Genomic DNA, 57,290 nt, shown 5'->3' on the forward strand with positions numbered 1-57,290 from the left:
ATGGTGGCGTTGAACCCAATCAACACGACGACAAACCAGCGCACCCCGCTTTACCCCACCCAAAAAGAAACCCGCCATGCGGTGGGCTTCTTTTTGACCTCCCCTGGAGGGGAGGTGCAACCCGCTTTGCCATCAGATCGCCGCGAGGAACGTCGCCTGCCAGAGGCGACCATGTGCGAAGACTCGAGCGCCGAGGTGGGCGACGTTCCGTCCGTCTGGAGTGCTGGCAGTCGGCGCGCATCGATCACCCGTGACGGACCCACTCATCAAGAGCTGTCGCGAAACCACCAGCCGCCAGCGCAGCGGTCGTCGCGTTGAAGGCCACATTGCGGAGCGTGAGCTCTTGCGGAGCAATGTGGCCTTCAATGCGGCGTGCCGATGCGCCCGGATGGTGGCGTTGAACCCAATCAACACGACGACAAACCAGCGCACCCCGCTTTACCCCACCCAAAAAGAAACCCGCCATGCGGTGGGCTTCTTTTTGACCTCCCCTGGAGGGGAGGTGCAACCCGCTTTGCCATCAGATCGCCGCGAGGAACGTCGCCTGCCAGAGGCGACCATGTGCGAAGACTCGAGCGCCGAGGTGGGCGACGTTCCGTCCGTCTGGTGTGCTGGCAGTCGGCGCGAATCAATCAGCCGCGTCGGACACACTCATCAAGTGCTGTCGCGAGACCACCAGCCGCCAGCGCAGCGTGCCGATGCGCCCGGATGGTGGCGGCGCACGCAAACAACCGATGACAACTCTGCGCACCCCGCTTTACCCCACCCAAAAAGAAACCCGCCATGCGGCGGGCTTCTTTTTGACCTCCCCTGAAGGGGAGGTAATTCACTCTTCCGACGCAGGCGCCGCCGGCATCTCGCCACCCAGCATCTGCTGGATCATCTCGGCGAGCTCCGATTCGCTGAAAGGCTTGGTGATATAAGCCTTCGCACCCTGGCGCATCCCCCACACCCGGTCCGTGTCCTGGTCCTTCGTGGTCACCAACACGATCGGAATGTGCTTGGTCGTCGCCTCGCGCGTGATCGAACGCGTCGCCTGGAACCCGTTGAGGTTCGGCATCACCACGTCCATCAGGATCAGGTCCGGCAACTCACGCTTGGCCGCCTCCACGCCCGCGGCCCCGTCCTCGGCGGTCAACGCCTCGTGGCCGAGTTTTTCGACGATGCGGCGAATCCCCATCAACTGGGAGGGCGAGTCGTCGACGATCAGGATGCGAGCCATGGGGGTCCCCGGAGATTCTCGGCGCATTCTAACGGGGCGGACCCGTCAGGCAAGCCGCATCTGATTGTTTTCGATTACAGCCGCACCAGGGTGCGCCCCAGGGAGGCGCCCGCCAGCATCGTGTCGAACACCACAGGCAGCTCGCCCAGTTCGACTTCCCGCGTGCAGATGCGCTCCAGCTCCGCCGGTTTCCAGTCCGAAGACAGGCGACGCCAAACCTCCTCGCGAATGTCCCGCGCCGTGCCGGCCGAGGCCACGCCCAGCAAGGACACGCCGCGAATGATGAAGGGCATCACGGTTGCGTCCAGCGCGGGCGACGCAGCCAGGCCTGCGCTCGCCACGTTGCCGTAGGGCGCGGTCTGCGCGAGCAGGCTGGTGAGCATCGCGCCGCCGACGTTGTCCAGGCCGCCGCCGAAGCGCGCGGTTTCCATCGGGCGCCTGGTTTCGAGTGCATCACGGCCGAGGACGTCCTTCGCACCCAGGGCTCGCAGGTACGACGCCGCATCGGGTTTCCCGCTGATCGCGTGCACCTCGTAACCGGCGCGCGAAAAGATCGCGATCGCCAATGAGCCGACGCCGCCCGTCGCGCCCGTGACCGCGAGCGGCCCGAGCGCGGGCGTTTGCCGGTTGTCTTCCATGCGCAGCAACGCGAGCGCGGCGGTGAAACCCGCGGTGCCGAGGATCATGCTCTCACGCAATGACAACCCTTCGGGCAGCGCAATCGTCCACTGCGCGGGCAGGCGCACGTATTCGGAATAACCGCCGTCGCGCGTTTCGCTCAGGCCGCTGCCGGTGGCCAGCACCTCGTCGCCTTCCTTGAAGCGCGGGTCGGTGGAAGCGACGACGTGCCCCGCGACATCGATCCCGCCCACGAGCGGAAACCTGCGCAGGATCTTCCCCTTGCCCGTGCCTGCGAGTGCGTCCTTGTAATTGACGGACGAGAACGCGGCGCGAATGACGACTTCGCCGGGTGCGAGATCGTCGAGCGCGATCTGTTCGATCCCGCTGCGATAGCCCGCGGCGTTCTCGTGGATGCGGAAGGCGGCGAATTGCTCGGGCATGTCGGTCATCAGCGCAGATCCTTTCGGCGTTTGCCATCCATGTGTTTCGATGCATGCGCCGGTTCGTACGCGCGCATCCATGCGATCAGTGCATCGAGATCGTCGCCGTGCCACAGGTCGCGGCGCTGGTCGGCATGCAGGAAGCGCTCGGCGACCATGCGGTCCATCATCGCGGCGAGCGGTTCGTAGAAGCCTTCGACGTCGAGGAAGGCGCAGGGCTTGTCGCCCAGGCCGAGCTGGCGCCAGGTGAGCATCTCGAACATTTCGTCCAGCGTGCCGAAGCCGCCGGGCAGGGCGACGAAGGCATCGCTCAGGTCGAACATGCGCGCCTTGCGCTCGTGCATGTTGGCGACGACCTCCAGGCGCGTCAGGCCGCGATGCGCGACTTCCCAGCCGACGAGTTGTTCGGGGATCACGCCGATCACTTCGCCGCCGGCAGCGAGCGCGGCATCGGCGACGACGCCCATCAGGCCGACGTTGCCGCCGCCGTAAACCACCGCAAGCCCTTCGCGCGCCAGGCGCGTGCCCAGCGCCGTGGCTTTGTCTGCGTATGCGGGGCGCGCGCCGTTGTTCGACCCGCAGTACACGCACACCGAGCGCATCAATCCGACTCCAGCAGCGCGATGCCGGACATGCGCAGTTGTGCTTCGCGCTGCTTGCGCGGCGAGATGTTCAGCAGGAAGTTCCAGAACGCCGCGCCCTTGGGTTTGCGATTCAGGCGCATCGCGTCGGTCCAGGTGGAATGCCATTCGCTTTCGCGCCAGCCGGCGTCCTTGAAGAACGCCGTGCCCTCGGCCGGGCCGAAGCGGAAAGGCGCGTTGCCGCTCTTCAACGTCGGCGACCAGCGCTTTTCGAGGATCTTCAGCAGGCGCGGCGAAGCCAGGTCCATCAACCACCAGCGCGCCTTCGCGATGTCGTGCAGGTCGCGTGCGAGTGCGGTGACGTCGCTGGCTTCCAGGTAAATCAACAGGCCTTCGGTGATCGCGAACACCGGGCCTTCTTCGGCGGCCTTGGCGAAGACTTCGCGACGCGTGTTCGCATCGCGCAGATCGGCGGGAATGAATTCGAGCCGGCACTTCGGCGTTTCGCCGGCCATGCCGGTGCGGAAGTAGTCGACCATCTCCGGCATGTCGACGTGCAGCCAGCGCAGGTCGGAAGGGAGATCGAGGCGATAGGGACGCGCGTCGAGGCCCGCGGCGAGATTCAGGATCGTCTTCGCGCCGCTGCGCACCAGGCGCAGCACGATGTCGTCCATCACCGACGTGCGGACGACGAGCGGCCAGCTCGTCTGCGAACCATCGGGCAGCGCTTCGACGATCGCCTGCCCGCGCGCGCCGCCGAGGCGGCGCGCATAGGGATCATGGAAGAGCGCATCGGCGCGCTCGGTTTCCATCGCGCGATAGGTCGCGACCCAGAGCGCGGTATCGGAGACGTTGCGGATGGGGTTTGTATCGACCATCGCAACGCCTCCTTGGTACGGCTTAGTTCGCCTTGTGGATGGCGCGTTTGTGCACTGCCATCGCCGCGTCGTGCACCGCTTCCGACAGCGTCGGATGCGCGTGGCAGATGCGGGCGAGGTCGTCGGCCGAGCCGCTGAACTCCATCGCGAGCACGCCTTCGTGCACGAGCTCGGAGACGTTCACGCCGACCAGGTGCATGCCGAGGATGCGGTCGGTTTCCGCGTGCGCGAGGACTTTCACGAAGCCCGCGGGCTCCGCCATCGCCACCGCGCGGCCCAACGCCGCGAACGGGAAGCTGCCCGCCTTGTACGGCGTGCCGTCGGCCTTGAGCTGTTCTTCGGTCTTGCCGACCCAGGCGATTTCCGGTTCGGTGTAGATGACCCACGGAATCGTGTCGAGGTTGACGTGGCCCGGCAGGCCCGCGATCAACTCGGCCACCGCGATGCCTTCCTCGAAGCCCTTGTGCGCGAGCATCGGGCCGCGCACGCAATCGCCGACGGCCCACACGCCGTCAACGCCCGTGTGGCAATGCTCGTCGACTTCGATCATGCCGCGCGCATCGAGCTTGACGCCCGTGCCGTCGGCGAGCAGGCCCTTGGTCGCGGCGCGACGGCCGACCGACACCAGCAGCTTGTCGACGGTGATCGTCTGTTCGCCCTTGGCGTCGGTGTAGGTGAGGACGACTTCGTTCTTTTTCACTTCGGCCTTCGACACCTTCGCGCCGAGGCGGATGTCCAGGCCCTGCTTCTTGAATTCGCGTGCGGCGGTCTTGGCGACTTCCGCGTCGGCGGCGGCCAGGAAATCCGGCAGCGCTTCGAGGATCGTCACTTCGGAGCCCAGGCGCTTCCACACCGAGCCCAGTTCCAGGCCGATCACGCCGGCGCCGATCACGCCCAGGCGCTTGGGCACTTCGGTGAAATCGAGCGCGCCGACGTTGTCGACGATCGTCTTGCCGTCGAACTTCGCGAACGGCAGTTCGATCGAATCCGAACCCGCGGCGATCACCACGTTCGTGCCCTTGAGCTCGACGGTCGAACCATCGTGCTGCTTGACGGTGACGATATTGCCCGGTTGCAGCTGGCCGAAACCGTAGAACGGCGTGACCTTGTTCGCCTTGAACAGCATCGCGATGCCGCCGGTGAACTGCTTCACGATCTTGTCCTTGCGACCGATCATCGTGCCGATGTCGATCGCCGGATTGGACGCGGTGATGCCGTGTTCGCCGAACAGGTGGGTGAGGTTCCAGTACTGGCGCGAGCTGTCGAGCAGCGCCTTGGACGGGATGCAGCCCACGCGCAGGCAGGTGCCGCCGAGGGCGGGCTTGCCGTCCTTGCCGAGCGCGGCGTCGATGCACGCGGTCTTCAGGCCGAGTTGCGCGGCACGAATCGCAGCGTGGTAACCGGCGGGGCCGGCACCGATGACGATGACGTCGTAGTTGTCTGCCATGTCGATTACATCCCCAACAGCATGCGGTGCGGATTTTCGAGCTGGTTCTTGATGTCGACCAGGAAGAGCACCGCGTCCTTACCGTCGATGATGCGGTGGTCGTAGCTCAGCGCGATGTACATCATCGGCGCGGCGACGACGGCGCCGTTCTCGACGATCGCGCGTTCCTTGATGGCGTGCATGCCGAGGATCGCGCTCTGCGGCGGGTTGACGATCGGCGTGGACATCAACGAACCGAAGGTGCCGCCGTTGGTGATCGTGAACGTGCCGCCCTGCAGGTCTTCCAGCTTCAGGCCGCCTTCGCGCGCGGCCTTCGCGTAGGCCGCGATGCCCGCTTCGATTTCGGCGAAGCCCATGCGCTCGACGTTGCGCAGCACCGGCGTGACCAGGCCCTTCTCGGTCGACACCGCGATCGAGATGTCGGCGTAGCCGTGGTAGATGACGTCGTTGCCGTCGACCGACGCGTTGACGGCCGGGTGGCGCGCGAGCGCGTTGGCGGCGGCCTTGGCGAAGAAGCTCATGAAGCCGAGCTTGATGCCGTTGGCCTTCTCGAATTGTTCGCCGAGGTCCTTGCGCATCTGCATGACCTTCGCGAGGTTGACCTCGTTGAAGGACGTCAGCATCGCGATGGAATTCTTCGACTGCATCAGGCGCTCGGCGATGCGCGCGCGCATGCGCGTCATCGGCACGCGCTGTTCCGGGCGCGCGGAAGCGGCGACGGTGCCGCCGGCCTTCGCGTAGTTGACGAGGTCTTCCTTGGTCACCGCGCCGCGGCGGCCGGTGCCTTCGACCTGCGCCGGATCGATGCCTTCGGAGGCGGCGGTGAAGCGCGCGCCCGGCGGGAGTTCGCCGGTGGCGGCGGCCGGTGCCGGCGCGGCCTTCGCAGCGGCAGCCTTCGGTGCTTCGGCCTTGGGTGCTTCAGCCTTCGGCGCTTCGGCCTTCGCCGGCGTCGCGGCGGCAGCGGCGCCTTCCTCGATCACGGCGATGACCTGTTGCGAGGTCACGGTCGCGCCTTCTTCGAACTTGATTTCCTTCAGCACGCCGTCGACGGGAGAGGGCACTTCCAGCACGACCTTGTCGGTCTCCAGGTCCAGCAGGTTTTCGTCGCGCTTGACCGCTTCACCGGCCTTCTTGTGCCAGCTGGCGATGGTCGCGTCGGAAACGGATTCGGGAAGGACCGGAACTTTGACTTCGATGGCCATATCAGGCGTCCTGGGTTCGATGAGGATTGCGAGCGATCATTCCGGGCACGCGTCGCCATGCACCGGATTGACCAGTGCATCGGCGACGAGCGCGGTCTGCTCGGCGACGTGTTCGGCAAGATGGCCCGCTGCGGGCGAGGGCGACCGCAGGCGACCGGCGTAATTGAGCGTCTGCTTCGGCTGCAGGCAGAAACGCAGGTGGTGCTGGATCTGGTACCACGCACCCTGGTTCTGCGGTTCTTCCTGGCACCACACCACTTCGGTGGCCGACGGGAAGCGTTGCAGTTCGGCGATGAGCTGCGTGCGCGGGAAGGGATACAACTGTTCGACGCGCACGATCGCCACGTCCGTGATCCCGCGCTTTTGCGCTTCTTCGATCAGGTCGTAGTACACCTTGCCGCCGCACACGACGACGCGCTTGACCTTCTTCAGGTCGGCGGCCTTCGACGGGATGTTGCTGGCGGGGATCAGTTCCTGGAACTTGCCGTTCGCCAGTTCGTCCAGCGAAGACACCGCGAGCTTGTGGCGCAGCAGCGACTTGGGCGTCATGACCACGAGCGGCTTGCGCGTATCCATGCGCTGCTGGCGGCGGATCATGTGGAAGGCCTGCGCCGGCGTGGTCGGCGTGCAGACGACCATGTTGTCGAGCGCGCACAACTGCAGGAAGCGTTCCAGGCGTGCGGAGCTGTGCTCCGGGCCCTGGCCTTCGTAGCCGTGCGGCAGGAAGAGCGCAAGACCGCACAGGCGGCCCCACTTGGCTTCGCCCGACGACAGGAACTGGTCGATGACCACCTGCGCGCCATTGGCGAAGTCGCCGAACTGCGCTTCCCAGATGTCGAGCGTCATGGGATCGGCGGTGGCGTAGCCGTATTCGAACGCCATCACCGCTTCCTCGCTGAGCAGCGAGTCGATGATCGCGACGTCCTTCTTGTCCGCGACCAGTTCGCGCAGCGGCAGGTAATAGGCGTCGGTGTTCTGGTCGTGCAGGATCGCGTGGCGGTGGAAGAACGTGCCGCGGCCGCAGTCCTGGCCGACCAGGCGCAGCTTGTTGCCTTCGGTCAGCAGCGTGGCGTACGCGAGGTTTTCCGCGAAGCCCCAGTCGCCCGGGAGTTCGCCGGCCGCCATCTTGCGGCGGTCTTCGTAGATCTTCGCCACGCGCGGATGCAGCTTGACCGTGTCGGGAATCGTGTTGATCTGCGCGGCGAGCTTGTCGATCTGTTTGCGCGCCACCTTCGTGTCGACGGGATCGGACAGCTTGCCCTTGAAGCGCGACCAGTCGACGGCGAACTCGTCGTTGGTGACTTCGACGACTTCGGTGGTGACTTCGCCGGCATCGAGCTTGTTGCGGTACGCGTCGACCATCGCCTGCGACTGATCGGCCTTGATGTCGCCGGCGGCGTCCAGGCGCGCGGCGTAGAGCTCGCGCGTGGTCTTCATCGCACGGATCTTCTGGTACATCAGCGGCTGCGTCGCCGCCGGCTCGTCGGCTTCGTTGTGGCCGTGGCGGCGGTAGCAGACCAGGTCGACCACGACATCCTTGAGGAAGCGCTGGCGGAAGTCGTAGGCAAGCTCGGCGACGAAGGCGACGGCTTCGGGATCATCGCCATTCACGTGCAGCACCGGCGCGCCGACCATCTTGGCCACGTCCGTGCAGTACAGCGTCGAGCGCGCGTCTTCGGCGGCGCTGGTGGTGAAGCCGACCTGGTTGTTGATGACGATGTGCAGCGTGCCGCCCACGTTGAAGCCGCGGGCCTGCGACATCTGGAACAGTTCCATCACCACGCCCTGGCCGGCGAACGCGGCGTCGCCGTGCATCAGGATCGGCAGGACGGACTTGCGTTCGGTGTCCTTGCGGCGCATCTGGCGCGAGCGCACCGAACCGACGACCACCGGGTCGACGATTTCCAGGTGCGAGGGATTGAACGCGAGGGCCAGGTGCACCGGGCCGCCGGAGGAGGCGACGTCGGCGGAGAAGCCCATGTGGTACTTCACGTCGCCCGAGTGCGCGCGGTCGTCGTGTTCGAACTTGCCTTCGAATTCGTCGAACAGCTTGCGCGGCGGCTTGCCGAGCGTGTTGACCAGCACGTTGAGGCGGCCGCGGTGGGCCATGCCCATCACGACTTCGCGCACGCCGTCCCCGCCGCCGCGACGGATGATCACGTCGAGCATCGGGATCAGGCTGTCGCCGCCTTCCAGCGAGAAGCGCTTCTGGCCGACGTATTTGGTGTGGAGATAACGCTCCAGGCCTTCGGCGGCCGTGAGGCGCTCCAGGATCCGGGCCTTCTGCTCGGGCGTGCGGCCGTAGTTGCCGCCCGCGGTTTCCAGGCGTTCCTGCATCCAGCGACGTTGTTCGACGTCGGTGATGTGCATGTACTCCACGCCGATCGGGCCGGTGTACGTGGACTTGAGCACGCCGACGATGTCGCGCAACTTCATGCGCGGCTTGCCGGCCAGCCCGCCGGTGGAGAACTCGGCGTCGAGGTCGCCTTCGGACAGGTGGTGGAAGCCCAGCGCCAGGTCCGGCGCATCGGGTTTGACGGCCATGCCCAGGGGATCGAGGTTGGCCTGCAGGTGGCCGCGCGAGCGGTAGGCGGTGATCAGGCGGCCGACCGAACGCTCGCGGGCATCGCCCGCGCCGGCGGCGGGCGGTGCGTCGAGCAGGCCGCGCGCGGCGCGACGGCCGGCTTCGGCAACCTGTTCCATCACCACGCTGTGGGGGACGTCACCGGCTTCGCGACCCTTGAGGCCGTCGAAATACGACTTCCATTTCGGCCCGACCGACTCGGGGGAGACCAGGTACTGCTCGTACAGGTCCTCGAGATAGGCGGCGTTGGCGCCGAGTTGGGAGGACTGCGCAAACTGCTTCAGGAGACTGTCCACAATGCGGTCGGGAAGCTCTTCGATGGGGGCAAGCGGGTGCGCGCTCAAGTCCGATCAGGCGAACGAGGCGCGAAAGGCCGGGAATTATAGCCCTGCGAATCAGAGCCCTGCACCCAAATGAACAGGATGGGACGCGTCAGATGCCCAATGCGCGGTACTCGCTCACCGGTCGCGCGCGTTCCCACACCGCCATGAACGCCCCGCGCAACTGCCGCGCGCGGCCCGGCGCATGGAGATCGGCCTCGCCATCGAAGCGGTGGCCCAGGGCGCGGAAGTAATAACCGCCGAGGTCGTTGGCCAGGTACGCGGAGGGGTAGGCCTTGTCGACCGGATCGTCGACTTCGCGGAACAAAAAGACGCTGGGCAGGCGCTGGGCCAGCGCGAGTAGCGGTGCGTGCCCGCGCTGCGGGGCGGTCGCATCCTGCAGCAGCACGCGCAGCTCGTTGCCGCGCCCGGCGGTGCCGAACCGGCGCAGCGCGTCGATCACCGGCGGCGCATCGAACAGGCCCGGGTCGAGGTCGCGGGTGTAGAGCCACAGGCTGCGGCGCGCGTCGCGCACGATGTCCACGATGGTCTCGATCGCCGCATCGCGATGTTCCACCGCCGCCGGGCCGCCGAGCATGCGGCGCATGGATTGGTGCTCGATGCCCGCTTCCCAGAAGCGCTCGCCGTAGGGCAGGAAGCCGTGGCGGAGGTAGAACGGGATCGCCGGGGTCTGCGCGTGCAGGGAGATCTCGCGCCATCCGCGCTGCCTGGCCTGCTCGATCAACGCCAGCAGCATCGCATCGCCCACGCCCTTGCCGCGCCATTCGCGCAGGACCGCCATGCGGCCGATCTTGTGCTCGGGCGTCAGGCGGCCGGTGCCGATGGCCGTGCCGTCGAGCGCGCGCGCGAGTACGTGCACGCAGTGCGGGTCGAGTTCGTCCCATTCCAGGTCGAGCGGCACTTGCTGCTCTTCGACGAACACGATCTCCCGCACCGCGCGCAGCTGGTTGAGGGCCGCTTCGTACTCGACGGCCTCGATGCGGAAGGGTTGGCTGGGCTCGCTGTCCATGGCGGTCACTCGTCCTCGTCGATCAGCATCCGGTAATGCCCTGCTTCCACCAACGCAAAGACCGCATCGCGTCCGGCCTGCGAAAGGGACGCGTATTGCCGACCTTCCAGCGTGTCGGCGCCCGCCAATGTCTTCGCGTCCTTCACGGGCATGGCGAAGGCCAGGCCGCTGACGAACAGATGCGCGCCCTTGCCGGCGCGGCGCCATACGGCCCGCGACCACGGATGGCGCGACAGGCGCGCGCCTTGGCCCAGGTCCCACTCCAGTTCGATGCGCGAGGGCGTGGCGTCGGGCGCCTGCACTTCGCCGGCGGCGCGGTAGAGCGTTGCGAAACGCGCGAACCAATCGCCCAGGCGCTCGGGGTCGTTCATGCGCAAGGCATTCAGCGCGGCGACGGCGCGGTCCATCGCGGCGGCGTCGATTTCGTTCGGATCGGACGGAACGGTGAGGTCGGGATCGGCGTAGCGCAGCGATTCGTCGGCGTCGGCGGCGAGCGTGTCGACGAAGTCGCCGAGCAACTCGGCCGTGGACGGCGCGCGCATGCCGATGGAGAAGGTCAGGCACGGATCCTCGGCGACGCCGTGGTGCGGCACGCCGGGCGGCAGGTAGAGCATGTCGCCCGGCGCGAGGATCCAATCGTGCGTCGGGTTGAAATCGCGCAGCAGTTTGAGTTCCACGTCGTCGCGGAACGCGATGTCGGGCTTGTGCCCGGCATCGATCTGCCAGCGGCGATGGCCGTGCGCCTGCAGCAGGAACACGTCGTATTGGTCGACGTGCGCGCCGACCGAACCACCGGTGGCCGCGAAGGACACCATGATGTCGTCGATGCGCCAGCGCGGCAGGAAACCGAAGGCCGGCAACAAGGCCGCGACATCGGCGTCCCACTTGTCGACGTCCTGCACCAGCAGCGTCCAGTCGTGATCGCCCAGTTGCGGGAACAGCTCCTCTTCGAAGGGCCCGTGCCGCACCATCCACGAATCGCCCGCGCGGTCGTGCGCGATCAGCCGCGACAACGCCGCCTCTTCGCACGCCAGGCCCGCGAGGTCTTCGGGTGCGATCGGCGAAACGAAACCTGGAAACGCATTGCGGATGAGCAGGGGGCGTTTCTGCCAGTAATCGCGCAGGAACACCTCCGGCGGCATGCCCAGCGGCGGCAGATGCGTGGCGTCGACTTCGAAGGGCATGGCTTTGTTGCGTTTCATTGCGTGGCGATCTCGTCATAACCGCGGCCGAGGAATTGCAGCAGGCACCATCCGTGTCCCCACGGATCGGCCAGTTGCACGATGCGCCCCCAACCGGCTTCGCGCACGGCGCCTTCCTGCACCGCGCCGGCGGCGACCGCGCGGATCAATGCCGCGTCGAGGTCGTCGACCACGACATCGACATGCACGGGCGTCCAATGCCGCAGATAGTCGCGCGCCGCGGCACCGGCGCCGATCGTGCCGGCCGCCTTGTGGAGCAGGTAGATCGGGACATCGCCACCGAGCAGTTCCAGTGCGTCGTGGCCGAAGCTGCGGCCGCGGCGCAGGCCGAAGGCTTCGCCATAGAAACGCTCGGCCGTGGCGATCTCGGGGACGTCGATGTTGACCAGCATCCGCATCGCGCCACCTCCCTCGTCGTCGATCAGATGTCCTTCGCCAGGCGTTGCGCCAGACCGATGTAGGTCGCGGGCGTGAGTAGCGCCAGTCGCTCGCGAGCATCCTCCGGCAGGTCGAGCGAGGCGATGAAGGTCTTCATCGACTCGGCCGTGATGCCCTGGCCGCGCGTGAGCGCCTTGAGCTGTTCGTAAGGATTGGGCAGTCCGTGGCGGCGCATCACCGTCTGCACCGCTTCGGCGAGCACTTCCCACGCGGCGTCGAGGTCGGCGGCCAGGCGGTCGGGATTCGTGCTGAGCTTGTTCAGCCCGCGCAGCAGCGCGTCGAAACCGATCATCGAATGGCCGAAGGCGGTGCCGAGCGCGCGCAGCACCGTCGAATCGGTGAGATCGCGCTGCCAGCGGCTGATCGGCAACTTGGCCGCGAAGTGTTCGAACAGCGCATTGGCGATGCCGAAGTTACCTTCCGCGTTTTCGAAGTCGATCGGATTGACCTTGTGCGGCATCGTCGAGCTGCCCACTTCGCCGGCCTTCACCGCCTGCTTGAAGTAACCCAGCGAGATGTAGCCCCAGATGTCGCGGCACAGGTCGATGGCGATCGTGTCGATGCGCTTGCACGCATCGCACAGTTCGGCGACGCCGTCGTGCGGTTCGATCTGCGTGGTGTAGGGCTGGAAGTCCAGGCCGAGCGAGGCGACGAAGCCCTGCGCGAGCTTCGGCCAGTCGACTTCCGGGTACGCGCTGACGTGTGCGTTGTAGTTGCCGACGGCGCCGTTGATCTTGCCCGGCATCGGCAGTGCGGCCAGCACGCTGCGCTGGCGATCCAGGCGCGCGACGACGTTCGCGATTTCCTTGCCCACCGTCGTGGGCGAAGCGGTCTGCCCGTGCGTGCGCGAGAGCATCGGCAGCGCGGCGAGTTCGTGCGCCATCGTGCGCAGCTTGCCGATCAGCTCGTCGAGCTTGGGCAGCAGCACCGTGTCGCGCGCTTCGCGCAACATCAGGGCGTAGGAGAGGTTGTTGATGTCTTCGCTGGTGCAGGCGAAGTGGACGAACTCCAGCGCGGGGCCGAGGGCAGCATCGTCCTTCAGCGTTTCCTTGATGAAGTATTCGACCGCCTTGACGTCGTGGTTCGTCGTGCGCTCGATGTCCTTCACGCGCGCGGCGTTGGCGACGGAGAAGTCGTCGGCCAGGGCCTGCAGGCGCTTGCGCGCGGCCGCGTCGAAAGCGGGAAGTTCCACGACGCCGGCCTCGTCGGCCAGCGCGAGCAGCCACTGCACTTCCACCCGTACGCGCGCCTTGATCAGCCCGTACTCGGAGAAGATCGGGCGCAGCGCGTCGACCTTGCCCGCATAGCGGCCGTCGAGCGGGGACAGGGCGAGCAGCGGGGCGTCGGTCATTTCAGGCGGTTTCGGGGCCAGGGAGCGCGCAAGTTTAAACGCTTGCGGGCGTATGCTCCCGCCGACCGCCCCCAGGAGCCCGAGATGGCGACGCGAAACACCCGATCGGCAGGCAAGCGCGGCGAGCGCATCGAACACGACAGCATGGGCGAACTTCGCGTTCCGGCCGACGCGCTGTGGGGTGCGCAGACCCAGCGCGCGGTGCAGAACTTCCCGATTTCCGGGCGCCCGATGCCGCGCGGGTTCATCCGCGCGCTCGGGCTCATCAAGGCCGCGGCCGCCGACGTCAACGCCGGGCTGGGCCTGCTGCCCAAACGCCAGGCCGCGGCGATCCGCGCGGCGGCGCTCGCGGTGGCCGAAGGCACGTGGGACGCGCACTTCCCGATCGACGTCTACCAGACCGGCTCGGGTACTTCGAGCAACATGAACGCCAACGAGGTGATCGCCGCGCTCGCCTCGCAGGCCGGCAAGGCGGTGCATCCCAACGACGACGTGAACCTCGGGCAGAGCTCGAACGACGTCATTCCCACGGCGATCCGCGTTTCCGCGCAACTGGCCGTCATCGACGACCTGCTGCCCGCGCTCGACCACCTGCGGCGCACGATCGAGCGCAAGGGCCGCGCGAACGGCAAGGTCGTCAAGACCGGCCGCACGCACCTGATGGATGCGATGCCGCTCACCTTCGAACAGGAATTCGGTGCGTGGGCTTCGCAGTTGGCCTCGGCGCGCGAGCGCCTGGTCGATGCCGGCAAGCGCGTGCGACGGCTGCCGATCGGCGGCACCGCGATCGGCACGGGCATCAACGCCGATCCGCGCTTCGGCAAGCGCATGGCGAAGGCTTTGTCGGATCTGTCGGGGACGCGTTTCGAATCGGCGGCCGACAAGTTCGAAGGCATCGCTTCGCAGGACGACGCGGTGGAACTCTCGGGCCAGCTCAACACGCTCGCCGTCGCGCTGATGAAAATCGCCAACGACCTGCGCTGGATGAACGCCGGTCCGCTCGCGGGCCTGGGCGAAATCGAATTGCCTGCGCTGCAACCCGGCAGTTCGATCATGCCGGGCAAGGTCAACCCGGTGATCCCCGAAGCCACGTGCATGGTGTGCGCGCAGGTGATGGGGCAACACGCGACGGTGACGATCGCCGGTGCGTCGGGCAACTTCCAACTCAACGTGATGCTGCCCTTGATCGGCGCGAACCTGCTCGATTCGATCCGCCTGCTGTCGAGCGTGATGCGCCTGCTGGCCGATTCGGCGATCGACGGGCTCAAGGTGCGCAAGGACAAGGTCGACGAAGCACTCGGCCGCAATCCCATCCTGGTGACGGCGCTCAATCCGGTGATCGGTTACGAGAAGGCCGCGGCGATCGCCAAGCGTGCGTATGCCGAGAAGCGTCCGGTGTTCGATGTCGCGCTGGAAATGAGCGGTCTGCCGGCGGCGAAGCTCAAGGCGCTGCTCGATCCGGCGGCGCTGACCAAGGGCGGCATCGGCGCCGGCGGCGCGGGCGGCGGCGGCTGAAAAAAAATGCCCCGGCGCGAGCCGGGGCGAGTGGGGGTACAGCATCCTTTCCAGGGATCAGTTGTCGTCGCGCCAGCGGCGCAGGCGGATGGCCGCGACGATCATTGCGATGCCGACCGCGGCGCCGATCCACATCTGCAGCGTTCCGAACACCGAGTACATGCTCTGGATGTGGGACAGCACGTTGAAGTCGGCGGGGTTGTCGATGTGCACGTTCTGCGCCGTCATCCACATGCCCGGGAAGACCGAGGTCAGCGAGCGAAGCACGATGTGCTGCCAGAACCAGCCGGTGTCGAGGTTGAAGATGTTCATCACGTCGAACCAGGCCACGAAGATGCCGGCGAACACGGGGATCATCACCGCCCACAGGAAGGGCTTGGAGCGCGCCCACGCCGAGCAGAGCATCAGCCAGCCGACCGTCGGCAGGGCCCATGCGGCGTACACCGGGATCGCGGCGACCAGCGTGCCGGCGACCTGCAGCGGATGGCCCATGCCCCAGTAGAAGGTGAAGGGGTTGAGGCCGTGCATCGGCATGACCAGCGTGACGACCAGGCCGAAGGCGAACATCGTGGCGATGGCGACGCCCGTGGCGATCACCGGTGCGACGACCAACGCGCTGGCGGCCTTCGACAACACGGTGTCGCGATCGGACACTGGCAGCGACTTCCAGAACAGCACGCTGCGGTCCTTGCGCTCGTCGTACAGCGCGCCGAGGCAGTAGAAGAACACCACGAAGCCCAGCACGATGAAGGGCCACAGCGAGGAAACGAGCAGCGAAGCGTCGACCGCCTTGCTCCACTGTTCCAGGTCGCCCGCGCTCATCTTGTCGGTGAGGTGCCCGAAGTTCAGTCCGTTGATCTGGATGCTGTCGCCGTGGAGCTTGCCGGCGGCCAGCGCCTTGCGTGCGCCGACTTCGGCCACCAGCAGCGCCATCAGCGCGAGCACGACCGAAATACCGCCGGCCCAGATCGGCGCCCAGAAGAACCCGCCCTTGTGCTCCCAGAACTCGCGGCGCAACAGCAGCTTGAGCTTGTGGGTGGGGTGGGGCGCGGCCACGGGTGCGCGGCGCGGTTCGCCATCAAAGGTGGATGCGTTCATGCGTAGGTGCCCTTCATGGTGGCGACGAACAGGTCGGCGAGGCCCGGCGTGCGGGTTTCGCCCAGGCCGGCGAGGCGGTTTTGTTCGACGCCGTCGAACAACATCACCGTCTTGCCGAACGGCAGGCTGCGCTCGTCGATCGGGCGCAGGGTGCGTGCTTCCTCGGTACGATCGGCGTTGACGAGGACTTCCACGTAACGCTGGCCCACTTCGTCCATCGGCGCGGACAACACGATCTTGCCGTCGCGGATGAACATCACGTCGGTGAGGATGTGTTCGATCTCCTCGACCTGGTGGGTGGTGATCACGATGGTCTTGTTCTCGTCGAAGTAATCCTCCAGCAGGCGCTGGTAGAACTGCTTGCGATACAGGATGTCCAGGCCGAGCGTGGGCTCGTCGAGCACGAGCAGCTTGGCGTCGATCGCCATCACCAGGGCCAGGTGCAACTGCACGATCATGCCCTTGGACAGCTCGCGCACTTTCATGTTGGGCTTGAGCTGGGTGTTGGCGAGGAAGCGTTCGCAGCGCGCACGGTCGAAGCGCGGATGCACGCCGGCGACGAACTCGATCGCTTCGCGCACGCGGATCCAGCGCGGCAGCACCGCGACGTCGGCGATGAAGCACACATCGTTCATCAGCGCGTCGCGTTCGGTGCGCGGGTCGCGGCCGAGGACGCGCAGGTCGCCTTCGAACGGGATCAGGCCGAGCAGCGCCTTCAGCGCGGTGGTCTTGCCGGCGCCGTTGGGGCCGATGAGACCGACGATGCGGCCCTGCGGGATCTCGAACGCGGTGTTGTCCAGCGCGACCTTGTTCTTGTATGCCTTGCGCAGGTTGCGTGCGCTGACGACGGACTGGGTTTCCACGGCGACGTTCATGCCTGGCCTCCGTTCGGGGCGGCGTTGCGCAACAGGCGATCCAGCGAGAGGCCCAGGCGCTGGATGCGTTCGAGCACCAGCGGCCATTCCTCGCGCAGGAAGCGCTCGCGCTCGCTGCCAAGCAGTTTTTCCGACGCACCTTCCGTGACGTACATGCCGAGACCCCTGCGTTTTTCGACGATGGCTTCGTCCGCGAGCTCCTGGTAGGCGCGCGAGACGGTGATTGGGTTGAGTTGGTATTCGGCGGCCACCTGGCGCACCGAGGGCAGTGCGTCCCCCGGCTTCAGGATCCCGTCGAGCAGCATCGCCACGACGCGTTCCTTCAGCTGGCGGTAGATGGGAGCGCCGTCGCTCCATTCGATTGCGGTCATTGGTTCAGCCTCGCGGCGCAAAGGAGAAGAAGGGCATCGCGACCGACTGGCGGCCGAATGCACGCTTGGGGGTGGGCTTGGCCTGCTCGGCGTCGGCCGGCTCGACCGCGGCGAAGGTGTCCGGGTTTTCCATCCCGTCCATCGCGGCGGCGAGCGCGGCGAGCGTCGCGGCTTCGGCCACGAAACCGAAGACTTCGCCGACCGCCTGGCCGTCGTCCTTCGTTTTCGCAAGATTGGCCTGCAGCTGCTGGGCGCGTGCTTCGATGCGCTTGGCGGCAGCGGCGGCGTGGCGGCCTTCGGCGACGATCTTCGCCAGCTTCGCGTCGGCCGGCGCGTGGACCGCGGCCGGTTGCACGACGGGGGCGATGACGTTTTCGCGGGCCGAGGGGGCAGGATTCGCCGCCATCAGGCTCAGCACGAGGAGCCCCGAGGTCGCGAACAGCGCGGTGACCGTGTTGTGGAGCTTGCGGTTCATGGTGGGCGTCCTGCTCTGGGTGATCGGTGTTGTAGGCAACTATAACACCACCATTCCCCCGGTCAACAACCAAGTGACCCAACTAAAGGCATACGCCGACGACCGGCAGGGCCCGCGGGCCTGAACCATTTCCCTTCGGGGAGGTTTGCCGTGAAGACCCGCGGGCACCGACAATGCGCGGCCGCCCGGCGCGCCCAGGGCGCGTTCCCCCGGCACCACACGAAAGGAGTTCCACCGGATGAAGGGTTTCGTGCGCGGCATCGCCGCGTTGCTGGCACTGATCGCACTGTCGGCGCATGCGCAGGACAAGACGAAGCTGGTCACCGAGCGCGACAAGGTGAGCTACATGGTCGGCATGGACATCGCCGAATCCAATGCGCCCATCGGCCCCGACGTGGACATCGCCGCGTTCGATCGCGCGCTGCGCAACGCGATGGCCGGCAAACCGCCGCTGATCGACGAAGCCACCGCGCGCAAGACGGGCGAACAACTCATGGCGCGCGTCACCGCGCGCAAGCAGCCCGACGCGAAGCTGCCCGATGTTTCGAAGACCGACGTCGGCCTGCTCGTCGGCATCGAATGGGGCCGCCGCCTGGCGCCGTTCCAGGACGAAATCGACATCCCCGTCCTGCTGCAGGCGATGCGCACCGCGTTCTCCGGCGGCAAGCCGTTGATGAGCGCCGAGGAGGCGACCATCGTGCGCCAGGACTTCGATACCAAGCTCAATTCCCTCGCCGTCGCGCGTTCGCAGCAGGGCGCGGTCGACAACGAGAAGGCCGGCGCCGATTTCCTCGCGAAGAACAAGGCGCAGAAAGGCGTGTTCACGACGAAATCCGGCCTGCAGTACATGATCCTGCGCCAGGGCGCGGGCCAGCGCCCGATGCCGGGCGACCGCGTGCGCGTGCTCTATCGCGGCACCTTGCTCGACGGCACCGAATTCGACAGCACCAGCGACGGCCAGCCGCGCACGTTCTCGCTCGCCCAGGTCATTCCCGGCTGGAGCGAAGGCCTGGCGATGATGCCGGTCGGCGGCAAGTACCGGTTCTGGATCCCCGGCGCGCTGGCTTACGGCGCATCGGGCATGCCCGATGGCAACATCGGCCCGAACGCGACGCTCGTGTTCGATGTCGAACTGCTCGGCGTCGAATGACCCCTTCGATTTCCCCGACTTTTCCTTTTTCCTTTCCCCGATCGATTTCCTGGAGCGCCCAACGATGAAGCTGTCCATGCGCCACGCACTCGTCCTCACCGCCGCCGCCGCCGCGGCCTTCGCCGCCGGCTGCAAACCGCCGGAAAAGACCGACGCCAACGCCCCCGCCGCCGCCTCCACGGGCGCCAAGAGCGCGCAGATCGCCGGCCTGCCCACCGAAAAGGACCGCGTGAGCTACATGGTCGGCATGGCGCTGGGCAAGCAGCTGGAGCCGATCAAGGATGAAGTCGACTTCGACGTCATCTCCAAGGCGGTCAAGTCCACGCTCAAGGGCGAGAAGCTGCTGATGACCGAAGACCAGGCGCGCCAGACCAGCGAAGCCTTCGGGGAGAAGATGCAGCAGAAGGCGGTGGCCAAGGCCGAAGCCGACGCCAAGAACAACCTCGAAGCCGGCAAGAAGTTCCTCGCCGACAACGCGAAGAAGCCGGGCGTGCAGACCACGGCCTCCGGCCTGCAGTACCAGGTCGTGACCGAAGGCAAGGGCCCGAAGCCGAAGGCCGGCGACGTCGTCCGCGTCCATTACAAGGGCACCACGCTCGACGGCAAGACCTTCGACAGCTCCTACGATCGCGGCCAGCCGGTCGTCTTCCCGCTCGACCAGGTCGTGCCGGGCTGGCAGGAAGGCATCCAGCTGATGCCGGTGGGCAGCAAGTTCAAGCTGTGGATCCCGGGCAACCTGGGCTACGGCGAGAAGGGCACGCCGGGCGGCCCGATCGGCCCGAACGCCACGCTGGTGTTCGACGTCGAACTGCTCGACATCGTGCAGCCGCCGAAGCAGTAAACCGCCTGCAATGACGTGGTCACGCCGCGGTTTCACCGCGGCGTGACGATGGCGGCTGCGACCATGCCGCCCATTCAAGCTCATCAGGGAATTCCATGCGCGTCACCATCTTCGGTACCGGCTACGTCGGACTCGTCACCGGAACCTGCCTGGCGGAAGTCGGGCACGACGTGGTTTGCGTCGACATCGACCAGGCCAAGGTCGAGGGCCTCAACCGCGGCGTGATCCCGATCTACGAGCCGGGCCTGGAGCCGATGGTCAAGGCCAACCACGCCTCCGGCCGCCTGAACTTCACGACCGATGCCGCCGCCGCGATCGAACACGGCGACATCGTCTTCATCGCCGTCGGCACGCCGCCGGACGAAGACGGCAGCGCCGACCTCAAGTACGTCCTCAACGTCGCACGCACCATCGGCCAGCACGTGCAGCGCGCGGTGGTGGTGGTGAACAAGTCGACCGTGCCGGTCGGCACCGCCGACAAGGTGCGCGCGGCGATCGCGCAGGAACTGGTCAACCGCCGCACGACGCTCGTCTTCGACGTCGTGAGCAATCCCGAATTCCTCAAGGAAGGCGACGCGGTCAACGACTGCATGCGCCCCGACCGCATCGTCGTCGGCACCGACAGCGCGCAGGCGCTGGAAAAACTCAAGCGCCTGTACGCGCCGTTCAATCGCAACCACGAACGCATCGTGGCGATGGACGTGCGTTCGGCCGAGCTCACCAAGTACGCGGCCAACGCGATGCTGGCCACCAAGATCTCCTTCATGAACGAGATCGCGTGCATCGCCGAGCAGGTGGGCGCCGACATCGAACACGTGCGCCAGGGCATCGGTTCGGACCCGCGCATCGGTTGGCATTTCATCTATCCGGGCGCCGGTTACGGCGGCTCGTGCTTCCCCAAGGACGTGCAGGCGCTGGCCTGGACCGCGCAACAGTACGGCTGCAATCCGCGCCTGCTCGACGCGGTGGAAGCGGTCAACGCCGCGCAGAAGCAACACCTGTTCGAATTGATGCAGCGCCATTTCCCCGACGGCGTGGCCGGCAAGACGGTCGCGGTGTGGGGCCTCGCGTTCAAGCCGAACACCGACGACATGCGCGCCGCTTCCAGCCGCACGCTGCTCGCGCAATTGTGGGAAGCCGGCGCGCACGTGCGGGCCTTCGACCCGGAAGCCACGCAGGAAGCGCGCCGCATCTTCGGCAATCGCGACGACCTGCATCTGTGCGCGACGGCGAACGAAGCGCTGCACGACGCCGATGCGCTCGTCGTGGTCACCGAGTGGAAGCAGTTCCGCAGCCCAGACTTCGGCAAGCTCGCAAAAACGTTGAAGGACAAGGTCGTCTTCGACGGCCGCAATCTCTACAACCCCGAGGAAGTCGAAGCCGCGGGCCTGCAGTATTACGGCATCGGGCGCGGTCGTTCCCTGCGCACCGAAGCGAAGGCCTGATGCGATGACCCAGGGCGATGCGCTCGAAGCGCGCGTGGTGGAACTGGAAACGCGCATCGCCTTCCTGGAGGGCGCGCTCGGCGAAATGAGCGACGCCCTCGCGGCTGCCCGCATCGAAGCCAGCCGCAACGCCGAGTTGTTCCGCCGCGTGCTCGAGGAAATGAAATCCTCGCGCACCAGCCAGATGGCCGATCCGGCGGACGAACCGCCGCCGCCCCACTATTGACGCATCGGGGCTGCATCGCCGCGCGCGATGCGGCATATTTGGCGCCGTCCAACCGCACGTCCCCCACGCAGTCCCGAAATGAGCGAAACCCTGCGCAACCAGTTGCTCGGCCTGGGCTTCAAGCCCGCGCCGAAGCCCGAGCGTCCCAAGCCCTCGCCGCAAGCCGGCCAGCCCAAGCCTGCGCACGGTGCGAAGCCGGGGCAGGGCGGGAAGCCTGCGCATGGCAAGCCTGCGCATGGCAAGCCGGCGCAAGGACAAGGCCGTCCCCAACACGGCAAGCCGGCGCAGGCGAATGCGCGGCCCGCGCACGGCAAGCCGCGCACGCGCGAAGACATCGACCTTGCGAAGGCGTACGCCATCCGCGCGCAACGCGAGAAGGACGAGCGCATCGAGGCCGAGCGGCAGAAGCAGGAAGCCGCGCGCCAGCGTCGCGAAGCGAAGGCCGCGCTGACCGCGTTCCTCCAGGACAAGGCGCTCAACGTGGCCGATGCGGAAATCGCGCGCCATTTCGAATATGGCGGCAAGATCAAGCGCATCTACGTGACCGAAGCGCAATTGAAGGCGCTCAACGCCGGCGAACTCGGCGTGGTGCAGAACGACGGCCGTTACGTGCTCGTCGATGCCGCGACGCTCGCGCAGGCCGAAGGCATCTTCGCGCCGGCCGTCGCGCTGAAGGTCGATCCCAACGCGCCCGCCCAGGACGACCCCTACGCCGATCCGCAATACCAGGTCCCCGACGACCTGGTCTGGTAAGGCCATGGCCGGTGGCCGCGCCCGTGGGCGTTGGCCCACGGCGTGGGCACGCGCGGACCGCTACGCACCGAACTGATCGTCGGGGTCACGAGTCATCGTGACCTGGACCCCACGCAATTGCCGCAACTGCGCGCACAGGTGCGCGAAGCGTTCGCGGTGTTGCGCGCGCGTTATCCCGACCTCGCCCTCGTCGTGGTCTCCGCGCTCGCCGAAGGCGGCGACCGGCTCGTCGCGGAAATCGCGCTCGATGCCGGTGCGCGCCTGGTCGTGCCCTTGCCGCTGCCGATCGAGTTGTATCGCGACGACTTCACCAACGCGCAATCGCAGCACGATTTCGCGCGCTTGCTCATCGACGCCGAGACCGTGCCGCTGAAGCTGGTCGAACCGGATCTGGATGTGTTGCGCAACACCGGCCCCGCGCGCGATCGCCAGTACCTGCATGCCGGCCTGTTCGTCGCGAACCATTGCCACGTGTTGTTCGCCCTGTGGGACGGGCGCGAGGAATTCGGAACGGGCGGAACCGCGCAGATCGTGCGGTATTACCTCGGTGGCCCCGTGCCGGGCGCGCGACGCGCGACGGACAACCTCCGGCAAATGCTCGCGGGCGACGACGACAGCCTCGTGCTGCATTTCCACGTGCGTCGCAGCGGGGATGCCACGCAGACGCCCGCGACCAAACACCATCGTGCCCATCCGCCTGAGTTGCCGGCACGGCGGGGGCGCCGGAAGTCCCTGCCGGCGGGCGAGACCGGAGAGCCGACCTGGCGCACCACCGCGGGCCAACGCGCGTTCTCCGCCGGGCCGCCACCGGAATACGACCGCATCTTCCGGCGCATGCAGGCCTTCGAGATCGATCGCAATACGCTCGACCCAAAGGCGCTGCCCGCCGCCAGCGATGATCCGGCCGAACGCACGTGGCGCGAAGCCGACGCGCTCGCCGTGCGCTTCCAGCGCCGCACGCAGTGGGCGATGCGTGCGATCCACCTGCTCGCCGTCGCGATGGGCCTGGCGTTGCTGTTGTATTCCGATTTGGGCGCGCCGGACCTGATGTTGTGGGTGTTCCTCGGTTTGTTCGCCGCGGGCCTGGCCATCGCATTCGCCGCGCACCGATGGGACTGGCATCGCAAATACATCGACTATCGCGCGCTCGCCGAGGGCCTGCGCGTGCAGACCTTCTGGCGCCGCGCGGGCCTGACGATCACCGGCGATGCGGAGTTCGCGCACGACAACTTCATGCAGAAGCAGGACGTCGAGCTGGGCTGGATCCGCAATGTCATGCGCCAGGTGGGCCTGGCGCGCACGACACCGTCGCCCGATGCCGACGATGCGGCGCAAGCCGTCGCCGAAGTCATCGACGCCTGGGTCGGGCGCCCCGGGCAATCGGGGCAATTGGCGTACTACGAGCGCAAGTCGGTCCTGCGCGAACGCCACCATGTCCGCACGCGCGCGCTCGGCGCGGCGTGCCTGTGGGCCGGCATCGGCATCAGCCTGATGCTCGCGCTGTTCCATCGTGGCTTCAGCGACGACACGCGCGGCCTGCTCGTGACTTTGATGGGCGCGCTCTCGCTCATCGCCGCGGTGCGCGAGGCCTATGCGTATCGCAAGGCCGACAAGGAACTGGTGAAGCAATATCGCTTCATGCATCGCATCTACCGCAACGCGCGCCTGGCGCTCGATGCGGCGGCGGGGACGCAGGAGAAACGCGAAATCCTGCGCGCCCTGGGCGAAGCGGCGCTCGCCGAGCACGCGGAGTGGGCGTTGATGCATCGCGACCGCCCGATCGAACACGGGCGGCCGTAAGGCGCCGCATCGACTCGCTACTCCGGGTCGTAATCCAGGTTGGATGCCAACCAACGCTCCGCCTGCGCAAGAGACACGCCCTTTCGCTTCGCGTAATCGGCGACCTGTTCGCGCGACAAGCGCCCGACCACGAAATACTGGCTGCGCGGATGGCTGAAGTAATAGCCGGACACCGCCGATGCCGGATACATCGCGAAACTTTCCGTCAGCTTCACGCCCGCGTTCTTCTCCGCATCGAGCAGCGCGAACAGCGTCGCCTTCTCGCTGTGTTCCGGACAGGCCGGATAGCCGGGTGCCGGGCGAATGCCGACGTACTTCTCGTCGATCAATGCCGCGTTGTCGAGCGTCTCGTCGCCCGCATAACCCCAGGTTTCGCGTCGCACCTGCGCGTGCATGCGTTCGGCCAGCGCTTCGGCCAGGCGATCGGCGAGCGACTTGAGCAGGATCGCCCGATAGTCGTCGTGGTCGGCCTCGAAACGCGCGACATGCGGTTCGATGCCCAGCCCCGCCGTCACCGCGAATCCGCCGATCCAGTCCTGCTTGCCCGAGCCTTCGGGCGCGATGAAGTCCGCAAGGCAGAAATCCGGGCGATCGGCCGGCTTCTCCACCTGCTGGCGCAGGAAGTGCAGCGTGGTGCCGTTCGCAAGCTTCACGTCATCGCCGACCGACTGCGCCGGCCAGAACCCGACGACTGCTTTCGCCTGCAACCATTTCTCCGCGACGATCTGCTTCAGCATCGCCTGCGCATCTGCGAACAACTCGCGCGCCTGCGCACCGACGACGGCGTCGTCGAGGATCGCCGGATACTTGCCCGCCAATTCCCAGGTATTGAAGAACGGCGACCAATCGATGTACGGCACCAGATCCGCGAGCGGCACGTCGTCGTACACCGTGATGCCGGGCTGGCGCGGGGCAGGCGGCGTGTGATCGTCCCAGCCGCCATCGAATTTCTGCGCGCGCGCCTTGTCCAGCGACACCAGTCGCTTGGCATCGCCGCGATTGCGGTGGCGCTCGCGGATCTCCGCGTAGTCTGCGTCGTTCGCCGCGACGAAGGCCGCGCGCAGATCGCCGGAGACCAGCGACTGCGCGACACCCACCGCGCGCGAGGCGTCTTTCACCCACACGGTCGGCGACTTGTACTGCGGATCGATCTTCAGCGCGGTGTGCGCGCGCGAGGTCGTCGCACCGCCGATCAGCAAGGGCAGTTCGAAGCCCTGGCGCTGCATCTCCGCGGCGACATGGCGCATTTCTTCCAGAGACGGCGTGATCAGGCCGGACAGTCCGATGATGTCGGCGTTCTCGGCCTTCGCGCGGTCGAGGATCACCTGCGCGGGCACCATCACGCCCAGGTCGATGACCTCGAAGTTGTTGCACGCCAGCACCACGCCGACGATGTTCTTGCCGATGTCGTGCACGTCGCCCTTGACCGTGGCCATCACGATCTTGCCGTTGTTCTTGCCCGCATCGCCCGTGCGCAGCTTTTCGGCTTCGATGTAGGGCAGCAACCAGGCGACCGCCTTCTTCATCACGCGCGCGGACTTCACCACCTGCGGCAGGAACATCTTGCCTGCGCCGAACAGATCGCCGACCACGTTCATGCCCGCCATCAGCGGGCCTTCGATCACGTCCAGCGGGCGCGTGGCCTGCAGGCGCGCTTCCTCGGTATCGGTGTCGATGTACGCATCGATGCCGTGGACCAGCGAATGCGCGAGGCGGTCGCCCACCGGCTTGTCGCGCCAGCGCAGGTCTTCGACCTTCTTCTCGCCTTTCTTGCCCTTGAAGCGTTCGGCGATCTCGAGCAGGCGCTCGGTGCCGTCGCTGCGGCGATTGAGCACGACGTCCTCGACGCGCTCGCGCAGCTCCGCGTCGATGTCGTCGTAGAGCGGCAACGCACCGGCGTTGACGATGCCCATGTCCATGCCCGCGGCGATCGCGTGGTACAGGAACACCACGTGGATCGCCTGCCGCACGGCTTCGTTGCCGCGGAAGGAGAAGGACACGTTCGACACGCCGCCGGAGATGTGGGACAGCGGGAAACGCTTGCGCAACTCGCGCGCGGCTTCGATGAAGTTGACCGCGTAGTTGTCGTGTTCCTCGATGCCGGTGGCGATCGCGAAGACGTTCGGGTCGAAGATGATGTCTTCCGGCGGAAAGCCGACTTGCGTGGTCAGCAGTTCGTACGCGCGCGAACTGATGCCGACCTTGCGTTCGATCGTGTCGGCCTGGCCCTGTTCGTCGAAGGCCATCACCACGACCGCGGCGCCGTAACGGCGCACCAGGCGCGCCTGGCGCATGAACTCGGCTTCGCCTTCCTTCATCGAGATCGAATTGACGATCCCCTTGCCCTGCAGGCATTTGAGGCCCGCCTCGATCACCGACCACTTGGAGCTGTCGACCATCACCGGCACGCGCGCGATGTCGGGTTCGGCGGCGATGAGGTTGAGGAAGGTCGTCATCGCCAGCTCCGAATCGAGCAGGCCTTCATCCATGTTGACGTCGAGCACCTGCGCGCCGTTCTCGACCTGCTGGCGCGCGACGACCACCGCTTCGTCGTAACGGCCTTCGAGGATCAGCTTCTTGAACTGCGCCGAGCCGGTGACGTTGGTGCGTTCGCCGACATTGACGAAGTTGCTCTGCGGCGTGATCTGCAGCGGCTCCAGGCCGCTGAGCCGGGTGTAGCGGGGCAATGCGTTGTTCATGCGGCTTCGGATTGTGCGGATTCGGTGAGGCGCGGCAGCGCGCGCGGCGGCAGGCCGGCGACGGCCGAACCGATGGCGCGGATGTGGTCGGGCGTCGTGCCGCAGCAGCCGCCGACGAAGTTGAGCAGCCCGCTGGCGGCGAACTCGCGCAGCGTGCCGGCCATGTCCTCCGGCGTTTCGTCGTAGCCGCCGAAGGCATTGGGCAGGCCGGCATTGGGATGCGTGCTGACGAACGCATCGGCGACCTGCGCCAGCACGTCGACGTGCGCGCGCAGATCCTTCGCGCCGAGCGCGCAATTCAGGCCGATCGACAAAGGCCGCGCATGGCGCAGCGAATACCAGAACGCTTCGGCGGTCTGCCCGGAGAGCGTGCGGCCCGAGGCGTCGGTGATCGTGCCCGAGATCATCAGCGGCAGGCGCACGCCGAGTTCTTCGAAGACATCCTCGATGGCGAACACCGCGGACTTCGCATTGAGCGTGTCGAAGATGGTTTCGACCATCAGCACGTCGGCGCCGCCTTCGATCAGGCCGCGGGTCGCTTCGCGATAAGCTTCGGCCAATTCGTCGAAGGAAATCGCGCGGAAGCCCGGGCGGTTCACGTCGGGGCTGAGCGAAGCGGTGCGGCTGGTCGGGCCGAGCACGCCGATGACGAAGCGCGGCTTCGACGGATCGGCCGCCTCGGCGGCATCGCATGCGGCGCGGGCGAGCTTCGCCGATTCTCGGTTCAACTCGCGCACCAGGTGCTGCAAGCGATAATCGGCGAGCGAAACCGACGTCGAGTTGAACGTGTTGGTCTCGACCATGTCGGCGCCGGCGGCCAGGTACGCGGCATGGATGTCGCGAATGATTTCCGGGCGCGTGAGCGTCAGCAGATCGTTGTTGCCTTTCTGGTCGTGCGCCTCGCAGCCGCAGCCCGCGCCGTGCGCATGGCCCTCGGTGGCGAACAGCGCGTCGTAGCCGTGCGCGAATCGGTCGCCGCGGTAATCGGCTTCGCCCAGTTCGTGTTGCTGGATCATCGTGCCCATCGCGCCGTCGATCACCAGGATCCGTTGCGCGAGCGCCGCTTCCAGCGCGGCGACGCGCGCGGGGTCTTTCCAGGGCAGGGTCTTCGGATCGGTCACGGTTTGACTCCCAGCAGCGACAGCACTTCGAAATGGGGTGGGCGGCGTTCGCGGGTCACGGTGCCGGCATTGGCGATGCCCAGCCCCGCCTTTTCGGCGAAGCGGCGCAGTTCCTTTTCCGTGAAACCCAGGTTGGCGTGGCCGTAGGCCTCCACCACCGCCTTGTGTTCGTGGCGCGCCAGGCTCGACAGCAGCAGGCGCCCGCCGCGGCGCAGGACGCGCGCGGCTTCGGCCACCGCCTGCGCAGGCTTGGCCGCATAGGTGAGGGCGTGCATCAGCACGACAAGGTCGAAGCTCGCGTCGGGGAAGGGCAGCGCATGCATGTCGCCCTGGCGGACTTCGACGTTGGCAAAGGGCTTGAGGCGTTCGCTCGCGGCCGTCACCACGCGCGGGCTCGCATCGATGCACACGTAGCGGCGCGCATGCGGCGCGAGCAGTTCGGCGAGCACGCCGTCGCCGGAGGCGATGTCGAGCACGTCTCCGGGACTCAGCAGCGGGAGCGCCGTGCGCGCGAGCGCCTCCCAGGTGCGGCCCGGCGAATAGTGGCGTTCCATGTCGCCGGCGACCGAATCGGCCCAATTCTGGTCGGCCGCGCGCGTGGCGAGCACGGCGGGGACGCGTTCGGCGTCCTGGCGGAGCAGGGGATCGTCGCTTCCACTGCGCAGGGCTTCCCACAGGGACCGCTGCGCCGAATCCAGGCTGTCTTCTTCGAACCGGTAGTAGGCGCTCACGCCGGCGCGGCGGTCGCGCACCAGGCCGGCTTCCTTCAGCTTGGCCAGGTGCGTGGACACGCGCGGCTGCGCCAGCCGGGTGATCGCCGAGAGCTCGGCGACGGTGAGTTCCTCGCGCTCGAGCAGCGCCAGCAGGCGCACGCGCGTGGCGTCGGCGAGCACCTTCAGGCGGATCGACCAGCCTTCCAGATCCATGCGCGGCATTTATCCGTCAATCAAGATATAGCGATAAGTCTGGCCCTTTGGGTCCATGGGGGTCAAGCGGCGCGCGTGCGCGGCTACAATTCCGCTTCTTGATCCCCGCCCGGAGTGCGCAAAGTGGATTTCCGCTTCACCGAAGAGCAGTTGATGATCCAGGACGTCGCGCGCCGCATCGCGCGCGAGAAGATCGCGCCGACCGCCGAGCACTTCGACCGCAGTGGCGAATTCCCCCTCGAAAACATCCGCACGCTCGGCGAAAACGGCCTGATGGGGATCGAGGTGCCGACCGAATACGGCGGCGCGGGGCTGGACCCGATGGGCTACGTGCTGGCGATGGTCGAGATCGCCGCGGCCGACGCCGCGCACTCCACCATCATGTCTGTCAACAACTCGCTGTTCTGCAACGGCATCCTGACCAACGGCACCGAGGCGCAGAAGCAGAAGTACGTGCGCGCGATCGCCGAGGGCGCGGAAATCGGCGCCTTCGCGCTGACCGAACCGCAGTCCGGCTCCGACGCCACCGCCATGCGCTGCCGCGCGGTGAAGCAGGCCGACGGGCGTTTCATCATCAATGGCAAGAAGAGCTGGATCACCTCCGGCCCGGTCGCCAAGTACATCGTGCTCTTCGCGATGACCGATCCGGACAAGGCCGCGCGCGGCATCACCGCCTTCCTCGTCGACACCGACAAGCCCGGCTTCAGCCGCGGCAAGACCGAGCCCAAGCTCGGCATCCGCGCCTCGGCCACTTGCGAGATCGAATTCGACGACTACGTCGCCGAAGCCGACGAAGTGCTGGGCGACGAAGGCCACGGTTTCAAGATCGCGATGGGCGTGCTCGACGCCGGCCGCATCGGCATCGCCTCGCAGGCCATCGGCATCGGCCGCGCGGCGTACGAGGCCTCGCTGGCCTACGTGCGCGAGCGCAAGGCCTTCGGCGCGCCGATCGGCACGTTCCAGATGACGCAGGCGAAAATCGCCGACATGAAGTGCAAGCTCGACGCGTCGCTGCTGCTCACGCTGCGCGCGGCGTGGTTGAAGGGACAGGGCCAGAAATTCACCACGGAGGCCGCGATCGCGAAGTTGACCGCCTCAGAGGCTGCGATGTGGATCGCCCACCAGGCCGTGCAGATCCACGCCGGGATGGGCTACTCGAAGGAAATGCCGATCGAGCGTTATTTCCGCGACGCGAAGATCACCGAGATCTACGAGGGCACCAGCGAGATCCAGCGCCTGGTCATCGCCCGCCACGAAACCGGCCTGCGCTGAGCGCTCGCCTGCAAGGACTGACATCGCCCCCATGAGCACGCGTCCGAAATCCGTCAAGGCCGCTCCGAAGAAAGCGACCGCAACCTCCTCCAGCAAGAACACCGGTACGCAACCGTCGGTTGCGCGCTTCGACCTGGCGCCGATCCTCGAGGCCCTGCGCAAGCGCGTGCCCAAGGCGCGCGCCGCCGAGGCCGAGGCCTTCGCGCGCAGCTTCTACAAGCGCATGACGCGCGACGAATACGTCGAGCACGGCGCCGAGGGCTGGGCCGCGCTGGCCGCGGGCATCCTCGACTTCGCCGCCACGCGCAAGGCGAAGAAGGCCAACGTCCGCCTGTTCAACGCGACCACGAAGGAACACGGTTGGGAATCGCCGCACACCGTGCTGCAGATCCTCAACGACGACATGCCCTTCCTCGTCGACTCGGTGACCATGGCGCTCGCCGAGATGGGCATCAACGTCCACGTGCTCGGCCATCCGGTCGTCCCGCTGACGCGCGACAAGGCCGGCAAGCTCGCCGGCGTTGGCGAGGGCACCAACGAGTCCTTCATCCACATCGAGATCGACCGCCAGCCGCCCGAGGCGATGGGCAAGATCGAAAAGCGCGTGCGCAGCGTGCTCGAAGACGTGCGCGCGAGCGTGGCCGACTGGGACGCGATGCGCACGCGCATGCTCGCCGTCGCCGAAGAACTGCCTTCGCACAACATCCCGGTGTCCGATGCCGGCCGCGCCGAGGCGCAGGAATTCCTGCGCTGGGCCGCCGACAACCATTTCACCTTCCTGGGCTATCGCGAATACACCGTCGAACGCGTGGGCAAGGAAGACATGCTCATCGCCCACCCGGACACGGGCCTGGGCCTGCTGCGCAATGCCGACGGCGGCAAGCCGCGTCCGCTCACCTCGCTGGCGGCGCATTACATGCCGCAGTCCGGTTCGGTCGACGCGCTGATCCTCACCAAGACCAACGCGCGCGCCACCGTGCATCGCCCCGGTTACATGGATTACATCGGCGTGTTGTCCTTCGATGCGAAGGGCAAGCCGATCCGCGAGCAGCGTTTCCTCGGCCTGTACACCTCCAGCGCCTACAACCGCCGTCCGTGGGACATCCCGCTGGTGCGCGAGCGCTACGAATACGTGATGCGCGAATCGGGCCTGCGCCCGGCCAGCCACAGCGGCAAGGCCCTGCGCCACATCATCGAGACGCTGCCGCGCGATGAGTTGTTCCAGTCATCGGAAGCCGAACTGGCCGAAACCGCCAGCGGCATCCTCGGCCTGCAGGAACGCGTGCGCAGCAAGCTGTTCCTGCGCCGCGACCGTTACGGGCGCTTCTATTCGGTGCTCGTCTACGTGCCGCGCGATCGCCACGACACGCGCATGCGCCATCGCATCGAAGCGATGCTCAAGCGCGAGCTCGACGGCGAACACGTCGACACCAACGTGCACATCGGCGAATCGGCGCTCGCGCAGCTGCACCTGATCGTGCGTCCGCGCGCCGGTTCGCAGGTGCAGGCCGACGAAGGCAAGCTCGACGCCGAACTGGCGACGATCGTCCGCGACTGGCAGGACGCGCTGTCCGAGGAACTGGGCAAGCGCCACGGCGAGGAGGCGGGCCTGCGCATGGCCACGCGCTTCGGTCGCGCGTTGCCGGCCGGCTACATCGAAGACGTCAGCCCGGCGGTCGCCGCCACCGACGTCGAACATCTTTCGCAGCTTTCCGGCGCCGACGACCTGCGCCTGTCGCTGTATCGCTCGCGCCGCGACGGCACGCTGCGCTTCAAGTTCTATCGCCTGAAGGACGACATCCCGCTGTCCGATGCGCTCCCGATGATGGAGAACATGGGCCTGCGCGTGATCTCCGAGCACCCGTACCGCATCGTGTCCAACGGCGATGTCGCCTACATCCAGGACTTCGAGGTCGAGTCCACGCAGGGCGAGATCGACATCGATCGCCTCGACGAGAATTTCGAGGAAGCCTTCGCGCGCATCTGGCGCGGCGAAGCGGAAAACGACGGCTTCAACCGCCTGGTGCTGACCGCCGGCCTGTCGTGGCGCCAGGTGTCGATGCTGCGCGGCTACTGCAAGTACATCCTGCAGACCGGCGTGCCGTTCTCGCAGAGCTACGTCGAAGCCACGTTCTCGCGCTATCCCTTGCTGGTGCGTTTGCTCGTCGAGTTGTTCGAAGCGCGCTTCGACCCGTGCACGGGCAGCGAATCCAAGGTCGCGATCAAGCAGGGCATGGAGCGCTTCAGCGTGCAGATGCGCGCACTGATCGCCGATGACGCTGCCGCGCAAGCCGCGGTGCAGCCGGCGATCGACGCACGCGCCGGTACGCGCGACCAGCAGGTCGAGGCGACGCGCGCGGCCCTGAAGGGCTTGTTCGATCGCGTCGCGAGCCTGGACGACGACCGCATCCTGCGCAGCTTCATGGGCGTCATCGACGCAACGCTGCGCACGAGCTATTACATCCAGTACAAGGAAGGAAAGCGCAAGGACGGCGGCCCGGCCGACTACATCAGCTTCAAGTTCGATTCGGCGAAGGTCCCCGACCTGCCGAAGCCGCGCCCCTACCGCGAAATCTTCGTGTATGGCCCGCGCGTGGAAGGCGTGCACCTGCGCTTCGGTCCGGTGGCGCGCGGTGGTTTGCGCTGGTCGGATCGCCGCGAAGACTTCCGTACCGAAGTGCTCGGGCTGGTGAAGGCGCAGATGGTGAAGAACACCGTCATCGTGCCGGTCGGTTCGAAGGGCGGCTTCTACTGCAAGCAGGCGCCGGATGCGGCGACCAACCGCGACGCGTGGTTCGCCGAAGGCGTGGCCTGCTACCAGCGCTTCATCAACGGCCTGCTCGACATCACCGACAACCTCTCGCCGGAAGGCAAGACGATCCATCCCGACAACGTCGTGCGCCACGATGCGGAAGATCCGTACCTGGTCGTCGCCGCGGACAAGGGCACGGCCACGTTCTCCGACATCGCCAACGCCATCGCGCGTGCGCACGGCTTCTGGCTGGACGATGCCTTCGCCTCGGGTGGTTCGGTGGGTTACGACCACAAGGCGATGGGCATCACCGCCCGCGGTGCGTGGGAATCGGTCAAGCGCCACTTCCGTTCGATGGGCCGCGACAGCCAGACGCAGGACTTCACGTGCGTGGGCATCGGCGACATGAGCGGCGACGTGTTCGGCAACGGCATGCTGCTGTCGAAGAAGATCCGCCTGCTGGCCGCGTTCGACCATCGCCACATCTTCCTCGACCCCAATCCGGATGCGGCGCGCACGTTCAAGGAACGCGAGCGCATGTTCAAGCTGCCGCGCTCGAGCTGGGACGACTACGACAAGTCGCTGATCAGCAAGGGCGGCGGCGTGTTCCCGCGCAGCGCGAAGTCGATTCCGCTGTCGCCGGAAATCAAGGCCGTGCTCGGCATCGAATCCGACGCCAACGCGATGAGCCCGACGGAGTTGATGTCGGCCATCCTGCGTTCGCCGGTCGACCTGCTGTGGAACGGCGGCATCGGCACCTACGTGAAGTCTTCGCGCGAAACCAACGCCGACGTCGGCGATCGCGCCAACAATGGCCTGCGCGTCAACGGCGCGGACCTGCGCTGCAAGGTGGTGGGCGAGGGCGGCAACCTCGGCCTCACGCAACTGGGCCGCGTGGAAGCGGCGCAACACGGCGTGCTGCTCAACACCGACTTCATCGACAACTCCGCGGGCGTGGACACCTCCGACCACGAGGTGAACATCAAGATCCTGCTCAACGCGCAGGTGCAGAAGAAGAAGCTCGGCTTCGATGCGCGCAACACGCTGCTGGCGTCGATGACCGACGAAGTCGCGCAGCTGGTGCTCAACGACAACTATCGCCAGAACCAGGCGATCAGCCTGATGGAACGAATGAGCCTGTCGCGCATGGGCTCCAAGCAGCACTTCATGCGCACGCTGGAAGCGCAGGGCCTGCTCGATCGCCAGATCGAATTCCTGCCGACCGACAAGGAGATCGCCGAACGCAAGGCGCGCGGGCAGGGGCTGACGCGTCCCGAGCTGTCGGTGTTGCTGTCGTATTCGAAGATCGTGTTGTTCCAGCAGTTGCTCAACTCCGACGTGCCGGAAGATGCGTACCTGTCGAAGGAACTGATCCGCTACTTCCCGAAGCCCTTGCAGGACAAGTACGCGAAGGGCATGCAGGAACATCGCCTCAAGCGCGAGATCATCGCCACGGTGGTGACCAACTCGATGGTCAACCGCATGGGCGCGACGTTTACGCTGCGCATGCAGGAAGACAGCGGGCGCTCGCCGTCGGAAGTGGCGAAGGCCTTCACGATCACGCGCGAAACGCTCGACATCCGCGACATGTGGGCGCAGATCGACGCGCTCGACGGCAAGGTCGCCGAATCGGTGCAGATCGACGCCCTGCAGGTGATCTGGACGCTGCAGCGCCAGTTCACGCGCTGGTTGCTCGCGCGGCCCGGTGCGATTCCCGACATCGCGACGGCCGTGGAGCGTTTCCACGACGGCTTCCGCGACATCCGCGCGGGCGAGCGCATCCTTCCCGATTCGCAGCGCCCCGCCTACGTCGCGAGCATCCAGGACTGGAATGCGAAGGGCTTGTCGCCGGCGTTGTCCGAACAGCTCGCCGCGTTGCCTTACCTCGAGCCGTGCCCCGACATCCTCGAGCTGGCGAAGGAGCGCAAGGCGCGTCCGACGGATGTGGCGAAAGTCCACTTCCGCCTCGGCGATGCGTTGCGCGTGCCGTGGTTGCAGAAGCAGATCGATGCGCTGGCGGTTGAAGGCCGCTGGCACGCGGTGGCGCGTGGTGCGTTGCGCGAAGAGCTCGGCGCGCAGCAGCGCCTGCTCGTGGGCCAGGCGCTGGCGATGCCGGGCAACGATGCCGATGCGAAGGTCAAGTCGTGGCTCAACCGCGACGACAGCTCGCTGCGCTTCACGCTGACGATGCTCGAGGAGATCGCGGCGCAGAAGACGCTGGACTACCCGACGGCCTCGGTTGCGGTGCAGCGTCTGTCGCAGCTCGCCTCGCGCGGGTGATGCGCAATGGCGCCGGGGCCGATGGCCCCGGCGTCAGTCGGGCCGGGTTATCCTCGCCCGCATGACACCGAACAACAGCCTGCCCGCCGCGCCGCGCCTGTCGTTCCTCGCCAGTCCGGCCGAAGAAGCCCAGAAGGCGCTCGCTGCGCTGATCCAGGCGCACGGGCAATGCGACCCCGACGCGGCCGACGTGCTCGTCGCCCTCGGCGGCGACGGGTTCATGCTGCAGACGCTCCATCGCCACGGCGGTCTGGGCAAGCCGGTGTTCGGCATGAAGCTGGGCACCGTCGGCTTTTTGATGAACCACCATCGCGACGAACCGGCGATCGGCCAGGCGCTGATCCAGCGCATCGCATCGGCCGAGCCCGCCGTGCTGCGGCCGCTGGAGATGGTGGCGCAGACCGAATCGGGCGCGAGCGTCGGCTCGCTCGCCTACAACGAAGTCTCCCTGCTGCGGCAAACGCGCCAGGCCGCGCACGTGGCGATCGACCTCAACGGCAAGACGCGCCTGGAGGAATTGATCTGCGACGGCGTGCTGGTCGCCACCTCCGCGGGCAGCACGGCCTACAACTATTCCGCGCACGGCCCGATCCTGCCGCTGGGGTCGCGCCTGATCGCGCTGACGCCGCTCGCGCCCTTCCGCCCGCGTCGCTGGCGCGGGGCCTTGCTCAAGGCCGACACCGAAGTGCGCTTCCGCGTGCTCGATCCCTACAAGCGCCCGGTGAGCGTCACCGCCGATTCGCACGAAGTGCGCGACGTCGTCGAAGTCACCATCCGCGAATCCGGCGAGCGCACCGTCACCTTGCTGTTCGATCCGGAACACAATCTCGAAGAGCGGATCCTCAGCGAACAGTTCGTGGTGTGAGATGAGTCAGATGCAGCATCCGCCGCTGACCGTCGCGATCACCTCGCGCGCCTTGTTCGACCTCGAACACAGCCACGAATTGTGGGAACGCGAAGGCATCGCCGCCTACCAGGCGCATCAACGCGAGAACGAAGACGCGCCGCTGGCACCGGGCATCGCGTTCCCGCTGGTGCGCAAACTGCTCGCGTTGAACGAAGGCGCCGATGCGCCTCGCGTCGAAGTGATCCTGCTCTCGCGCAATTCCTCCGATACCGGCCTGCGGATCTTCAACTCGATCCACCACCACGGGCTCGACATCTCGCGCGCGACCTTCACCTCCGGCGCGCCGACCTGGCCCTACATCCGGCCCTTCGGTGCGCACCTGTTCCTGTCGGCGAATCCCGAAAGCGTCCGCCGCGCCCTCGAACACGGCGTCGCCGCCGCCACGATCCTCCCCGCGAAGGCCGCCACGCAGACGCACGGGCAACTGCGCATCGCCTTCGACGGCGATGCGGTGATCTTCGGCGACGAGTCCGAGCGCGTGTCGCAGGAGCAGGGCCTGGCCGCCTTCCACGACCACGAAACCACCAACGCGCACGAGCCGCTGTCCGGCGGCCCGTTCCGCGGCTTCCTCGACGCCTTGCACCGCCTGCAGGCGGCGTTCCCCGCCGGCGATGCCGCGCCGATCCGCACCGCGCTGGTCACCGCCCGCAGCGCGCCGGCGCACGAGCGCGTGATCCGCACCCTGCGCGACTGGGACGTCCGCCTCGACGAGGCCCTGTTCCTCGGTGGCCGGCCGAAAGGCCCGTTCCTGGAAACCTTCGGCGCGGACATCTTCTTCGACGATTCGCTGCACAACATCGACTCGGCACGTCGGCACGTCGCCGCCGGGCATGTGCCGCACGGGGTCTCCAACGAGCCGGCGAAGGCGGGCTGAACCGGCCGTCTTTTTCGTTCACACTGGGGGCGTGAGGGTCGGCTAGGCTGCGCCGATGGGGAATGTCGACCGGGGGGACGACATGCGGTCAGGGGTGTGCGGGTTTCTATGCCTGGGTTTGCTGGTGCTCTCGTCCTGGACGCGGGCCGCGACGTTGTCGGTGGAGGTCACCGATCGCGCGGGCAAGCCCGTGGCCGACGCGGTGGTCACCGTGCTCGGCGCCGGGCCGCGGGTCGCGCCCGCGGCGCGCATCGTCGACCAGAAGAACCTGACCTTCCTGCCGTACGTCGAGGTCTTCCACCCCGGCGACAGCCTGGTGTTCCGCAACAGCGACGGCACGCGGCACCACGTGTATTCGTTCTCGCCCGCCAAGCAATTCGAAATGGTCGTCGATGCCAATGGACGCTCGGCGCCGCTGGTGCTCGACAAGACCGGCGTGGTCGCGGTGGGCTGCAACATCCACGACGGCATGATCAGCTATCTCTACATCACCGATGCGCCGTACGCCGCGCGCACCGATGCCACCGGGCGCGTGTCGTTCGAGGGATTGCCGGCCGGGCCCTTCGAAGTCCGCGTGTGGCAGCCGCGCCTGCCGGCCGGCCGGCCCGACCTGCGCCAGCAGTCGATCGTGCTCGCCGCGCAGGAAAGCCGGAACGTCGCTTTTCCGCTGACGCTGCGGCCCGATTCGCGGCGCCAGTTCGATCGCGAGCACACGCATTACTGACGCCATGAACTTCCGCGTCCGCCTCGCCTCCTTCTTCGTCGCCGCGCTGGTGCTGGTGCAGTGCTTCACCGCGGTGTTCGTCTATCGCGTGACGCGCGCGGAGTTGATCGGGGAAGGGCAGCGGCAGCTGGATGTCGCCTCGCGTGCGTTCGCCGGGCAACTGGATGAACTCTCCAATCGCGTCGCGGCCAGCGTGCAGGTGCTCGCACTCGATTTCGCGCTGCGCTCGGCGATCGCGCAGCGCGACCACGCCACGGTCGTCTCCGCGCTGCGCAACCACGGCAAGCGCGTGGGTGCGACGCGGATGCTGCTGGTCGACGTCGAGGGGCGCGTCGAAGCCGATACCGAAGGCAAGTTCGCGCCGGGCGCCGCGTTTCCGTTCTCCGACCTGACCGAGCGCGCGCTCGAAGCGCCCGCATCGGCGATCGCGGCGTGGGATGGACGCGCGTACTGGGTCGTCGTCGTGCCGGTGTCGGCACCCGACCTGGTCGGTTTCATCGCCGCGGCCATTCCCGTCGACAACCGATTGCTCGAACGCCTGCAACGCCAGTCCGCGCTGCCCAAGCGCATCGAGCTGGCCACGCGCGGCGCCGACACGCGCTGGCGCATCCTCGCGCAGGCGGGCGGCGATGCGAACGTGGACGTGACGCCCGCGCTCGCGGCGCAAGTCCCGGCACTCGCCACGCGCCCGGTCCTGATCGACGTCGACGGACGCGACTACGTCGCGCAGGCCGTGTCCCTGTCGCACTCCAAGCGCAGCGCGCCGGTCGTCGCGGTCCTCGGCTATTCGGTGGATGCCGCGCTGGAACCGTATCGCTCGGTCGGTTCGGCCTGGGCGGTGCTGCTCGGGCTCGGCCTGCTCGTCGGCCTGATGGTGGCCTTCCTCATCGCGCGCAGCGTCTCGCGCCCGGTGGAGGCGCTGGCCGATGCCGCGCGGCGCATCGCCGACGGCGACGCCGCCTTCCTTCCGCCCGCGCATGCGACCCGTCGCGACGAACTGGGCCAACTCGCCGGCGCGTTCTCGCACATGGTGCAAACCTTGCGCGAACGCGAAGCCCGCATCCGCCACCAGGCCGGCCATGACCTCGTCACCGGCCTGCCGAACCGCATGGCCGCCGAGACGGCGATCGGCGGCGCACTCGAAGCCCATCCTTCGGCGCGCGCGGCCTTGCTCATGATCGGCATGGCGCGACTGCCGGACATCATCAACACGATGGGCCACGTCGTCAGCGATCGCCTGATGGCCGACGCCGCGCAGCGCATCGCGCCGATCGCGGGCGATGGCCTGGTCGCGCGTGCGACCGACGACGAATTCTCGGTGTTCCTCCCTTCGGCCACGCGTAGCCAGGCAGTCAACGCCGCGCTGCGTTTCGTCGAAGTGCTGTCCGAACCGTATCGCGAAGCGGAGTTCACGCTCGACCTCTCACCCGCGGTCGGCATCGCGCTTTCACCGATGCACGGCGGCGAAGCGAGCACCTTGCTGCGTCGCGCCGAAGTGGCGCTGCTCGGTGCGATGGGCACGGAAGAACCGGTAGCGGTCTACGACCCGGCGACCGACCCGCATCGCCCCGAACGCCTCTCGCTGATGAGCGACCTGCGCAAGGTGCTCGAAGGCGCGCCGGGCGCGCATGGCGAACTGGAACTGGTCTATCAGCCCAAGCTGCATTTGCCGACGGGCCGCATCGACGGCGCCGAAGGCCTGCTGCGCTGGCGGCACCCGGTCGCCGGCCCGCTCGCGCCCGACGCGTTCATCGCGCTCGCCGAAGAAACCGGCAACATCCGCCGCCTCACGCGCTGGGTGCTCGGCGCGGGCATCGAAGAGGCGGGCCGCTGGCAGGCGGCGGGCGAGGACCTGCGCATCGCGCTCAACGTGTCGGCGCGCGATCTTGATGACGTGGACCTGCCGCGCCGCGTGGCCGGCCTGCTCGCGGCGCACGGTGTTTCGCCCTCGCGCGTCATCCTCGAAATCACCGAGAGCGCCATCATGGGCAAGCCCGAAACCGCGATCGCGGTGTTGCGGCGCTTGGCGGAGCAGGGAATCGCCCTGGCCATCGACGACTTCGGCGTGGGCCAATCCTCGTTCGCCTATCTGCGGCGATTGCCCGTGCGCGAACTCAAGATCGATCGCACGTTCATCGCGCACCTCTCCGAATCGCGCGAGGACCGCGCGATCGTGCGCTCCATCGTCGATCTCGGACACGACCTGGGCTATCGCGTGACCGCCGAAGGCGTCGAGGATGCGCGGACGATCGAGATGCTGCGCGAGATGCACTGCGATCATGCACAGGGCTACCAGGTCGGGCGCCCGTTGTCGGCGGAAGCCTTCCTTGCGCTGGTGTCGTCACGAGCGGGAGTCGAAGCGTGAAGCGCACGGCACTGCTCGCATTGGCAACCTGGGGGTTCATCGCGCAGGCGCAGGCCGTGGAAGTGCGCGGCTTCGTCGAAGCGCGCGCGACCACGACGCCCGACGAACGCGCGTGGCGCGACGGCGGCTTGGGCAAGACGCGTTTCGGCGACGGCGACGATGCGCTGGGCGGCAACGCGGCGTTGAACGTCAGTTGGCAGGCGAGCGATGCACTCCTTTTGTCGGCCTCCGGCCAATACGTGCCCGATTTGAAACCCGATGCCGACCTGCTCGATGCATGGGTGCGCTGGCGCCCGGTTTCGACCTCGCCTTGGCGCTTCTCCGCCACCGCCGGCATGTTCTTCGCGCCGATCTCGATGGAGAACGACGGCGTGGGCTGGACGAGCCCGTGGACGATCACGCCCTCGGCGATCGACAGCTGGGTCGGCGAGGAGTTGCGGGTCTTCGGCAGCGAGTTGCGGCTCGAACACCGCGGCGAGGAAGCGACGTGGAGCGCACGCGCGGCCTTGTTCGGTCGCAACGATCCGGCCGGCGAGTTGCTGGCTTCGCGCGGCTGGGCGATGGGCGACCTCACCTCGGGCCTGGACGCGAGCGTGCGCCAACCCGATGTCTACGCCGACATGGTGTACACGTCGGTCCCGATGCGTTTCAAACCCTTCACCGAGATCGACGATCGCCTGGGCTTCTATGTCGCGGTGGATCGCGAAGCCGGGGAAGATCGCGCGCGCGTGCTGTACTACGACAACCGCACCGATCCGAGCCGCGACACCGATTACGGTGCGCGCGAGGTGTACGGGTGGCACACGCGGTTCTGGTCGGCGGGTGCGCAACAGCGCATCGGACAATGGTTGGTCGTCGGCCAGCTGATGACGGGCACCACGCGCATCGCGCCGGATCCGTCGATGGTGTTCGACACCGATTTCAACGCCGGCTACGTGCTTGCCACGCGCGCGTTCGGCGCGTGGGAACCGGCGCTGCGCGTGGATCTGTTCCAGCTGGCGCAGACGATGAACGGCACGCCGGCCTTCCTCGGCGAACATGGCAACGGGATTACGGCCGCGCTCAACTGGCGCCCGAACGACCGCATCCGCGTCATCGGCGAAGTCCTGCGCATCGACAGTGCGCGCAACCAGCGATTGGACGAAGGATTGGATCCGCGGCAGGTCGACGTGCAGGCGCAACTCGCGGTGCGCTTTTACTTCTGAGTGTTCGGCCCCAGCGGCAGGCGGATATCCGCCAGGCGCCAACGCAAGCCATCGCGTTTGAGCACGAAGACGACGGGCTTGCCTTGTTCGTCGCGGATCGTTGCGGTGAAGCGCGATGTCGATTCGTAACGCATCTTCGCGTTGTCCAGCGGTTTCGACGGCGGCGTCGCCGGCAAGGGATCGCCGTTCGCATCAAGTGGCGGACGTTCGAAACTTTCCTTGGAGTTCTTCCATAGGCGCCGGCCTTGCATCACGGCACTGAGCCCGCCGGGATTGACCATGCCGTCGACCAGGCCGTTCACCACGCCCGTGGCCATCGTCAGCGCGATCGCGCCGAAGGGATTGGTCTGCACGTCGGGACCGGCCTGGCGGATCATCTCGTCGACCATCTGCGCCTTGAGGCTGGCGCGCACCGCGGGGAAGTCGACCTGTTCGGCGAGCTCACCCGCATCTTCGGCCTGCACCGCGCGCTGGATCGCGTGGATCGTCATGTACGGCCCGGCGGCGACCCATGCGAACACCAGCACGATGGCGGCGAGCGTGAGCGCGATCCACTTCTTCATTGCCTCAATACTCCAGGTCGAGCGCAGCGCAAAGATAGTCGACGAACGGGCCCAGCGCCGCGAGATCGGCGTAGAGCGTCTGCCGCAAACGCGGCCCGAGCATCGTCGCATCGTCGATCCCGCGTTCGGCGACGAAGTTGCGGCGGCGCAGGTCGTCGGGATACGGGAAGTCCTCGGGAAACCCCTTCGGCGTGCGCACCAGCATTTCGCTGTCGTCCAGGTCGAAGCGTTTGCGGAAGGCCGTGCCATGCGCGGCGGCTTTCCAGCCCGACGGGTTGTCGACGATGAACTGGCGGATCTGGCGTTGCACCGGCGTCGGCGAATGCCACACGCCCGCACCGACGAAACAACGCCCCGGTTGCAGGTGGAAGTAGAACAAAGGCGCTTCGACCTGACGCCCACGCGCATGCATCAGCCGCGCGCCTTGCCAGGTCTTGTACGGCGTCTTGTCGTTCGCGAAGCGCGTGTCGCGCTGGATGCGATACAGCGAACCGCCGACCGGCCTGGGATCGACGCGATATTGCGCGCTGAGTTCGGCGACGACCGGTTCGAGATCGTGCAGCAGCCGCTGGAACGGCGCACGCACATGCGTGTCGTACTCGGCCTTGTGCGCGAGAAACCATGCGCGTTCGTTGTGACGCGCCAGCCCGCGCAGGAACTTGAAACTCGCTTGCGTGAAATAGGTGCTCATGACAGTTCGGCGGCGCGCTGCCGCCCCCAGTCCTCCAGGGCATCGAGGAGGGCGAGTTTCGCCCCATGCCCCGCATGCGCGGCGCGAAACGCGGCGATTTCGGCGAAGAAGCTGTCGAAGGTGTATTCGGACAGGTCTGCGTCGCGCGTCAGGCGCGCGCGCCGGTAGTCGTCCCAACGCGCGCGGTCGGCCGCATCCAGGGTCTCGGGGAAATTGCGCGCACGGTAGCGGAACAGCAACTCGTCCAGCCGCGCATCCTTGAAGACGAATGCATGCGAGGCCAGCGCACCCGGCGGCAGCGAGCGCACGGTGGCGAACTTGCGTTTGTCGCCGTCGCCGAGGAAGCCGTTGTAAATCGATCCATCGACGTCGCCGCGTTCCTCGCGCGCACGCACTGCCGAATACACGCGACGGACTTTCTCCGCGAGTTCCGGCCCCGCATCGCGCAGTTGCTGCGCGCGCGCCTCGCTCTTCGCGCGGTCGATCGACAGGCGCGCGAAGTCGGGTTCGCGCAGATGCTCCCATTGCACGACGCTCGGGCAACGGTTGACGTGGATTTCCTTCAGCGCCACGCGGACCGCGCCTTCGGGCAGATCGGCCGAGGGCGTGTACAGATGGTCGGCGATATCCTCGGGCGACAGCGTCAGCAGCGCTTCGGGGTCCTGGTCCAGATCGAAGACGATGACGCGGCTGTCGATCTGCGGATGCCGCGCGATGGGCACGACCGGCGCGCTGCTCATGCGCGCGGCGGGAAAACGCTGCGAAACGTGCAGCACCGGTTGCATGCGGACCGGATCCACGAGCTGCGCGACGTAACGCTTGTCGCGCAAGCGCAGCGCGTAATCCCAGAGCCGGGGCTGCGCCTGCTTGAGCTTGCGCGCCAGGGCCACCAACGCGAGCACGTCGGACAGCGCTTCATGCGCGTCGCCTTCGCGCACGTCGTTCGCAGTGGCGAGATGTTCGAGGCGGAACGACGCGCCGCCATCGTCGCGCAAGGGCCACGCGATGCCTTCGGGGCGCAGCGCATAGGCCATGCGCAGCACGTCGAGCAGATCCCAGCGCGAATTGCCGTTGCGCCACTCGCGTTCGTAGGGGTCGTAGAAGTTGCGGAAGAAGCCGCAGCGGACGAATTCGTCGTCGAAGCGCAGGGAGTTGTAGCCGAGCGTGCAGGTCTCCGGCCGCGCCATCTCTTCGAAGATGCGGGCGAACGCGGCGGGCTCGTTCACGCCTTCGGCCAGCGCACGTTGCGGCGTGATGCCGGTGATCAGCGTCGCGGCGGGCGAGGGCAGCAGGTCGTCGGCCGGTTGCACGAACAGGCTGACCGGCGGTTCGATCGCGTTGAGGTCGGCGTCGGTGCGCAAGGCCGCGAACTGCGCGATGCGCGTGCGGCGCGGATCGCCGCCGAAGGTTTCCAGGTCGTAGAAGAGGAAGCTGCCCGCCACGCGCCCTCAGCCTTCGACCGGCAGGGGCGGGAGGCGATGCGCGACTTGCGCATCGAGCCATGCGCGGTCGATGCCGTCGAGGCTGGCATGGCCCTTCGTCGCTTCGACGAGCAACTCGCGCTGGACTCGGCCCCGTTCGAAGGCGACGGCATAGGGCAGGCGACGGAAAGTCACCATCGCGTAGCGCGGGACGAAACGCGTCGGGTGGCGCTGCGCGAGTTCGCGTTCGAGGTCGCGCTGCAGGAGGAAATCCTGCTCGTCGACACGTGCGCGCATCTCCAGGTAATTCTCCAGCGCCATGGCTTGGATCGCGCGGGCGTTGGGCAGGCGCTGCGCTTCGAACGCGGCGAAGGCCTGCGCAAGGTCGGGCGTGTTTTCCAGATGATCGGCGAGCGCGACGCAATCTTCGAACGCGCAATTCATGCCCTGCCCGTGGAAGGGCACCATGGCGTGCGCCGCATCGCCGAGCAGCACGGCGCGGCCATCGAGATGCCAGCGATCCAGGTACAGCGTCGACAACTGGCCGATCGGGTTGTGTTCGAACGCGGCCTCAAGATCCGGGATCAGGGGCACGGCATCGGCGAAGTCGCGTTCGAAGAACGCACGCGCATCGGCGCCGGTGCGGACGGTCTGGAAACTCGGATCGCCCTCCAGCGGCAGGAATAGGGTGACGGTGAACGTGCGCTCGCCGTTCGGCAGCGCGATGCACATGTAATGGCCGCGCGGCCAGATGTGCAGGGCATTGGCTTCGATGCGGAAACCGCCGTCGGCTGCGGGCGGAATCTCGAGTTCCTTGTAGCCGTGGCCGAGCGATTCGATGCGCTCGCCGAGGCTTTCGCGCTTCTGCATCGCCGTGCGCAGCGCCGAGCCCGCGCCGTCGGCGCCGAGCAGCGCGGTGAACGTGTGTTTGGTGCGTTGCGCGGTGTTGTCGTCGACGAAGGTCGCGCGCAGCGCGTCGAAGTCCACGGCGTCCAGCCGCTGGTCGAAGTGCAGGCGCGCGCCCGCGCGTTGCGCGGCGTCGAGCAGGGTGATGTTGAGCTCGCCGCGGCTCACCGACCAGATGACTTCCGAGTCGTCCTTGCCGTAGCGCAACAACTGTTGGCCGCCGTCGGCCGAATGCACCATGCGCCCGCGCATCATGACGGCCTTGTCGAGCACCGCACCGTCGGCGCCCGCGGCGCGCAATGCATGCAGGCCGCGTTCGGCGAGCGCGAGGTTGATCGAGCGTCCGCCCGCGTAGCCCTTCAGGCGTGGATCGCCGCGGCGTTCGAACACATCGACGGACCAGCCGCGTTGTGCGAGCAGCGTGGCGAGCAGGCCGCCGGCGAGGCCCGCGCCGACGATGGTGAGATGGCGATTCATGGTGCCCAATGGTGCCAGTGTGTCCGCGCGGCCGCCATCGCCGTCCGCCGCCGCACTTTCCAGATGCACCTCACGCGGGGGTGCGTTGCAGACTCGGGGTGTCGCAAACGCCGGACCGTGTCATGCACATCGCCACCGAAGACCAGATGTTCGACCTCACGAACACGCTCCTCAGGCTGGCCGCAACGAAGCTTTCCGAAAGCAGGTTCGAAATCTTCGGCCTGGCCATTCAACTGGATGGGCAACTGGCCCACGTCGTCTCCCGGGACGAGGGCGAACCCACGATCGACGGCATCGCGGCCACCTGCAAGCGCGTACAGGCCGCGTGCCTGGCCTTCGGGATCTTCGCCATGATCGAAGTGCAAGGCGAGCCGGACGCATGCCTTTTCACGATGGCCATCGAAAAGCGCTGGGCGGGCGCCGTCTGCTCGTTCGGCCTCATCGCGAAGGGGCCGGACGGCTTGTACGACGTGCAGGCCGGACACCATGTGCCGGCGACGCCCAGCCTGTTCGTCAAGGTCCATCACTGAGCGCGCGTCAGCGATCGCGCCAACGCGCCACTTCCGTCGCGAAGCGCAGGATGTCCGTGCGCGTGTTGTACAGCGGCGCCGGCGAAATGCGGATGACATCCGGCTCGCGCCAATCGCCGACCACGCCGCGCGTGGCGAGATATTCGAAGAGGTCGCGCCCCGCGGCACGCCCCGACAACCCGCGGCCCTGCAGCACGCGGAGCGACAACTGCGCGCCACGGCGTTCGCTTTCGCGCGGGGTGACGATCTGCAGCGTGTCGGACAAACGCGCGCGAATCAGCGATTCGAGATAACCGGTCAATTCGAGCGAGCGTGCACGCAGCCGATCCATGCCCGCGCGCGCGAACACGTCGAGCGATGCGCGCAACGGCGCGAGGCCCAGGATCGGCGGATTGCTCAACTGCCAGCCATCGGCGCCCGGCGTCGGCACGAAGCGGCCGTCCATGCGGAAGCGCGAGGCCTGGTCGTGTCCCCACCAACCGGCGAAACGCGGGCGCGTGGTGTTCGCATGACGCGCGTGCACGAAGCAACCGGCGACCGCGCCCGGGCCGGAATTCATGTACTTGTAGTGGCACCACACGGCGAAGTCGGCGCCACTGTCGTGCAGCGCGACCGGCAGGTTGCCGACCGCATGCGCGAGATCGAAACCGACGATCGCACCGGCCGCGTGGCCCAGGCGCGCGATTTCCTTCAGGTCGAAGGCTTGCCCGGTACGGTATTGCACGCCGGGCCAGACGACCGCGGCCAGGCGCGGGCCGTGTTGCGCGATCGCGCGTTCGATGGCTTCCATCGAAAACGTGCCGTCGGCTTCGTCGGGTTCGAGTTCGATCAGGTCGGTCGCCGGATCGAAGCCGTGGAAGCGCACCTGCGATTCCAGTGCATGCCGATCCGACGGGAAGGCGCCGGCTTCCATCAGGATCGCCGGCCGCTCGCGCGTCGGGCGGTAGAAGCTCACCAGCATCAGGTGCAGGTTGGCCGTCAGCGTGTTCATCGCCACGACTTCCGCAGGCTCGGCACCGACCACGTCCGCGAGCGCATCGCGTACCAGGCCGTGGTAGGGCATCCACGGCGCGGGTTCGAGGAAGTGGCCTTCGACCGCTTCGTTCGCCCACTTGTCGAGGACTTCCTCGACCATCGCGCGCGCGCCCTTCGGCTGGAGGCCGAGCGAGTTGCCGCAGAAATACGCCTGCGGCGCGCCGTCGTGGACGGGGATGTGGAAGTCGTTGCGGAAATCGCGCAGCGGATCGGCGGCGTCGAGCGCGGCGATGCGGTCGACGTCGAACAGGGCGTCATTCATGTGCAGATGCTTCAGGCGCCCTGGAAACGCGAGGCATGCAGCCCCAGCCATTCCAGCGCGGTGCCGTGGTAGAGGCGGGCCTGCTCGGTGGGCGACAGGTCGAGCGCGGCGATGCCGGCGCCCGGTTCCTGCTCGCCGAGCGGGAAGGGATAGTCGGTGCCGAGCATGATGCGTTCGGCGCCGCAGGTGTCGATCAGGTATTGCAGCGCACGCGGATCGGCGACCCACGAATCGAAATACATCCGCGCCAGGTATTCGCGCGGATTGCGGAAGTTGTCGGTGGCCACGAGGTCCGGCCGCATGTTGAACCCGTGTTCGATGCGGCCGATCGTGTAGGGGAAGCTGCCGCCGCCGTGCGCCATGCAGATGCGCAGGTTCGGCAGGCGTTCGAGCACGCCGCCGAACACCAGGCAGCAGGCGGCGCGCGATTGTTCGGCCGGCATGCCGACCAGCCACGGCAGCCAGTACTTGGGCATCGATTCGGCGCCCATCATGTCCCACGGATGCACGAGGATCGCCGCGCCCAGTTCGCTCGCCGCTTCGAAGAATTCGAACAACTCCGGCGCGTCGAGGTTCCAGTCGTTGACGTGCGAACCGATCTGCACGCCCTGCAGGTCCAGCTGGTCCATGCAGCGTTCGAGCTCGCGCACGGCCAGCGACGGCGATTGCAGCGGCACCGTGCCGATGCCCGCGTAATGCTTGGGATAGGCGCGGCAGGCTTCGGCGGTGTGGTCGTTGAGCGCTTGGTGCAATTCGAGCGCGTGGTGCGGCTTGGCCCAGTAACTGAACATCACCGGCACCGTGCTGATCACCTGCACCTGCACGCCGAACCGTGCGTAGTCGTCCAGTCGGATCTTCGGATCCCAAGTCTTGGGCCAGATCTCGCGGAAGAACTTGCCGTCCTTGTAGATGCGGTGCCGCCCGTCGTCGCCGTGGTGGATGACCGGGAAGCGCAGGTCGCCGTACTTGGCGGCGAGGTCGGGCCAATCGCGCGGGAGGAAGTGGGCGTGGGTGTCGATCTTGAGCATCCGACAAGCTTACCGGAGGCGCTGCATCGGGCGCAGTCCCGAGGGCATACTGCGGCCCCATGGACGAGTCTGTGCGTGCTAACTGGAAATGGTGTGCCGTTCTGCTGGCGGCGACGGCGGCGACGCCCACGCACGCCGCCGTGATCGCCACCGCCACCGGCAAGGACGGCGCGTCGATCCGCCTCACCGATGAAATGCCGGCCTCGTGCAACCAGGCGAGTTTCCACGGCGGCGCGCGCATCCAGCGCGCGGGGAAGGTGCAGAACGGGTGCTGGGCCTTCGACTGGAAGACGCGCGTGTTCCTCGTGGTCCCGCTCAAGCCGCGGACGGTGACTGAAGGCGTGGTCCAGGGCGTGACCCGCATGCTGGATGGCGAAAGCGCCGCGGCCATGCGCGAGTTCCAGTCGCGCGACACGATCGACCAGGCCAACGCGTTGCGCATGCGCGCCAGCGACTTCAAGTGGATTGGCAAGAAAGTCGGGCAATAACCCGTCGATTCAATCGCTTGGCTGGCCTATCTCGCGCAAAACCTCACGCCCCGCGCAGGGGGATCCGGCGGAACAGCACCGTCTCGTTCCGCTCGCCCGGTGTCAGCGTGATGCATTCGCGCCACGTCGCCGTGTTGGGGAAGGCCGCCCGCATCGCGGCTTCGAGCGCCTGGAATCCCGCGCGTGTTTCGCCGACCACGATGCACCGCTCGCCGACGGAAAACGCGAGATGGGCCTCGTTCGCGCAGACGTGATCGCACATCCACGCGCGGATCTCGCACACCGTCTGCCAAGCGACGAACAACGCGCCGCACGAAAACCCGTGCGGCGTCACCGTGACCGGCGAATCCACCGCGGTCCTGCGCGTGTTGAGGGTGTGGATCGTGCCCATCGTGCCTCCGTCGTGTCTCCCACCAGACGGATCGCGGGCTTGCGAGCGGACACGCGCGGATGGCGACCGCTCAGGGATTCAATCGGAAGCTCGCCCCCGAATACGCTCCCTGGAAGCTGTCGATGCGCTTTCCCGTGGACTGCCGCACCAGGCCGTCGAGCGATTCGAACTGCGGGGAGCCACGCTGGTACGCGTACTGCGTGCCGATGTTTTCGATCCGCGCAGCCGGCGCACCGGATACCTGCGAGGCGTGGTATCCGCTGAGGAGGACATGCGACACCTGCGCACCGTCCTGCAGTTGGAGATGCCAGTTCACCGGTTCGTAGCTGCTCAGGACCAGCACGATCGGACGCGTGCCCGTCGCCACGAACACATTCACGGTGCCCGCCTGGCGCGGGCCGGCGAACGAATGCACGCCATCGGCCGCCTCGTAGACACCGATCGCGACCACCCTGGCATCGGAGGGAACGTCGATTTGGCCCGGGGGTGTCTGGTCGGCAAAGTGCGTCGTTTCGTAGGACCGAGGGCTCGCGGGCGCGGCGGGGGCGTCGATCCTCGGCGCGGAGGCGGCGGGCCCCCTTGGCGTGCCGGTTGCGCTTTCCCTCTCGACGACCACGCGCGGGGCCGTGACCGCGCGCGCGGGCCCGACAACGGGCGGTGCCATGCGCGGTTCGCCAAGCATCGCGCTGCGACGATCCTGCAGCCATTCGAGCAAGCGCGCATCCGCGTCGGCGAAGCAGGCCGTGTCGATGAGCTTCTCGCGGATCTGGTCGTTGCCGTCGAACACCCCGGGCACGTAACCCGCGGCGCAGCGCAGGGCGCGCTTGTCCATGCGATCGCGCAGCTCCGCGTCGAGCGCCGATGCGTCCATCTTCTGCGCGCGTGCAGCGGCGAACATCGCTTCCTGCGCCGCAGCGATCTCATCGCCCGGCGGCAGTGCCGCATTGATGCGGTCGGCGGGCGCGACCTGGCATCCGGCCAGCGAAAGTAACCCGGCGCACGAAAGCGTGCGCACGCAGATTCGAAGCGTCATTCCGTTGTCCCCGGTTACCTCGGGCGCAGTCTAGCCAAATCGCACACGGGGGATTTCGTGGACCTGGGAATCGACCTCATCGATCCTTGGCGCCGAGGTACGGATGAGCCTGGCGGGATTGCCGCCCGCGGGCGTTTCCGGCGTTCGTGAATGCCATGAACCTCCAGGACATCGGCAATCTCGCGCAGGCCATCGGCGCCGCGACGGTGGTGGGCGGCACGATCTTCGCGCTGGTGCAGTTCTTCGAATACAAGCGCCAGCGGCAGGATGCCGCCATCGCCGAAGTCATGCGCACCTTCATCAGCGCCGAACTCGCGCGCGCCCTGACCATCCTGATGGCGATGCCCGATGGCGTGTCGGTCGAGCGCCTGCGCGAGGGCGGGTTCGAAGCCGAATACGCGGGCGTGCTGGTCTGCACGACCTTCGAAACCCTCGGCGTGCTGGTCTACAAACGCATCGTGCCGTTCCGCCTGGTGGTCGAACTGGCGGGCGGCATCATCGTGGTGATGTGGCGCAAGCTCGGGCCGTGGTTGATCCACACCCGCGAACTCCAGCAGCAACCCTCGTGGGCCGAGTGGTTCGATTGGCTCGCGCAGAAATGCGAGCGTTACAAGGATGAGCGCACGCCGGCCTACATCCGGCACGCCGACTGGGTGCCGCCGCGTCGTTGAATCGCCTGCCGTCGGTGGACTTAACGCTCGCGCATTCAGGTCGGGAATGGGGAAAACCCTTCCCCCTTTTTTCGCGGCTCTGCTGTCCGGCGACCTTCAGGCGCGTCGTTGAACCTCATGGACACACGCGCATCACCGTGCGTTAGCACATGACGCTAACGCGTCGACGCACACGATGCGCCCGAGACGCCAGGACATTGAGGCCGCGAGTGCATTCGGCCGCTGAATGGCGCGAGGAAGGGACATGGACAAGCATCGCAGCGTTGTTGCGTTCTTCCTGATGTGCGGCACAGGCGCGCTGCTCGCGGCCGCCGGTGACACGCTGACCACGCCGGACAACGGCATCACGGCCGACTTCGCGTTCCGCCCATCGATTCCCTTCCAGTCGCTCAAACAGGTTCCGACCTGGGAAGAGATCTCGCGCTTGCTCGATTCGCCCAACGCGATCGCCGCCTGTCCGCCCGATGCGACGGGACAACCGATGCTCGGCAACGCGCAGGGATATCCGGCGCGGTGCGCGACCGTGCAGCGGCGACGTTCGTATCTGCCGCCCGGTTGCACCTACGATCCGACGACCGGTTTGCCGCCGTGCAACGACGCGCTGCTGCCGCGCCTGCTCGTGCAACCGCTCAACTACAACCCGGTCACGGGCGAACAGACGCGCATTCTCGATCCTGCCTTCCCGGGCCTTGCGAGTTTCGCCAGTCGCGGTCCGGTGTCGTCGGGCGCCTCGCGTCTTCCGAACGGCCTGCGGCCCGTGCTCGATTTCAACAGCCCGTTCCGCAACGACGGCGGCGACCCCGGCGAACCCAACGGCTACTCGCAGCCCGGCGTCTGCGGTAACGACCCGGTCGCCGGCTTCACCGAAACGCGCGCGGCCTGCGCGGGCAACACCGGTCGCCTGATCGATCCCTCGCGCCTGGGCAACGGGCAACCGCGCGGGATCGTCACGCGTTTGCGCAAACCGACGGTCGGCCAGAACTATCTCGTCAACTCCGATGCGGCGCTCGCAGGGCGACAACAGTTCCTCACCGCATCGAACCCGGGCGACTTCGTGCGCGATCCGGCGATGGCGACGGTGTTGGGCAAGGCCTTGTTCTGGGACATGCAGTTGGGCAGCGACGGCGTGCAGGCCTGCGGTTCGTGCCACTTCAATGCGGGCACCGACAACCGCATCCGCAATTCGATCAACCCCAATCACCTGGGCGGCGACACGCGCCTGGAAATCTTCCGCAACCGCCACCTGGATACCGACGAAACCGCGGCCGACCAGGACGTCAATCGCGACCTGGCCACCGTCGACTGGCCGACGCATCGCCTGGCCAACCAGGGCATCCCCGGCGAGCCGCTGATCAACCCGCGCAACAACATCCGCGACAGCAACGACATCATCGGTTCGATGGGCGTGCGCCTGCGGGGCTTCACCGACATCCAGGTGCCGGGCACGACGTCCTTCGCCGCGGCGAACAACGGCGTGAGCGCGTTGCTTCCGGAAATCGGCACGGCCATCACCGACGAGATTCCGCTGTATCGCAACAAGCGGCGCGTCGAGCCGCGCAATACGCCGTCGATGATCAATGCGGCGTTCTACTACGACAATTTCTGGGATGGCCGCGCGAGCCACGACTTCAACGGCGGCAGCGTGTTCGGTGCAGCCGATCCGCAGTCGCATGTGTTCGTCGATTCCGGCGGAACCTTGCAACCCACGCGCCAACTGATCCGCTTCTCGTCGGTCGCCTCGCAGATCGTCGGCCCCGCGCTGTCGGATTTCGAGATGTCCTATCGCGGCCGCAGTTGGCCGAAGATCGGCAAGAAGCTGCTGCAGGGCAACGGCAGCGCCGCGCTTCCCAATGTCACGCCGCTGGCCAATCAACTCGTTTCGCCGAGCGACAGCGTCCTCGGGCCGTTCTCGAACCAGGGCGGTTCGCGCTGCGCGGCGCTCGGGCGTGCGACGGCCGCCGGTCGTCCGGGCCTGTGCACGACGTATCGCGAATTGGTGCAGGGCGCGTTCTTCCCGGCCCTGTGGCAGAACAACGCGCAACACTTGAACGGAACGGTGCGTCGATGCACGAGCGCGGTCAACGGCGTGGTGACGCCGGCCGGATGCGATCCCTTCGACGGCTTCGTGCTGGCCGTCGCGGCAGGCGCATCGGCGCCGACCAACCGCATGCAGTTCAGCCAGATGGAAGCGAACTTCCCGCTGTTCGCCGGGCTGGCGATGCAGGCCTACATCGAGATCCTGATTTCCGACGACACGCCGTTTGATCGCTTCCTCGATCGTAATCCGCAGGCCTTCGTGGCGTTCACGCAGAACATGTCGAACTGCGTCAACACCGGCGGCCGGCAGCCGTGCATCACGGTGACCGAAGGATTCACGCGCGCGGTGCCACCCGATCCGCGCGACGACCGCCTGCGCGGCGTCGACATCTTCTTCGGCACCAACCTCAGTGGCCGCAACCCGAACTTCCAGAACGCGCGCTGCGGCAATTGCCATGCGGGCGGACTGATGAGTTCGAACAGTTGGCTCAGCACCAGCCGCCTGACGATGCAGGACTTCGTGCCCGAGTTCTCCACGCCCGGCACGAAGCTCGCGCGGCGGCCGATGGGCATGCCGCGCCTGGTGTCCGGCTTCCTGCTCGAATCGCTGGTCATGGGCAATGCGGGCAATGCGCTGCGCCGCGATTTCATCAGCCCGCGCTTCGGCCTGGACGCCAACGGCCAATCGCGCCCGGCGGGTGCGGCGTTCTTCGATACGGGCATGTACAACATCGGCGTGCGGCCGAGCGACGAAGACGCGCTGCGCGGCGGCAACGACCCCTGGGGTTGGCCGCTGTCGCTGATCGCGTTGCAGTTGAAGAACCTGGGTGGGCCGGCCATGATTCCCGGCACGCGCCTGCCGACCTTCAATCCGAATGCGACGGCGGATTGCTCACCGCGTTGCACGACCGGCGGCCTGTTCGCGCGCACCGCGCAGGACCAGAACATCAATCCGGGTTTCAGCTCGCGCCTGATGACGCCGCGCTTGCCGGGAACGATGTGGCCGTGGATTCCGCCTTTCATGATGGGCAAGGCGCATCCGGTGTTCGACGAAGTCGACAACGGGCTCAACACCGTCACCACCGTGCCGTTGCAGGATGGCTTCCTCGACGTGCGCGGCCCGTTCAATCCGCGCGCGCGCCTGAACCAGCAGACCAATGCGGCCGAAGGTGCGTTGGCCGGCACGTTCCCCAACGTCAACCGCATCGGCGGCAACGGCGGGGTGAAGGTGCCTTCGCTGCGCAACATCGAACTGACCGGCCCGTACTTCCACAACGGCGGCAAGGTAACGTTCCGCCAGGTGATCAACTTCTATGCGCATGGCGGCGATTTCCCGATCACCAACGCGCCGGACAAGGATGGGCACATCGTCGACCTGGACCACGAAGTCCCGATCGTGCTGAGCCCGAACGAACGCAATGCGATGGCGGCCTTCCTGCTGTCGCTGACCGACGAACGCGTCGCGCATGAGCAGGCACCGTTCGACCGGCCCGAGCTGTTCGTCCCGGTCGATGGCCGCGCACCGGACAACACGGGCGGGCGTTCGCGGATCATCACGCAGTCGGCTGCGACCAGCGCGTGCGGCCTGGCGATCTGCTTCCGCCGCCTGGCGCCGACGGGCGCGGCGGGACATGCGGCGCGCGTGCCGGCGTTCCTCAACGTGCAACGCGTTCCGACGCCCGGCGTGAACAACGACATCTTCGACCAGTAGCGCGAGGACGCGATGCGCAACGCGGGTCGGGTGATCGTCGGAGTGGTGCTATTGGTGGCGGCGTACGCCATATGGAACGCGCGGCATCCGTCGCGCGTTCCGGAGGTCGTGCCGGTGCGGCAGGCGACCGTTGAAACGCCCGGCGCGCCGAGCGAATCACCGCAAATGCCGGCGCAACCGAAACAACGGATGGTCGTCGCCTTCAAGATCGATCCCGACCTGATGCGCGGCAGCTTCCTCGGCGATCGCTGGGTGTCGCCGCCGACCTTCGAATTCGCGCAACCGGGCAGGGAATACACCACGCACGCCAAGCTGCAGGAAATCGGCGAGGACGGCACGCGCACGGACCTCACCGGCGATTGGTCGACGAGCGCGCCGGAAATGATCGCCATCAGCCACGATGCCGCGGGGCAGGTGACCATCGTCGTGCGCGAGGCGGGACAGGGGCAGCTGTTCGCCGCCGCCGGCGGACAGCGCAAGGTGTTGCAGGTGCGCGCCACGCGGACCGCCGACGCGATGGAGGTCGCGTTCGTGCAATAGCTTGCGCCCCGATGCCGGGCCGTGGCCCAATCGGCGGAACAAGGGGACCCGGGGCTGCATCGATGGCAACACGCATGACTTCGCCGCTCGCCGGCATCCGGTGGCTGCGCGATGCCATCAATCTCGGTGGGCGCAATCCGCGCACATTGCTGTTGGCCGCGGCACTGGTGCTGGTTTGCGGGCTCGTGCCGAGTGTGTTCACGACGGGGCTGCAGTTCCTGTTCCCCAACAACCCGACGATGTTCGTCGTCGCGATGGTGCTCTCGATCCTGTTCGGCCTGGCGCTCTCGCCGATCTTCGCCGGGTTCCTGCAGGTGATCCATGCGATCGAAACCGGCCAGCCGACGCGTGCGCTTGCGATCTTCGCGCCGTATCGCACGGGCGTGTGGAAACCCGTCATCGGATTTTCGTTGCTGCTGTGGGGCGTGTATGCGATCGCCTTCGGGCTGATCGCCCTGGCCGCGGGCGCGGACGGGCGGGCGCTCTATGCGGACATGTGGACGGCGGCGAACACGCACGTTCCGATGGCACCGCGGACCGATTTCCCGCCGGGGCTGCTGCGCGCGTTCGCCGTCGCCTGCATCTGCGTGCCGCTGATCGCGGGATGCTGGGTCATCGGCTACGGGCAGGTGGCGATCGGGCGGCAGCGGGTCGTTGCCTCCTTCGTCGATGGCCTGGCGGGGACGCTGAAGAACATCCCGGCGATGATCGTGCTGCTGATCGCCTGGTTTCTCCTGGGCATCGTGCTGCTGATCGTCTTCCTGATCGTCGCCGCCATCCTCGGCCTGATCGCGAAGCTGGTCGCCGCGTGGCTGGCCGTGGTGCTGCTGGTGCCGCTGTATGTCGCGCTGCTGCTCGGCCTCTACATCATCGGGGGCGGCGTGGCCTATGCGATGTGGCGCGAGATCTGCGCGCCCTGATGCCCGATCAGGTGTCGGGCATCACGTAACGGTCGGGCGCCGGATTCAGGTGCCCGCACTGCTTGCAGGTGCGGTGTTCGCGCGAGGAATAGAAGCGGTCGAACACCGGCGGGAAGTCGAGCTCGATGTTCCCGAGCTTGAAGAATTCCTCGTACAACTTCGCATTGCACTGCTCGCAGAACCACAGCAGGCCGTCGAGCTCGTGCGGCAGGCGCTTGCGTTCGATGACCAGGCCGACCGAATCGGGCATGCGCTGCGGCGAATGCGGCACGCGCGGCGGCAAGAGGAAGGTCTGGCCGGCGCGGATCGGGATGTCGCGCACCGCGCCGTCTTCCTGGATGCGCAGGACCATCTCGCCTTCGAGTTGGTAGAACCACTCGGCGCCTTCGTCCCAGTGGTAGTCGGTGCGCGCGTTCGGGCCGCCGACGACCATGACGATGAAATCGCCGTCGTACACGCACTTGTTGCCGACCGGCGGCTTGAGCAGGGGGCGGTGTTCCTCGATCCAGGCTTGCAGGTCGAGCGGGGCGGGCAACATGGTCAATCCTCCGCGCGGCGCAACGCGGCGACGCACTTGAGTTCGATCGCGATCGGCGTGGGCAGCGCGGTGATGCCCAGCGTCGTGCGGCACGGCGCGGAGGCCGGATCGGCGAAATGTTCGGCCCACACCGCGTTGTAGGCCTTGAAGTCGCGCGCCATGTCGGTGAGGTAGACCGTCACGTCGACGAGGTCTTCCCAGCGCGCGCCGCTTTCGGTGAGCACCGCGCGCACGTTCGCGAACACCGCGCGCGCTTGGGCTTCGATGTCGTATTTGCGCAGGCGGCCATCGGCGAAATATTCGTTGCCGGCGATTTCGTTGGTCGCCGGGTCGCGCGGGCCGATCCCGGAGAGGAACAGCAGGTCGCCGACGCGACGTGCGTGCGGATACACGCCGACGGGTTTGGGGGCGGAGCTGGCCTGGATGACGTCGCTCATTCGCGGACCTTCGACTTGCGCGTGCGTTCGATCGCCGCATCGTAGGACGCCTGCAACTCGTCGGCCGACGACACGCCCAGCCCGAGGTCGTTGACGCGTCCGTCCAGCAGCGAGTAACACCAACCGTGCACGCTGAGCGTCTGCCCGCGCGCCCAGGCATCCTGCACGATGGTGGTCTGGCACACGTTGACCACCTGTTCGATCACGTTGAGCTCGCACAGGCGCGCGTGACGCATCGACTCGGTGTCCACTTCCTCCAGCAAGGCCGCGTGTTTGTTCGCGACATCGCCGACATGGCGCAGCCAGTTGTCCGCAAGGCCCACGCGCTTGCCGGTCATGCTCGCGTGCACGCCGCTGCAGCCGTAGTGGCCGGTGACCAGGATGTGCTCGACCTTCAGCAGGTCGACCGCGAACTGGATGACCGACAGGCAGTTGAGGTCGGCATGCACGACGACGTTGGCGATGTTGCGGTGGACGAAGACTTCGCCCGGGTCGAGCCGCATGATCTGGTTGGCCGGCACGCGCGAATCCGAACAGCCGATCCACAGGTACTTCGGCGATTGCTGGCTCGACAGGCGTTTGAAGAAGCCGGGGTCTTCGCGGCGGACCTGTTCGGCCCAT

At 67.1% G+C, this 57,290-nt stretch carries 50 protein-coding genes (1 of these 50 running past the window's edge); 21 read left to right on the forward strand and 29 right to left on the reverse strand.

What is annotated here, in order from left to right:
- Window positions 1-318: hypothetical protein (locus tag AC1DOM_RS07825; RefSeq protein WP_498961952.1), on the forward strand; the 318-nt coding region annotated here is incomplete at its 5' end.
- Window positions 319-826: 508 nt separating this feature from the next.
- Here AC1DOM_RS07825 and pilH read toward each other — a convergent pair.
- The 11 genes from pilH to purB form a co-directional block, all read right to left on the reverse strand.
- The gene (gene pilH / locus AC1DOM_RS07830) at window positions 827-1,222 is read right to left on the reverse strand and encodes a twitching motility response regulator PilH (RefSeq protein ID WP_498961953.1); all 396 of its coding nucleotides are present in this window, start codon (window positions 1,220-1,222) and stop codon (window positions 827-829) included.
- Window positions 1,223-1,296: 74 nt separating this feature from the next.
- Window positions 1,297-2,283, reverse strand: a complete 987-nt coding sequence (locus AC1DOM_RS07835; RefSeq protein WP_498962485.1) for a YhdH/YhfP family quinone oxidoreductase — start codon at window positions 2,281-2,283, stop codon at window positions 1,297-1,299.
- Between the two features lie 8 nt (window positions 2,284-2,291).
- Complete coding sequence (locus tag AC1DOM_RS07840; RefSeq protein ID WP_498961955.1) at window positions 2,292-2,885, reverse strand: LOG family protein; 594 nt, start codon at window positions 2,883-2,885, stop codon at window positions 2,292-2,294.
- Window positions 2,885-3,742 (reverse strand): class I SAM-dependent methyltransferase, encoded by an 858-nt coding sequence (locus AC1DOM_RS07845; protein ID WP_498961957.1) that lies wholly within the window; start codon window positions 3,740-3,742, stop codon window positions 2,885-2,887. The genes AC1DOM_RS07840 and AC1DOM_RS07845 overlap by 1 nt, the downstream gene beginning before the upstream one ends.
- A 22-nt stretch (window positions 3,743-3,764) precedes the next feature.
- On the reverse strand, window positions 3,765-5,189 hold the full coding sequence (gene lpdA, locus AC1DOM_RS07850) for a dihydrolipoyl dehydrogenase (RefSeq protein ID WP_498961959.1): 1,425 nt from the start codon (window positions 5,187-5,189) through the stop codon (window positions 3,765-3,767).
- A 5-nt stretch (window positions 5,190-5,194) separates the two neighbouring features.
- Complete coding sequence (sucB, locus tag AC1DOM_RS07855; protein ID WP_498961961.1) at window positions 5,195-6,391, reverse strand: dihydrolipoyllysine-residue succinyltransferase; 1,197 nt, start codon at window positions 6,389-6,391, stop codon at window positions 5,195-5,197.
- A 36-nt stretch (window positions 6,392-6,427) separates the two neighbouring features.
- Entirely contained in the window at window positions 6,428-9,271 is a 2,844-nt protein-coding gene (locus AC1DOM_RS07860; protein ID WP_498962487.1) for a 2-oxoglutarate dehydrogenase E1 component, read from the reverse strand.
- Between the two features lie 136 nt (window positions 9,272-9,407).
- A complete protein-coding gene (locus tag AC1DOM_RS07865) occupies window positions 9,408-10,325 on the reverse strand; it encodes a GNAT family N-acetyltransferase (RefSeq protein ID WP_498961963.1) in 918 nt (305 codons plus the stop codon).
- A gap of 5 nt (window positions 10,326-10,330) precedes the next feature.
- A complete protein-coding gene (locus AC1DOM_RS07870; RefSeq protein ID WP_498961965.1) occupies window positions 10,331-11,527 on the reverse strand; it encodes a JmjC domain-containing protein in 1,197 nt (398 codons plus the stop codon).
- Window positions 11,524-11,925 (reverse strand): VOC family protein, encoded by a 402-nt coding sequence (locus AC1DOM_RS07875; RefSeq protein WP_498961967.1) that lies wholly within the window; start codon window positions 11,923-11,925, stop codon window positions 11,524-11,526. Before AC1DOM_RS07875 ends, AC1DOM_RS07870 begins: the two co-directional genes overlap by 4 nt.
- Window positions 11,926-11,948: 23 nt before the next feature.
- Complete coding sequence (gene purB / locus AC1DOM_RS07880) at window positions 11,949-13,316, reverse strand: adenylosuccinate lyase (RefSeq protein ID WP_498961969.1); 1,368 nt, start codon at window positions 13,314-13,316, stop codon at window positions 11,949-11,951.
- Between the two features lie 84 nt (window positions 13,317-13,400).
- Between purB and AC1DOM_RS07885 the strand changes: the two genes are divergently transcribed.
- On the forward strand, window positions 13,401-14,831 hold the full coding sequence (locus AC1DOM_RS07885) for a class II fumarate hydratase (RefSeq protein WP_498961971.1): 1,431 nt from the start codon (window positions 13,401-13,403) through the stop codon (window positions 14,829-14,831).
- 57 nt (window positions 14,832-14,888) lie between these two features.
- On the opposite strand, the gene AC1DOM_RS07890 is transcribed toward AC1DOM_RS07885, so the two are convergent.
- The 4 genes from AC1DOM_RS07890 to AC1DOM_RS07905 are packed head-to-tail and all read right to left on the reverse strand — an operon-like array spanning window position 14,889 to window position 17,650.
- A complete protein-coding gene (locus AC1DOM_RS07890; protein ID WP_498961973.1) occupies window positions 14,889-15,929 on the reverse strand; it encodes a hypothetical protein in 1,041 nt (346 codons plus the stop codon).
- Entirely contained in the window at window positions 15,926-16,804 is an 879-nt protein-coding gene (locus AC1DOM_RS07895; protein ID WP_498961975.1) for an ABC transporter ATP-binding protein, read from the reverse strand. Before AC1DOM_RS07895 ends, AC1DOM_RS07890 begins: the two co-directional genes overlap by 4 nt.
- On the reverse strand, window positions 16,801-17,175 hold the full coding sequence (locus AC1DOM_RS07900; protein WP_498961977.1) for a GntR family transcriptional regulator: 375 nt from the start codon (window positions 17,173-17,175) through the stop codon (window positions 16,801-16,803). Before AC1DOM_RS07900 ends, AC1DOM_RS07895 begins: the two co-directional genes overlap by 4 nt.
- Window positions 17,176-17,179: 4 nt before the next feature.
- Window positions 17,180-17,650 carry a hypothetical protein gene (locus tag AC1DOM_RS07905; protein ID WP_498961979.1) on the reverse strand — a complete coding sequence of 157 codons (471 nt, stop codon included), beginning with the start codon at window positions 17,648-17,650 and terminating at the stop codon, window positions 17,180-17,182.
- Between the two features lie 238 nt (window positions 17,651-17,888).
- Between AC1DOM_RS07905 and AC1DOM_RS07910 the strand changes: the two genes are divergently transcribed.
- The 6 genes from AC1DOM_RS07910 to AC1DOM_RS07935 all read left to right on the forward strand — a co-directional run bounded on the left by AC1DOM_RS07910 (window position 17,889) and on the right by AC1DOM_RS07935 (window position 23,865).
- On the forward strand, window positions 17,889-18,800 hold the full coding sequence (locus tag AC1DOM_RS07910; RefSeq protein ID WP_498961981.1) for an FKBP-type peptidyl-prolyl cis-trans isomerase: 912 nt from the start codon (window positions 17,889-17,891) through the stop codon (window positions 18,798-18,800).
- Between the two features lie 64 nt (window positions 18,801-18,864).
- A complete protein-coding gene (gene bamJ, locus AC1DOM_RS07915) occupies window positions 18,865-19,641 on the forward strand; it encodes a BamJ family beta-barrel-assembly machinery protein (RefSeq protein ID WP_498961983.1) in 777 nt (258 codons plus the stop codon).
- Window positions 19,642-19,736: 95 nt separating this feature from the next.
- Window positions 19,737-21,086 (forward strand): UDP-glucose dehydrogenase family protein, encoded by a 1,350-nt coding sequence (locus AC1DOM_RS07920; protein ID WP_498961985.1) that lies wholly within the window; start codon window positions 19,737-19,739, stop codon window positions 21,084-21,086.
- A gap of 4 nt (window positions 21,087-21,090) precedes the next feature.
- Window positions 21,091-21,312, forward strand: a complete 222-nt coding sequence (locus AC1DOM_RS07925; RefSeq protein ID WP_498961987.1) for a SlyX family protein — start codon at window positions 21,091-21,093, stop codon at window positions 21,310-21,312.
- Between the two features lie 78 nt (window positions 21,313-21,390).
- Window positions 21,391-22,065 (forward strand): DUF2058 domain-containing protein, encoded by a 675-nt coding sequence (locus AC1DOM_RS07930; protein ID WP_498961989.1) that lies wholly within the window; start codon window positions 21,391-21,393, stop codon window positions 22,063-22,065.
- 42 nt (window positions 22,066-22,107) lie between these two features.
- Entirely contained in the window at window positions 22,108-23,865 is a 1,758-nt protein-coding gene (locus AC1DOM_RS07935; RefSeq protein WP_498961991.1) for a hypothetical protein, read from the forward strand.
- A gap of 17 nt (window positions 23,866-23,882) precedes the next feature.
- Here the strand turns inward: AC1DOM_RS07935 and metH are convergent, their stop codons facing one another.
- From metH to AC1DOM_RS07950, 3 genes are read right to left on the reverse strand one after another with little or no spacing between them, the layout of a single operon-like run.
- Window positions 23,883-26,564, reverse strand: coding sequence for a methionine synthase (metH, locus tag AC1DOM_RS07940; protein WP_498961992.1), 2,682 nt, complete (start codon window positions 26,562-26,564; stop codon window positions 23,883-23,885).
- A complete protein-coding gene (locus tag AC1DOM_RS07945; protein ID WP_498961994.1) occupies window positions 26,561-27,685 on the reverse strand; it encodes a homocysteine S-methyltransferase family protein in 1,125 nt (374 codons plus the stop codon). The genes metH and AC1DOM_RS07945 overlap by 4 nt, the downstream gene beginning before the upstream one ends.
- Window positions 27,682-28,611, reverse strand: a complete 930-nt coding sequence (locus AC1DOM_RS07950) for an ArsR/SmtB family transcription factor (protein WP_498961996.1) — start codon at window positions 28,609-28,611, stop codon at window positions 27,682-27,684. Before AC1DOM_RS07950 ends, AC1DOM_RS07945 begins: the two co-directional genes overlap by 4 nt.
- Window positions 28,612-28,734: 123 nt before the next feature.
- Between AC1DOM_RS07950 and AC1DOM_RS07955 the strand changes: the two genes are divergently transcribed.
- The 7 genes from AC1DOM_RS07955 (at window position 28,735) to AC1DOM_RS07985 (ending at window position 40,990) form a co-directional block, all read left to right on the forward strand.
- Entirely contained in the window at window positions 28,735-29,883 is a 1,149-nt protein-coding gene (locus tag AC1DOM_RS07955; RefSeq protein WP_498961998.1) for an acyl-CoA dehydrogenase family protein, read from the forward strand.
- Window positions 29,884-29,914: 31 nt separating this feature from the next.
- Complete coding sequence (locus AC1DOM_RS07960) at window positions 29,915-34,915, forward strand: NAD-glutamate dehydrogenase (protein ID WP_498962000.1); 5,001 nt, start codon at window positions 29,915-29,917, stop codon at window positions 34,913-34,915.
- Between the two features lie 79 nt (window positions 34,916-34,994).
- Entirely contained in the window at window positions 34,995-35,780 is a 786-nt protein-coding gene (locus AC1DOM_RS07965) for an NAD kinase (RefSeq protein WP_498962489.1), read from the forward strand.
- Between the two features lies 1 nt (window position 35,781).
- A complete protein-coding gene (locus AC1DOM_RS07970; protein WP_498962002.1) occupies window positions 35,782-36,696 on the forward strand; it encodes a 5'-nucleotidase in 915 nt (304 codons plus the stop codon).
- Window positions 36,697-36,820: 124 nt separating this feature from the next.
- A complete protein-coding gene (locus tag AC1DOM_RS07975; RefSeq protein ID WP_498962004.1) occupies window positions 36,821-37,420 on the forward strand; it encodes a carboxypeptidase regulatory-like domain-containing protein in 600 nt (199 codons plus the stop codon).
- 4 nt (window positions 37,421-37,424) lie between these two features.
- Complete coding sequence (locus AC1DOM_RS07980) at window positions 37,425-39,785, forward strand: putative bifunctional diguanylate cyclase/phosphodiesterase (RefSeq protein WP_498962006.1); 2,361 nt, start codon at window positions 37,425-37,427, stop codon at window positions 39,783-39,785.
- Window positions 39,782-40,990, forward strand: coding sequence for a porin (locus AC1DOM_RS07985; RefSeq protein WP_498962008.1), 1,209 nt, complete (start codon window positions 39,782-39,784; stop codon window positions 40,988-40,990). The genes AC1DOM_RS07980 and AC1DOM_RS07985 overlap by 4 nt, the downstream gene beginning before the upstream one ends.
- On the opposite strand, the gene AC1DOM_RS07990 is transcribed toward AC1DOM_RS07985, so the two are convergent.
- The 4 genes from AC1DOM_RS07990 to AC1DOM_RS08005 are packed head-to-tail and all read right to left on the reverse strand — an operon-like array spanning window position 40,981 to window position 45,048.
- A complete protein-coding gene (locus AC1DOM_RS07990) occupies window positions 40,981-41,553 on the reverse strand; it encodes a DUF2939 domain-containing protein (protein ID WP_498962010.1) in 573 nt (190 codons plus the stop codon). The genes AC1DOM_RS07985 and AC1DOM_RS07990 overlap by 10 nt on opposite strands.
- Before the next feature lie 4 nt (window positions 41,554-41,557).
- Window positions 41,558-42,244 carry a DUF2461 domain-containing protein gene (locus tag AC1DOM_RS07995; RefSeq protein ID WP_498962013.1) on the reverse strand — a complete coding sequence of 229 codons (687 nt, stop codon included), beginning with the start codon at window positions 42,242-42,244 and terminating at the stop codon, window positions 41,558-41,560.
- A complete protein-coding gene (gene sbcB / locus AC1DOM_RS08000) occupies window positions 42,241-43,686 on the reverse strand; it encodes an exodeoxyribonuclease I (protein WP_498962015.1) in 1,446 nt (481 codons plus the stop codon). Before sbcB ends, AC1DOM_RS07995 begins: the two co-directional genes overlap by 4 nt.
- Window positions 43,687-43,692: 6 nt before the next feature.
- Window positions 43,693-45,048, reverse strand: a complete 1,356-nt coding sequence (locus AC1DOM_RS08005; protein ID WP_498962017.1) for an FAD-dependent oxidoreductase — start codon at window positions 45,046-45,048, stop codon at window positions 43,693-43,695.
- A gap of 122 nt (window positions 45,049-45,170) precedes the next feature.
- On the opposite strand from AC1DOM_RS08005, the gene AC1DOM_RS08010 reads away from it, so the two are divergent.
- Window positions 45,171-45,578, forward strand: a complete 408-nt coding sequence (locus AC1DOM_RS08010; RefSeq protein ID WP_498962019.1) for a hypothetical protein — start codon at window positions 45,171-45,173, stop codon at window positions 45,576-45,578.
- Between the two features lie 7 nt (window positions 45,579-45,585).
- On the opposite strand, the gene kynU is transcribed toward AC1DOM_RS08010, so the two are convergent.
- Together kynU and AC1DOM_RS08020 are read right to left on the reverse strand one after the other, a co-directional pair.
- Entirely contained in the window at window positions 45,586-46,875 is a 1,290-nt protein-coding gene (gene kynU / locus AC1DOM_RS08015) for a kynureninase (protein WP_498962020.1), read from the reverse strand.
- Window positions 46,876-46,886: 11 nt separating this feature from the next.
- Complete coding sequence (locus tag AC1DOM_RS08020) at window positions 46,887-47,903, reverse strand: amidohydrolase family protein (RefSeq protein ID WP_498962022.1); 1,017 nt, start codon at window positions 47,901-47,903, stop codon at window positions 46,887-46,889.
- Window positions 47,904-47,962: 59 nt separating this feature from the next.
- Here AC1DOM_RS08020 and AC1DOM_RS08025 point away from each other — a divergent pair, with 59 nt between their 5' ends.
- Complete coding sequence (locus tag AC1DOM_RS08025; protein ID WP_498962023.1) at window positions 47,963-48,391, forward strand: hypothetical protein; 429 nt, start codon at window positions 47,963-47,965, stop codon at window positions 48,389-48,391.
- 43 nt (window positions 48,392-48,434) lie between these two features.
- Here the strand turns inward: AC1DOM_RS08025 and AC1DOM_RS08030 are convergent, their stop codons facing one another.
- Together AC1DOM_RS08030 and AC1DOM_RS08035 are read right to left on the reverse strand one after the other, a co-directional pair.
- On the reverse strand, window positions 48,435-48,782 hold the full coding sequence (locus AC1DOM_RS08030) for a hypothetical protein (protein ID WP_498962025.1): 348 nt from the start codon (window positions 48,780-48,782) through the stop codon (window positions 48,435-48,437).
- Between the two features lie 70 nt (window positions 48,783-48,852).
- Entirely contained in the window at window positions 48,853-49,815 is a 963-nt protein-coding gene (locus AC1DOM_RS08035) for a hypothetical protein (protein ID WP_498962027.1), read from the reverse strand.
- Window positions 49,816-49,970: 155 nt separating this feature from the next.
- On the opposite strand from AC1DOM_RS08035, the gene AC1DOM_RS08040 reads away from it, so the two are divergent.
- The 4 genes from AC1DOM_RS08040 (at window position 49,971) to AC1DOM_RS08055 (ending at window position 55,694) form a co-directional block, all read left to right on the forward strand.
- Complete coding sequence (locus tag AC1DOM_RS08040; protein ID WP_498962029.1) at window positions 49,971-50,486, forward strand: DUF4760 domain-containing protein; 516 nt, start codon at window positions 49,971-49,973, stop codon at window positions 50,484-50,486.
- A gap of 244 nt (window positions 50,487-50,730) precedes the next feature.
- A complete protein-coding gene (locus AC1DOM_RS08045; RefSeq protein WP_498962031.1) occupies window positions 50,731-54,234 on the forward strand; it encodes a hypothetical protein in 3,504 nt (1,167 codons plus the stop codon).
- 165 nt (window positions 54,235-54,399) lie between these two features.
- Complete coding sequence (locus tag AC1DOM_RS08050) at window positions 54,400-54,774, forward strand: hypothetical protein (RefSeq protein WP_498962033.1); 375 nt, start codon at window positions 54,400-54,402, stop codon at window positions 54,772-54,774.
- Window positions 54,775-54,836: 62 nt separating this feature from the next.
- Entirely contained in the window at window positions 54,837-55,694 is an 858-nt protein-coding gene (locus AC1DOM_RS08055) for a hypothetical protein (RefSeq protein ID WP_498962035.1), read from the forward strand.
- A gap of 7 nt (window positions 55,695-55,701) precedes the next feature.
- Here AC1DOM_RS08055 and AC1DOM_RS08060 read toward each other — a convergent pair whose 3' ends face one another.
- The 3 genes in view from AC1DOM_RS08060 to can are tightly spaced (at most 2 nt apart) and all read right to left on the reverse strand, a layout consistent with a single transcriptional unit that may run on beyond the window.
- The gene (locus AC1DOM_RS08060) at window positions 55,702-56,232 is read right to left on the reverse strand and encodes a 3-hydroxyanthranilate 3,4-dioxygenase (protein WP_498962037.1); all 531 of its coding nucleotides are present in this window, start codon (window positions 56,230-56,232) and stop codon (window positions 55,702-55,704) included.
- Window positions 56,233-56,234: 2 nt separating this feature from the next.
- The gene (locus AC1DOM_RS08065) at window positions 56,235-56,669 is read right to left on the reverse strand and encodes a RidA family protein (RefSeq protein WP_498962039.1); all 435 of its coding nucleotides are present in this window, start codon (window positions 56,667-56,669) and stop codon (window positions 56,235-56,237) included.
- On the reverse strand, window positions 56,666-57,290 hold the 3' portion of the coding sequence (gene can, locus AC1DOM_RS08070) for a carbonate dehydratase (RefSeq protein ID WP_498962041.1). 41 nt of this gene lie beyond the right edge of the window; 625 of the gene's 666 nt are visible here — the last part of the coding sequence; its start codon lies off the right edge, out of view; the stop codon is at window positions 56,666-56,668. The genes AC1DOM_RS08065 and can overlap by 4 nt, the downstream gene beginning before the upstream one ends.

The sequence above is a fragment of the Lysobacter sp. P5_B12 genome, assembly GCF_056400425.1.

Excerpts from the sequence above, each read along its gene's own strand:
- pilH (WP_498961953.1), bottom strand. The coding sequence starts at position 1,222 with ATGGCTCGCATCCTGATCGTCGACGACTCGCCCTCCCAGTTGATGGGG.
- AC1DOM_RS07835 (WP_498962485.1), bottom strand. The coding sequence starts at position 2,283 with ATGCCCGAGCAATTCGCCGCCTTCCGCATCCACGAGAACGCCGCGGGC.
- AC1DOM_RS07840 (WP_498961955.1), bottom strand. The coding sequence starts at position 2,885 with ATGCGCTCGGTGTGCGTGTACTGCGGGTCGAACAACGGCGCGCGCCCC.
- AC1DOM_RS07845 (WP_498961957.1), bottom strand. The coding sequence starts at position 3,742 with ATGGTCGATACAAACCCCATCCGCAACGTCTCCGATACCGCGCTCTGG.
- lpdA (WP_498961959.1), bottom strand. The coding sequence starts at position 5,189 with ATGGCAGACAACTACGACGTCATCGTCATCGGTGCCGGCCCCGCCGGT.
- sucB (WP_498961961.1), bottom strand. The coding sequence starts at position 6,391 with ATGGCCATCGAAGTCAAAGTTCCGGTCCTTCCCGAATCCGTTTCCGAC.
- AC1DOM_RS07865 (WP_498961963.1), bottom strand. The coding sequence starts at position 10,325 with ATGGACAGCGAGCCCAGCCAACCCTTCCGCATCGAGGCCGTCGAGTAC.
- AC1DOM_RS07870 (WP_498961965.1), bottom strand. The coding sequence starts at position 11,527 with ATGAAACGCAACAAAGCCATGCCCTTCGAAGTCGACGCCACGCATCTG.
- AC1DOM_RS07875 (WP_498961967.1), bottom strand. The coding sequence starts at position 11,925 with ATGCGGATGCTGGTCAACATCGACGTCCCCGAGATCGCCACGGCCGAG.
- purB (WP_498961969.1), bottom strand. The coding sequence starts at position 13,316 with ATGACCGACGCCCCGCTGCTCGCCCTGTCCCCGCTCGACGGCCGCTAT.
- AC1DOM_RS07885 (WP_498961971.1), top strand. The coding sequence starts at position 13,401 with ATGGCGACGCGAAACACCCGATCGGCAGGCAAGCGCGGCGAGCGCATC.
- AC1DOM_RS07890 (WP_498961973.1), bottom strand. The coding sequence starts at position 15,929 with ATGAACGCATCCACCTTTGATGGCGAACCGCGCCGCGCACCCGTGGCC.
- AC1DOM_RS07895 (WP_498961975.1), bottom strand. The coding sequence starts at position 16,804 with ATGAACGTCGCCGTGGAAACCCAGTCCGTCGTCAGCGCACGCAACCTG.
- AC1DOM_RS07900 (WP_498961977.1), bottom strand. The coding sequence starts at position 17,175 with ATGACCGCAATCGAATGGAGCGACGGCGCTCCCATCTACCGCCAGCTG.
- AC1DOM_RS07905 (WP_498961979.1), bottom strand. The coding sequence starts at position 17,650 with ATGAACCGCAAGCTCCACAACACGGTCACCGCGCTGTTCGCGACCTCG.
- AC1DOM_RS07910 (WP_498961981.1), top strand. The coding sequence starts at position 17,889 with ATGAAGGGTTTCGTGCGCGGCATCGCCGCGTTGCTGGCACTGATCGCA.
- bamJ (WP_498961983.1), top strand. The coding sequence starts at position 18,865 with ATGAAGCTGTCCATGCGCCACGCACTCGTCCTCACCGCCGCCGCCGCC.
- AC1DOM_RS07920 (WP_498961985.1), top strand. The coding sequence starts at position 19,737 with ATGCGCGTCACCATCTTCGGTACCGGCTACGTCGGACTCGTCACCGGA.
- AC1DOM_RS07925 (WP_498961987.1), top strand. The coding sequence starts at position 21,091 with ATGACCCAGGGCGATGCGCTCGAAGCGCGCGTGGTGGAACTGGAAACG.
- AC1DOM_RS07930 (WP_498961989.1), top strand. The coding sequence starts at position 21,391 with ATGAGCGAAACCCTGCGCAACCAGTTGCTCGGCCTGGGCTTCAAGCCC.
- metH (WP_498961992.1), bottom strand. The coding sequence starts at position 26,564 with ATGAACAACGCATTGCCCCGCTACACCCGGCTCAGCGGCCTGGAGCCG.
- AC1DOM_RS07950 (WP_498961996.1), bottom strand. The coding sequence starts at position 28,611 with ATGGATCTGGAAGGCTGGTCGATCCGCCTGAAGGTGCTCGCCGACGCC.
- AC1DOM_RS07960 (WP_498962000.1), top strand. The coding sequence starts at position 29,915 with ATGAGCACGCGTCCGAAATCCGTCAAGGCCGCTCCGAAGAAAGCGACC.
- AC1DOM_RS07970 (WP_498962002.1), top strand. The coding sequence starts at position 35,782 with ATGAGTCAGATGCAGCATCCGCCGCTGACCGTCGCGATCACCTCGCGC.
- AC1DOM_RS07980 (WP_498962006.1), top strand. The coding sequence starts at position 37,425 with ATGAACTTCCGCGTCCGCCTCGCCTCCTTCTTCGTCGCCGCGCTGGTG.
- AC1DOM_RS07990 (WP_498962010.1), bottom strand. The coding sequence starts at position 41,553 with ATGAAGAAGTGGATCGCGCTCACGCTCGCCGCCATCGTGCTGGTGTTC.
- AC1DOM_RS07995 (WP_498962013.1), bottom strand. The coding sequence starts at position 42,244 with ATGAGCACCTATTTCACGCAAGCGAGTTTCAAGTTCCTGCGCGGGCTG.
- AC1DOM_RS08005 (WP_498962017.1), bottom strand. The coding sequence starts at position 45,048 with ATGAATCGCCATCTCACCATCGTCGGCGCGGGCCTCGCCGGCGGCCTG.
- AC1DOM_RS08010 (WP_498962019.1), top strand. The coding sequence starts at position 45,171 with ATGCACATCGCCACCGAAGACCAGATGTTCGACCTCACGAACACGCTC.
- kynU (WP_498962020.1), bottom strand. The coding sequence starts at position 46,875 with ATGAATGACGCCCTGTTCGACGTCGACCGCATCGCCGCGCTCGACGCC.
- AC1DOM_RS08020 (WP_498962022.1), bottom strand. The coding sequence starts at position 47,903 with ATGCTCAAGATCGACACCCACGCCCACTTCCTCCCGCGCGATTGGCCC.
- AC1DOM_RS08025 (WP_498962023.1), top strand. The coding sequence starts at position 47,963 with ATGGACGAGTCTGTGCGTGCTAACTGGAAATGGTGTGCCGTTCTGCTG.
- AC1DOM_RS08030 (WP_498962025.1), bottom strand. The coding sequence starts at position 48,782 with ATGGGCACGATCCACACCCTCAACACGCGCAGGACCGCGGTGGATTCG.
- AC1DOM_RS08035 (WP_498962027.1), bottom strand. The coding sequence starts at position 49,815 with ATGACGCTTCGAATCTGCGTGCGCACGCTTTCGTGCGCCGGGTTACTT.
- AC1DOM_RS08040 (WP_498962029.1), top strand. The coding sequence starts at position 49,971 with ATGAACCTCCAGGACATCGGCAATCTCGCGCAGGCCATCGGCGCCGCG.
- AC1DOM_RS08045 (WP_498962031.1), top strand. The coding sequence starts at position 50,731 with ATGGACAAGCATCGCAGCGTTGTTGCGTTCTTCCTGATGTGCGGCACA.
- AC1DOM_RS08050 (WP_498962033.1), top strand. The coding sequence starts at position 54,400 with ATGCCGGCGCAACCGAAACAACGGATGGTCGTCGCCTTCAAGATCGAT.
- AC1DOM_RS08055 (WP_498962035.1), top strand. The coding sequence starts at position 54,837 with ATGGCAACACGCATGACTTCGCCGCTCGCCGGCATCCGGTGGCTGCGC.
- AC1DOM_RS08060 (WP_498962037.1), bottom strand. The coding sequence starts at position 56,232 with ATGTTGCCCGCCCCGCTCGACCTGCAAGCCTGGATCGAGGAACACCGC.
- AC1DOM_RS08065 (WP_498962039.1), bottom strand. The coding sequence starts at position 56,669 with ATGAGCGACGTCATCCAGGCCAGCTCCGCCCCCAAACCCGTCGGCGTG.